This window comes from Proteus sp. NMG38-2 (genome assembly GCF_020640995.1).
Classification (GTDB): Bacteria; Pseudomonadota; Gammaproteobacteria; order Enterobacterales; family Enterobacteriaceae; genus Proteus.
Genome location: NZ_CP085481.1, coordinates 1,557,130 through 1,614,800, shown reverse-complemented (window position 1 = coordinate 1,614,800; position 57,671 = coordinate 1,557,130). Strand labels below are relative to the sequence as shown.

Genomic DNA, 57,671 nt, shown 5'->3' with positions numbered 1-57,671 from the left:
TCCGTCTTAATAGCGTTAGTGATGGCAACAGCATTAGCAGGTTGTTCTGATGAGAAAGACTCAGAAATAGCCCAAACGACTAATACGGCCAATACTGTCCAAGACAGTGTAATTTCAAATAAAAAAGATGACAGCACATCTTCATTCAAAAAGAATTTTGTCAGTAGTTGCATATTAGGATCAGGTATTACTGATGATGCGCTCATTCCTCAAATTACAGAAGTGTGCGGATGCACCTACGACAGCATCATTAAAAATTATGGTATTACCGAATTTATTCGTGTTGATATGGAAATGCGCAAAAATGGTTCAAAATCACTGCCTAAAGAGTGGGATATTGATAACATCGTTGAGCAATGTATGACAAAGGTTGAAGGTTAATGACGTTTTTAAATTAACTGTCTTACATAATGTTAAGCAAAAAATACGCCCAGCTAACTGGGCGCATTGAGTGTTCGGATTTTCTGTCGAAATAAGAATATTTAGACCTAAGATTTTTGACTACGTAACACCTGCAAACAATGGCGTAATGTATTATCCATTGGCGCTTCAATTCGCATCTGTTCACCCGTTGAAGGATGAGTGAATGTCAAAGAGCTTGCATGTAAAAATAAACGATTAAGCTTTGTTCCAACCAATTGCGCATCAAAATCACGATCACCATAACGATCATCAAAAGCAATAGGATGACCTGCATGTAATGTATGTACACGGATTTGGTGTGTTCTTCCGGTAACAGGGCTTGCTTTCACCAGAGTGGCAATCTCAAAACGCTCTTCTACTTTAAAACGGGTCTCTGAAGGCTTACCCTCATTGTTCACTTTTACTACGCGCTCACCACTTTGAAGAATGTTTTTCAATAACGGAGCTTGTACCACTTTAGTGTGTGATTGCCACTGACCACGAACTAGCGCCAAATAATCTTTTTGCATCTGTTTTAAACGTAATTGCTCATGTAGCGCACGTAGTGCTGAACGTTTTTTTGCAATTAACAACACACCAGAAGTATCTCTATCAAGGCGATGAACAAGCTCTAAAAAGCGAGCTTCTGGACGTAATGCACGCAAACCTTCAATAACACCAAAGCTTAAACCACTGCCACCATGCACTGCTGTACCAGATGGTTTATTAATCAGCATTAAATGTTCGTCTTCATATAAAATACAATTAGCTAAGGCAGAAACTTTGTCTAATTTTGGTGATACAGTAATTTCTTCTTTTTCTGCTACTCTCACCGGCGGAATGCGAATACTGTCACCTGCATTTAATTTATATTCAGGTTTAATTCGCCCTTTATTGACTCGAACTTCCCCTTTACGGATAATTCGGTAAATCATACTCTTTGGTACACCTTTTAAGCGTGCCAGTAGAAAATTATCGATACGCTGACCTGCTTCATCGCCATCAATGGTGACGAACTGAACTTGATTAAATGATTTCATAGTGGCGATTCTTTGGCTCTCTTAAAATAAAAATAACAAACAACTTTGTGGTGCACAAAATAACATCAATTCTGTCGTCTATTTTAACCTGAATAATGGGAAAAAGACGAAACATTAGCTAATCTCTCATATTTATACAGAAAAAGTCACCAAAGCAGAAAAGTCACCTTGCTATAACCCTAACACCAATGGAATAATGCAGACTCTCCTGATTATGTTTATCAGGTATATTTATGAAAATTTTGTTTGTTTGATTTTCAAAATGCAGCAATGGCGTAAGACATAGTCGAAAATCAAACAATTTAGTATGCCACAAATACATCGCTTATTGAGTTGAAACATTGTGTTCAATTAAAGAGTGCTGAATTTTTGAACTAAAAATCAGACTCACCGAGATATTGCACCTCTATACAATCGACAACCGTGAGGTTGACGCATTTGTAAAAGACACGAGGTCATCGGTTATCAATAGTGTAATTACGTATGTTAGTGGCACATTATAAAACGTGAAAATAACGAGTAAGTCACAATATGAAAAGAATGTTAATTAACGCGACTCAGCAGGAAGAGTTGCGTGTTGCCCTTGTGGATGGGCAACGCTTGTACGATCTGGATATCGAAAGCCCCGGTCATGAACAGAAAAAAGCGAATATCTATAAAGGTAAAATCACTCGAATTGAACCCAGCCTAGAAGCTGCTTTTGTTGATTATGGTGCGGAACGCCACGGTTTCCTTCCTATTAAAGAAATAGCCCGCGAATACTTTCCTAGCAATTATCACTCCCATGGTCGTCCTAACATCAAAGATGTCTTGAAAGAAGGCCAGGAAGTTATTGTTCAAGTTGATAAAGAAGAGCGTGGTAATAAAGGTGCTGCATTAACCACTTTTATCAGCCTTGCAGGAAGCTATTTGGTATTAATGCCAAATAATCCTCGTGCAGGTGGTATTTCTCGCCGTATCGAAGGTGAAGACCGTACAGAACTCAAAGAAGCCTTATCAAGTCTTGAAATTCCAGATGGCATGGGTCTGATTGTACGTACTGCTGGTGTCGGTAAATCGGCTGAAGCACTACAACAAGATTTAAGCTATCGTCTAAGACATTGGGATGCCATTAAAAAAGCAGCAGAGAATCGCTCTGCTCCTTTCTTAATCCATCAGGAAAGTAACGTAATCGTTCGCGCATTCCGCGACTATTTACGTCCTGATATTGGTGAAATCTTAATTGATAATGCAAAAGTCGTTGAAATGGCTCGTAGTCATATCGAAGCGATTGGTCGTGGTGATTTTGCCAGCAAAATTCGTCATTATACTGGCGCAGTTCCATTATTTAGCCATTATCAAATTGAATCACAAATTGAATCAGCTTTTCAGCGTGAAGTTCGCCTACCTTCTGGTGGTGCATTAGTTATTGATACTACTGAAGCATTAACAGCGATTGATATTAACTCCTCTCGTTCAACGCGTGGCGGTGATATCGAAGAAACGGCATTCAATACTAACTTAGAAGCTGCTGACGAAATTGCACGTCAATTACGTTTACGCGACCTCGGTGGTTTAATTGTTATCGACTTTATCGATATGACGCCAGTGCGCCATCAACGTGAAGTTGAGAATAGAATGCGCGAGGCTGTACGCCAAGATCGTGCTCGTATTCAAATTGGACGCATCTCTCGCTTCGGCTTATTAGAGATGTCTCGTCAACGCTTAAGCCCTTCATTGGGTGAATCAAGCCATCACGTTTGTCCTCGTTGCTTAGGTACTGGTACTATTCGTGATAACGAATCATTATCACTTTCTGTGTTACGTCTAATTGAAGAAGAAGCGCTGAAAGAGAATACCCATGAAGTACATGCAATTGTTCCTGTTCAAATTGCCTCTTATTTGCTTAACGAAAAACGTAAAGCTGTAACAGATATTGAACTGCGTCAATCTAATGTTAAAGTGGTTATTGTTCCTAATGACCAAATGCAAACCCCTCATTTCTCTGTTATCCGTGTGCGTAAGGGCGAAGAAATTACATCTCTGAGCTACAACTTAGCGCAATTCCATGAAAGTCAGTTAAATGAGGCTGAAGACGATGTTGTCACAGAGCGCAAAGTGCCTGAACAACCTGCTATTTCAGCCTTTGGATTGCAAGAAGAAGACACTCCAGAAACGACAACGAAAAGTAAAAAAGCACCTCAACCTCAAGCTAAGCCAGTTAAATCAGAGCAAGCCCAAGGTACTGGCTTCTTTGCCTCAGTTGCAAAATTCTTCTCTAACTTATTTGGTAGCGAGCCAGAGCCTGCGGTAACACAAGAAAAACCACAGGAAACCAAGAAAGAGAATACGGATAATCGTCGTGAACGTCGTAATAACAACAATCGACGTAACAACAATAATCGCCGTGACCGTGATAACGATCGTAATCGTGATAACACGAATAGCGAAGAAAACCGCAAAAATCGTAATCAAAAACCACAAACAGCTCCAACAACTGAAGTGAGTAGTGAGCAAGAGATTGCAGAACGCGAAGCGCGTCGCCAACAACGTCGTGAACAACGCGCAGAGCAACGCCGTCGTCAAGAAGAGAAACGTCAGCAGCAACAAGAAGCCGCGAAAGCACAAGCTGCACTTAGCGAAAATGATGCGACTGAAAAAGACAGTGCAGATGAGAAGAAAGAAGAACCTCGTCGCCCTGCTATGCAACGTCGTAATCGTCGCCAATTAACACAATCTATACGTGTAACAGACAACAACGATACAACGTTAGCCATTGCTCCTGTTGCTCCTGTTGCTCCTGTTGCAACAACAGAAAAGGCAATTTCAGAACCTCCGGTTGCTATCGCACCAGCTAAAGTTGCTCCAACGGAAAAAGCAGCACCTAAAGCCGATGCTGTTACAAAAGTTGAAACAAATGAAGCTCAACCAGTAAAAGCCTTATCTGATGTAGCACCAAAAGCACAAGATGATAATAAAAATGAAGACAACAACGGGCAAGAGAATGTCATGCCTCGTCGTTCTCGTCGTTCACCTCGTCATTTACGTGTAAGTGGTCAACGTCGCCGTCGCTATCGTGATGAACGTACATTAACAGTATCACCAATGCCACTTACAATGGCGGTTGCATCACCTGAGCTTGCTTCTGGTAAAGTATTTATTCGTTATCCTGTAACGCCAATCAGTGATGCGCCATTTATCGAGAATAATGTTGAAAACAACAAGAGTAATGTTGAAAAGAGCATCATTACTCATGCAGATCCTCAAATGGTTGCTATCACACCGGCGGTTTCAGAAGCCATTGTTGCAAAAGTGGAACAAGCGGATACCACAGAATCAAGCTACACTGTGACTGTTAGCTCTGCATCATCCACTGAAGCTGTTGCTGAAATTATTGCAGTAGAGCCACAATTAGCACCTGTAGAAGTAAATAACATTGAAAACCAAGTTGAAGAAAGTGTTGTCAACAACGTTATTGATGATGTGAATACCGAAGAACATGTTACTCGTAAAGAAAATATTTCTGCGGTATTAAACACAACCGAGGCTTATATGCATGAAGCTTCACAACAAGCAGAAACAGATGCAGTGACTGAAAACGTTACACAAGAAGTCATTGCACCAGTAGAACGCGAAGTGACTGAAGCATCTACTCCTGAGCCTCAAGCTGTTGCTACTTTAGTTACAACCGAAGAAACAGCTGGACAACACAATGAAAGTGATGCCGAAGCTATTGTTGAAACAGTTGCTGAACCTATCGTTGAAACGATTATTGAAAGTCAGCCTGAAGAGAATGAGAGCACAACGGCTACAACACCTGCAGTAGAAGCAGAGCCAGTACCAGTAAAAGAAAGCAAACCTACAGCTGTGATTATTTGTCAAGAGCCAGTAGTACGCCAACTTCATGCAAGCGCACCAATGACAAAAGCGCCAGCATCTGATGAACCTACTGTCGCGATTGAAATCAAAGCATGGGAAACTCGCCCTGCTTTTGATAAAAAAGGCCGTACTGGTGCAGGTGGACATTGTTCAACTAACCAAGCTTCATCAGTAATGACTAAAGCTGAAAGCCAAAACTAATAATAAGACGTTATTAAGAATATCTTGATAATACCTTTAAATTGAGAACCCACTTTTTAGTGGGTTCTTTTTTTGTGGGTAGCTATTAGCAATTTAACTTAATGTACTTAAGCCCCAAATAAGATAAAAAAAGCCCCTGAATATTCAATTCAGAGGCCTTCAATTTCTTATTCTTGGTAAAGTAATCAGTCTTTTAGATCAGGAAGGTTTTTAATTTCACCCATCGCTTTTAACTGTTTAGAAAGCTCACGGCGTTCTTTAGACAGATCTGCATTTTTAATAATGTAATCATCAACTCGATCGTCATAGTCGCTACGCATATTCGCAATAATACCCAGAACATCTTCAATAGACATACCAGGTTTAATATATTCACTTAAGTTGTCTAATAAAAGAACACGCTTTTGGTTATCACGGATCTTTTTCTCATTGTCAGTGATCTCACGACGGATTTTGTTTTTACGACGATACATACGCACAAACTCCAGTACGTTTTGGAAAGACGGCTTGTTTGCGTTATCCATTTCCTACACCTTTACAATTGATATTTAAGATAAATAGTTCTGTTTAAGATTATCGCTTAATCGTGTCAATAAACAAGCAAAGTTTACAAATTTAATTGATTTTGCTTGATTAACAATTAATTAAGATGATATGCATTAATAAATATAGTCAACACTCTTTAACCCGTAAATGTTCACTTAATTAATGAAGAAAATGGCTACACATTTTTACTGGTAGCCAAAATCGACACTACAAAGGATAATTTAATGCGCGATTAAATAGGTTGTGCTTTATTTTGATCTTCATGTTGTAAGCCATCAAGGGGTAGTAACGCTTTCGCATCTGAACGTAAAAATACAGCGGAGAGAAGTGTTGTTCCTATCACAATGCATCCCATCACCATATAGGTTGGAGCAAAACCATAATGATCATAACCATAACCGGCTAATGGAGATAATAATGTAGCGACAATAGAACTCACACATTGGAAACCCACTAAATAAAGTGTTGAAGATAAACGTTTGTCAAAATGTTGGCTGTTATATTTAAAAATTGAAATTAATAAAATTGGTAACTCAACAGCATGTAATAACTTCATACAAGAGATCAAGACAGGCCCTTCGACTAATCCTGAGCCAATAATACGTGTAGCCATAACACTGCTTGCCAGTAATAAGCCATTTTTAGCACCAATTCTATTTACAAGGAAAGGTGCAATAAACATACCACCAGCTTCTAAGAATACCTGCAATGAATTCAGATATCCGTACATTTCATTACCTTGCTGTAAAGTAGCAAATTGCGATGAGAAAAAGACTGGAAATTGTTGGTCATAAACACCATATACACAGGTTCCAATCACAAATAAGATAAGCGCCCAAAAACGAGGTAATGAAAGTAAATTAAGTGCATCTTTTACAGTAATGCTGGATGTCTTTCCATGCTCTAATTGGTTAAATGCGTCTGATTTACCTGTTTTTAATAAAGCTAAAAGAATTAAGAACACGACACCAGAAACAGATGCCATCACAAAATTATAATTAGGGTCGATATTAATATTGTGCCCAGCTATAAATGTTGCTGATGCCCAACCTAACGATCCCCACATTCTCGCCCTACCATATTCAAAACCACGGATACGACTCACACGTTCTGTATATGACTCTAATACACCAATACCTGCATTAAAGGTCATACCCACATATAAGCCCCCTAAAATGGAGCCAATAAAAATATTCCAACGTAGTATTGAAGCAAAACCAAGAAAAAATGGCCCAGAAAGAATAAGTAATATTGCAATCACTAATAACAGATTTTTTCTTAACCCTAATTTATCCTGAATAAAGCCATATAAAGGTTGCGCACATAATGCAATAAGAGAAATTGCAGAGAATATCAATCCGGTATCAGTCGCCTTTAATCCAACATACTGGTTTAGCCAAATAGAAACTAATGAAAATGATGAAGACCAGGTAAAAAAGAAGAAAAATAACAGCGCACTTAAAATCGCATAGTATTTTTTTGAGTCTTTGTTCATTGGTTAAGCGCCTTATAAAGTCATTCCACCCCTAAATGTTAACGTTAACTTTTAAGCTAACAAACATTATTCTTACTGTAATGTGATGTTAAGCACATAAGTTAACGTTAACAATTTGAGTTATGTGCGCTAGATCTACATTTGTTTTTTATTGCTGTTAATACCGCTTATATTGCTAATGTGCTTAATCCTAAAGCAATTATGCTATCTTTTGCGATTATTTCCAGTAATGCTGGTACAACGCCAACACTAGATAATCATCTTACTTTATCTTCTATTCATATTTTAATAATGAATCTCTGGCTGATTGCTTGCTGGTGGTTTTATTTTATTGTCATCACAAAAGATCAATATTAGCAGAGGTCCGCTTCTATTCATTCTCACTGCCCCCTATATTGAACGCTGCATAAGCGCGCTTTGATCTGACATTTCACGTTTACCGTATTATGGTTTACCATGGTCTTAATTAAACCCAATACAACTCATTGAGTAATGATTTAAAAAATCATTAATAAATTTACGGTAGGAAACCTTGTCTAATTCAGCGAAAACGCCCACATTTTATGTCCATGACTACGAAACCTTTGGTACACACCCAGCGCTAGATCGTCCGGCTCAATTTGCTGGTATAAGAACTGATATGGATTTCAATATTATTGAAGATCCTCTCGTTATTTATTGCAAACCTAATGATGATTATCTGCCTCATCCAGAAGCTGTGATGATCACAGGAATAACACCACAAATTGCAGCAAAAAATGGGTTAATTGAAGCTGAATTTACCCGTCAAATTCATCAAGCTTTTAGTCAACCTAATAGCTGTATTATGGGTTATAACAACCTTCGATTTGATGATGAAGTAACCCGCAATATCCTTTATCGTAATTTTTATGATCCTTATGCCTATAGTTGGCAAAAAGGAAATTCTCGGTGGGATTTGCTCGATGTTTTACGAGCCTGTTATGCACTACGTCCAGATGGTATTGTTTGGCCTGAAAATGAAGACGGTTTCCCAAGCTTTCGTCTAGAGCTATTAACCAAAGCCAATGGCATATCTCATGAGAATGCGCATGATGCAATGTCTGATGTTTACGCCACCATTGCAATGGCAAAAAAATTAAAACAAGCTCAACCGCGTATGTTTGATTATTTCTTTAATTTACGCGATAAACGTAAAGTTCAGGCGTTAATTGATATTCCCACCATGACGCCGATTGTACATGTTTCAGGTATGTTTGGTGCTGCTCGTTCTAATTTAAGTCTTGTGGCGCCTTTGGCATGGCATCCAGATAATCGTAATGCGGTTATTGTGTGCGATTTATCTGCGGATATATCCCCGCTATTAACCTTAACATCAGACCAATTACGTGAACGTTTATATACGCCACGCAGTGAATTGGCAGTTGATGAACCACCTGTTCCAATTAAATTGCTGCATATTAATAAATGCCCTATTGTGGCACCACAAAATACATTAAGACCTCAAGATGCAGATAGAATTGGTTTAGATGTTGATACTTGTTTAAACAATCAAGCCATTTTATTTTCGCATCCTGAAATACGCAATAAAGTCGTAGAACTCTTCGCTCAACAAACTCCTTTTGTTGTCTCTGATGATGTTGATTCTCAAATTTATAATGGCTTTTTCAGTGAAAATGATCGTAGTGCGATGGAAATTATTCGCTCAACACAACCACAGAATTTACCTGCTTTAGATTTAACATTTGAAGATGCGAGAATGGAACCGCTATTTTTCCGTTATCGTGCGAGAAATTATCCTTCTACTCTCAATTATGATGAGCAACAACGTTGGTTAGCACATAGAAAAGAGAGGTTAACGTCAGAAAAGCTGACTGAATATTTCAATACGCTCCAGCTTTTAGCAGAAGAACATAGTGATAACGAAGAGAAGCTAAAACAACTACAAGAGCTTTATCTATATGCTCAAGATATTGCGAGTTAGACAATAAGACAAAAGGCAGGTTTTATCCTGCCTTTCTTTTTAACTTAATAAACACGATATAAAGTGATTATTTTTTAGTTTCAATACTTTCAGTTTTGATCTCAGCGTGAACCTGCCCACATCCACACTCTTCTCCCCAGTATTTTAATTTCGAGGTTTTACCTATACCTGGGTTCATACTGTTGGTTGGATCATTATGTTTATAGAACGCTTTTAATTGAGGCTTGGCATAATACATATGGCCTACATTATGCTCTGCAGGATATTCCGCCCCACGGTTATCTAATAACGCTAACATTTCTGCTTTTAGCGCCTTCGCATCAACACCTTTTTTAATAATGTAGTCCTGATGCATAACGTGACACATAAAATGACCACAATAGAGTTTATAAAGTAATTTACTCTCTATTTCTGGCGGTAATTTTTCAAACCAATCTTTGTCATTACGACGCAATGCAATATCTAATGGCAATACATCTTCAACGTCATTCACATGCACAGCATGATAACGAACAGCAGCACCAGCGGCGGCAAAACGGTGCAAGAATGCTTTATTCCCTTCCTCTTCAGTACATTCGAAATAATCACCTGAAGCTTGTTTAAAGTATTCTTTTAAATAGGTTGATGCTTCTTCAATGCCCTCATCAGCCATTCTTAGCATTAAATGATGTTCATATTTATCGCGGAAGTCTGTCATACGTTCAGGTAAATGAGCTGGCCATAATTTGCTCATAAACTGCATAGTTCTATCAACCATGTTTTTAGGTAAAAAAGGAACTTTATTTAATACCGCATCTACTCGCCCTTTCACAGCAAATAAAGTTGGCATTTTATCTGTGCCCAATTTATCAATCACTAAAAATGTATCTTTTCCATACACTTCAGCCATTTTATAGTAGCTTCTATGCATATATTCTCCTGCAACAGGAAGCTTTTTAAAATGACTTAAAATATGGCGACGAATATCTTCAAGCTCATCAGGATTATTAGTGCCAATATAAAAGACTTGAGTACGATGATCCGCTGGGAAAGTATCTAATCGCACAGCAAATACAGATAATTTACCCGCACTCCCCGCGGCCTCATATAAACGACGTTCATCATTGTTAAACCGAGAAGGCGTATTGGCATCTACATCACGCACACGTTCATGATATTCATGATCGGATGCTAATTTTTCTGTCGCTTGTATTTGTTTCTCGTGGTAATGACGATTATCTAAATTCGTTAAAATTTCTTCTGGGGTTTCGCCTAAATCAATTCCTAAGTGGTTAACTAATTCAGCTTCGCCCTTTTCATTGACACGAGCATACAGCGATAATTCTGTATAAGCAGGACCTCGACGAACTAAAGCCCCACCGGAGTTATTACAGATCCCACCAATAACAGAAGCGCCAATACAAGACGAGCCAATAACAGAATGAGGTTCACGCCCTAATGGCTTTAATACTTTTTCTAAATGCCACAGCGTACTACCAGGAAAGGCAATAACTTGATTATGCTCTGAGAGAACCTGTATTTTATCTTGACGTAATGTACTAATAATTACGATATCTCTATCATAATCATCACCATTAGGTGTCGAACCTTCGGTTAATCCCGTATTCGCCGCTTGCATAATAATGATTTTATCAGCTTCAACACAGGTTTTAAAAACACGCCATTGTTCTAATAAATTGGCAGGAAATACAACTGCTAATGCCTTACCTTGTCCTGAACGAAAGCCTTTACGATAACGTTCTGTTTTATGTGCTTGTGTTAATACCTGTTTTTTACCAACAATACTTTCAAGTTTACGAATAAAATGTTGATTTGCAGAGCTATTACTCTCATTCATTTTCCCTATCCTATTCCTGTCTTGTCTGATTAATTTGTATTTTGCTCGCTTTTATTATTACTCATAAGGCTACGTGCAAAATATAAACTTATCATTTATATAACTGCTTTTATACTGCTATCCACATTTCCAAAAAAAATAATATATTTTATGTTCAGCCATTTTTGTTATTTAAAAATATTTTTGACATTTATTTCTTAAATAGAATATAGATAAGCCTCAATTTACTATTTTATTCTATTATTAGCTTTTCTCTTGCTAGCCGATCCCATGCTCGGCAACTTCGACTTTTATAACTATTTTTATTATTCGCTAATGCCAATTGATATGACAATGTAGGTTCAACAACAGGAAGTACCACTAAATCATCAATGGGATTTTTATTACACATACTCCCAGGCAGTAGCGTTACACCTACACCCGCTTTTACCATCGCTATAATTAAATCTAAATGATTACTACGTCCCGCAACAATAGGCTTTGTATTATAAATACCGCAGGCACTATAAACTAAATCATTAATGCGAAAATCTTCAGAGAAAAAAATAAATGGTTCATTAATCAACTCTTTAAAATGTACTTCTTTTTTGATGGCTAAAGGATGTGATGGAGATACTAATAGCATCAAGCTTTCTTCTGAAAAAGGTGTTAATTCAAATATGTCATTATTAAAAGGTAATACTACGGCCGCTGTTTCTACTTTTCCCTCTATCATCGCTTCTGCCATTTGTTTAGTTCCTAATTCAAATATTTTTAGTTCAACCTGAGGGTGTAGAGAACTAAATGCCATAATAATATCGGCAAAATACGTCGAAGCTATTACCGGAGGTAATCCCACATTTAATGTCCCTGTCAATGGTCCTGACTTATCCTGCATAGCTTTATTCATACTATTAAATTGTGCGAGTATTTTTTTTGCATGTTCAAAAAGTATCGCACCATCATCCGTTAACCTTACGCCATCGACTTCTCTTACTAATAAAATAACACCTAATTCATTTTCTAATTTTTTAATGCTACGACTAATTGCAGGCTGAGTAATAAATAGAGCATCAGCAGCTCGGCTAAAGCCATTTAATTGAATGACTTCAACAAAATAACGTAATGTACGAATATCCATTAGTAACATTTACCTTATTACATTTAGTTATACCATCAATAATAATAAACCATTTCATATTGATTTATATCCGCGGTAAAACATTAAGCATAATATAAATGAATAATCCCATTTTTACAGATTATTATTCGGATATTCTGGAGATAATATGAACAAGACTGTTGTTGAATATATGCTAAATCGATTATATGACTTAGGCATAAGTGATGTTTTTGGTGTTGCTGGCGATTACGCTTTTCCTATAGAAGACACGATTTGTAATAGCAATCATCTGCGTTGGATTGGTAATTGCAACGAATTAAATGCAGCTTACGCTGCTGATGGGTATGCTCGAATTAAAGGTATGGCAGCGTTATCAACAACATTTGGTGTTGGCGAATTAAGTGCGATTAATGCTATTGCAGGCTCTTATGCAGAAAACCTACCGATTTTTCATTTAGTTGGTATGCCAGCAAGTGGTGTACAAAAAAGCAAACGTCTCGTTCATCATACCTTAGGTAATGGTGATTTTGATATTTTCTATCAATTAGCCCAACCTCTTGCTTGTGCTCATGCAATATTAACGCCTGAAAATTGTATTGCTGAAATGGAGCGTTTAATTGCGACAGCATTAAAAGAGCGTCGTCCTGTTTATATTGGTTTACCATCTGATTATGCTGTGATGCCAGTGATAGAAAATGCATCTGTTACCACACCAAAAAAACAAATAAGTGATAAAGAAATACTAGAAAAAGTGGTATCACTGATTATTGATAAGCTTACAAAAAGCAATAATATCTGCGTATTACCCGGTATTTTATCCGCGCGTTTAGGGTTATCAGATAATGTCCAAGCTTTTATTGATAAAACAGGTTTACCTTATGCCACTATGTTTATGGATAAAAGCATATTAAGTGAATCTAATACTCAATATGTTGGGATGTATGATGGACAATTAATGACGCCTGATGTCAGAGAGTTTGTCGAAAATAGTGAATATGTATTAGGGGTCGGAGCAATGATGACCGACTTTAATACGGGAAGTTTCACAGCTAATATTAAACCAGAACAATTTATCAGCATCATGCCAGAATATGTTGAAATTGATTCGGTTATCTATTCTTCTATTTATATGGAAGATATTCTCTCTGAACTAACCAAACGACTACCAAATAAAAGGTATCATCAGATAAAAGCTAAGGGATTAGAAGACGCTATTTTATCTGATAACGGTGAAATTACGGCTCAATACCTCTACCCCCGATTAGAGAAATTCTTTAAACCTAACGATATTATTATTGCTGAAACAGGTACATCATCGATGGGATTAGGCTTTGCACTGTTGCCAGAAGGTGCTCAGTTCCATAACCAAACATTATGGGGTTCTATTGGTTGGGCAACACCCGCATCATTTGGTGCTGCACTTGCCGCGCCTAACAAACGAGTTATTTTAATTACAGGTGAAGGCTCACATCAATTAACCGTACAAGAAATAAGTCAATTTGTTCGTTTTGGATTAAAACCGATTATTCTTGTTTTAAATAACGATGGTTATTTAATTGAACGATTATTATGTGATTATCCTGAAGCTTATTATAACGATCTTGCTCAATGGAATTATCATCAATTACCTAAAGCTTTTGGTGCAAGAGATTGGCATTGTGAGAAAGTCACAACGATAGATGAGTTGAATAAAGCGCTTGAAGTAGCCGAATCAGCAGAGAATGCCTCTTACATCGAAATAGTAACAGAGCGATATGAAGCTTCTGAATTAGCACAAAAGTTAAAAGAGTCTAAAAGTTCACTTTATTCTTTTTAAAATAAATGGATAAAATGATAAATTAAGTATTGTAATAGAATAAAAAAACAAAAAATTAGCTAGTTTTTTATTCATTAAGTTAATAATAATTTAAATAATCGGTATGGTTTTTTTATTTTAAATATAAAGACTATACCGACTTTTCATTATTACATCACTCGTATCATATTAAATAATAATATATCTCGAGTAGATAACAATCAAGAAACACTTAATGAATAAATTAAAATCTCGTTTAAATATACCTCTTAATATAATAATTCCTGTCATAAAAACTAAACATAAATAATCTAAATTAGCTCCAAACTTTTTGGAGACTATGGCTTATTTTATGAAAAACATTGTAATACCTACCTCGTTAAGCTTCTTTTTTTTACTTTTTTCGAGTTCATCATGGTCTGAAACAGATATTGTAAAAACCAAACAACATATTATGGACCAGCGCAATAATTGGCTGGAAGAGATCAAAAATGGTGTCATCACAACTCCCCCTGAGAAAGGGTCAAAAACAGCCGAACTAGATAGAATAATAAGCAATAATTATCAAGCTATCACTGGTGAACGTAGAGAACTAGCCGAAGCAGATAAGTCGCAGGATCATTCTTATGTTTTTAATACCTATGCCAATATTCTATTTGGCGACAACGCCAAGTCGATCAATTTTAGCGATATTCAAGCCTACCAAGATCTGAATATGTTACATAACACAGGTACATATGCTTATGATCCAAACAAAAAAAGAGCACGCTCGATAGATTTTATCTTAAAAGAACTTTTTTTACGTGGTAGACCTTATCAAGTAATTGATAAAGAAGGTAATTACTTAAATAATTACACCAATATAACAGGCTCATCTTATCCAAGTGGACATACATGGAATGGATATAAGCAAGCTGCGGTTTTATCCATATTATTCCCTGAAAAGGGCAGTGAAATATTTGCCCGAGCAATAGAATATGGTGAAAGCCGAGTTATCGTAGGGGCACATTTTGCAACAGATACTATCGCTTCGAGAATAGGAAATTATTACCTGTTATCACAGATGCTTGCAGATGATGACACAACTCGAACTTTTGTTAAGCTTGCCAAAGAAGTCCGCCAGAATGTCTCTAATCAGTGTGAAAATCAAAATTGTTTAACCACAGCGAAAAAAATAACTAACGATGATGCAGGTTATTATGGAACAAAAGATCCTGAAACTTCATCGCTAATTTCCCCCAATAAAATACCCAGTTCAGCCAGCAATTTACTGCGTTTACGTTTTGCATATTTAACCAAAGAACAGAGGCAATCTATTTTAGCGAGTACAGCCTATCCGAGTAATTCTTTGGCTGGCTGGGCTTCAAATGACAATGTTCCAGATTCTAGCTGGGGATTAATTAATCTTCCTAAAGCCTATAATGGACCTTCATATTTCTATAATCATTTTCTTGTTAATCAAACAACTAATGAATTTGACTTCGCTGAGTTTGGTAAGCTTGATGAATGGAAAAATGATATTAGTGGGCCTGGTAAATTAATCAAACAAGGCGAAGGCACATTGATTTTATCTGGTAATAACTATTTTGCAGGCGTCGAGGTTAATCAGGGAAATTTACTACTTATAGGCGAAAATCATTATTCAAAAAATTCTTCCATCAATGGTGGTACATTATTACTTGAAGGAAAATTAAATTCATTACTGGATGTTAATAAAGGAACGTTGCTATTAAATGATGGGAGCATAAGTTCTCAAGTCAATATCAATGACAAGGGTGTACTTATTGGTAAAGGAAAAATTAATAAACTAGAGGTAAATTCTGGAGGTATCGTAGCACCAGGTCATTCAATTGGTACGATTAATATAGATGATACTGTGATTTTTAATTCTGGTAGCCACTATTTGGTTGAAGTAAATTCACAAGGTGATAGCGATAAAATAACGAGCCTCGGCACAGCAATACTTAACGGAGGAACAGTTAGTGTATCTCTTGAAAATAATAAAAACCTCCTCACAAAAGACAATGTTCAGAGTCTATATAACACAAAATATACTATTTTAATGGCCGATAGAGGTATTAATGGTAAATTTGCTGATGTTAACCCAAACTATCTTTTTATAGGAACAACACTATATTACGATCAGAATGCAGTAATATTAAATGTCGGAAGAAATAATACTGCTTTCTCCAGCTTAGCAAAAACAAAAAATCAAGCATCAATCGCGAATGCAATAGATGTATTACCTTCAGGGCATCCTGTTTATGAAAGCATTGTCAGAATGGAGCTAAAAAATGATGTCCGTAATGCCTTTAATGAATTAACTGGTCAAATTTATGCCGATGTTTTATCTAATCAACTCAATGGTAGCCGACAAATAAAAGAAACACTCCTCTCTCAGGTTAGAAATGCAGAAATACTTAATAGCGAAAAAGAAAGTACAGATAATAAAGGCAATGTCTGGACTAAAGTTCTTTATGATTGGGAAGATAGCTCAAGTGATAGTAATGCGAATAGCTATGATGCTTCTACCTATGGCATACTATTAGGTGCGGATCAGCGTTTTAACAACGATAAAATGCTACTTGGTATAGCAACAGGGTTCACCAAAACCTCTCTTTCAGGTTATAACAGTCACGCAAATAGCGAAAATTATCACTTATCACTCTATAGTGGTTATGATTTTAACCGTATCACGCTACGTGCAGGTGCATCGAATACATTCCATCGTATCCATACCTCAAAAACGGTCAATTACGCTGTGCAATCAGATAAAAATAAGGCTAATTACAATGGGAATACCAGCCAGATATTTATCGAAGCAGCTTATCCAATAACTCTTTCGGACACACAATTAGAGCCTTTTGTTAATTTAGAATACGCCAAAACAAAAAACGCTACCATCAACGAACAAGGCGGCAGAGCAGCCTTACAAGCCCATTCACAAAGTTTAGATTCAACCACATCTACTACAGGGCTGCGTTTAAATAACCAGTGGAAACTTAACAGTAAATCTAATATTTTGATGTATGGTGAACTAGGCTGGTTGCACCAATACAACGATGTGGAACGAGGTATCAATTTACGTTTTACTAATACCGAACCGACATTTACTACTAAGAGCGTTGATACGGCGCGGGATGCTCTTGTGGTTAAAGCAGGAACAACAATCCAAATCAATGAAATATCAAAATTATCAATCGGATATAGTGGATTAACAGCAAAAAATCAGCAAGATAATAGCATTGATATGAAAGTATCTATCTCTTTCTGATTAGGATTTTTTAACACTTATCTTATAATAAAGTGAAGTATTCAAAGGGGATAGTTTATAGAAATGAGGCTCTTATTGAGGAATTCTTAACTCTAACCATAATTCATCCGCAATGATAAGTTGCTACATATTATGAGAGTTTAAAATTATCCCTTTATTCGCCAAACCAGATAGTTGATTATCCGTTATGCGGAGCGCGAATAAAGCAATTTAGGTAGAATTCTAAAATTTGTTGGCATAGTGGCTATTTAAATAGCTGCTATGCCATTATTTTTTATAGAATCTTTATATCTTCCAGAAAGATATTCCAGATTACCAACCATTCTGATTAGCCTGATGAGTTCATAACTCTTCCGCATTCTCACCTTTTGCCAACGCAAGGCTGGCATTCAGTAAGCCGTGGGTAATGGTGCGCTGAATATCACTTTCAACACTGTTACCTTGAATTTTGTTTTTTACTTCGTTAGCAAGATAAGGCGCGGAACCATTAGCAATCGCGGTAACAATATTGTTGCCCATTACACCTTGCGTAAATGCGGTAATGGCTTGGATTGCGCGGGTGTATTTACCCCCCCCCGTACCAAAGTCGGATTGGTTGGTATAATCCTGTAATGCCTGCTGGAAGAGTTGATTCTGAATATCACGCTCGGTGACGTTATCATTGGTTTCTGAAAGGGCTTGATAAAGATTGGTCGTAATTTAGATTTGAAAAAACTAGCACCAGAGAATTAATGCATAATTGCGAGTCCGAAACTGACTATCAGAGGTAAGTGGTGGAGTGAGTTAGGATTTACGGTGGGCAGTCACTTTACCCTCACTCACCAAGTCGGACAGTGGTTATCCGGCTGGCTGAGGGGGAGTAAAGTAATTAAGGTAAGAGATTAAAATTTGTTGGCATAGTGACTCTTTAAATAGCCACTATGTCATTATTTTTTATAGATCTTTGTATCTATCAGGAAGGTATTCTGGATTTCCAACCATTTTGATTAATCTAATAAGTTCGTCCTTGTAAAAGGATAGTTCTTCCCCATTTTCACAGCCCGTGATTTTGAGTATTTCTGCATCAGAGCAATTAGCTAATACATAATCGATGCATCCTTCGTAAACCATTAATTCACCTTCGGAGGCTCTCACATCATATAGAGTTACACTTGCAATACATTCTTTTTGTAATAAATCCATATCATCACCATTTGATATAATCAGAGAATTTTTCTTTAAAGTCATCTAATTGCTCATTAGAAGGGCGCTGCCATTCACCTTTTTTGACTCTGTTATCTGTATTTGCTTTCGGATTATAAAAAGAAGTAACTACTTCTCCATCAGATTCAATTATATGGACTTTTCCTCCAGAACCTTTAACGATCCAACGACCATCTTCTTGAACTAAAATATCCGAAGGTCTTGATTTTTGAACATCATTAATAACGGAACCAACTGGCCGACCCTCTTTATTTCTGATCCCCGCATGTTCACCTTGCGTAATTTTGTCCAGATAAGCAAGGTCATCTAACGTTGGTTTTTCAGGTACTGGTGTTTCTGTAAAGTTATCTCTTGGTTTAGGTATCTAGTCACCACCAGTATCTGTCCAAATTTGGACTGATATTTGATCTCCTCCAGTATCCGTCTGCCCTTGGTCTGGTATCTGATTGCCACCCGTATCAATCCTATCTTGATCTGGCATTTGATTACCACCAGTATGTGATGGTATACCAAGCCTGCCACCCCAAGGTTCAGAGCCAAATATTAACCTTGCGAGCCCTTTGTTATGAATTATTTGTTCATCAATATAAGCAACCTGTTCCGGTAAAAGGTTCCTCATCGCTTTTATATCACCATTTCTGGCAGCAGCTCCAGCATCCATGGCTTCTTGAATTTGCGCTGATGTTAAACCAATATTTACCCCTAATTGCATAAGACCATTTCGACAGGTCGCATTTTTCATGCACCATTCGTAACCCTTTTCTAAACCTTTAATGATTGGCTTAGCAGCTGTCGCATTATTCTCAACCACCACTTTCCCGGCTTGGGCGGCATTGGCAACACCTGCACTATTATCGCTGATTAAGCCGTCGACAATCCCGGAAGTTAACGTTGCCCATGCACTTATATTCTGCTTTTCAGTTTCGGTGAGTTCTTCGGGGGTTTTGCCATAAAGTGAGTGCGATAAAATACCCACTGTTTCCCCTGTCATTGCGCCAGGAGCTTGCACTACTGCATTCTCATCTTTTGCCAGTGCAAGGCCTGCATTGAGTAATACGTGCGCTATCGTGCGCTGGATATCACTTTCAACACTATTACCTTGAATTTGGTTTTTCACTTCATTGGCAAGATAAGGCGCGGAGCCATTGGCAATCGCGGTAACAATATCATTTGATACTAATATAAAAACTATGTGAAACATGCTTTAATGTCATACTCATTTGTTGCAATTACTTTCAATAATGCACTTTCTGACCACACACTATAAAAATTATAGCTATAAAATCGTTCTCCAACTTCATCGGTATAATATTCTAGAGTCATTGACTTAAAAATATCATTTTCTTTCTGCTGTACATGAGATAAATCTTCATTCTCAACACTCATTGATTGTATGGATAATACTTCATAAAAAATAACAACCCACTCATTTTCATTCCAATCTGTAAAGAATAACTTCAATTCAGAGACTGTTGACTCTATTTTTGTTATTCTTCCATCAGAAATAGGTAGATCATTTAGTAACATATTTATTTTCCCGGATGTCGTTCATTTGGTAAGAATCCCGTTCCATGCCCAACCTCATAATTTTCTGGTTTTACTTTCTGAATAGCATTTTGTTTTTTAGCTTGATTCCAAGTTAAGTTATTTGGCTTAATTTCGATATGATAATGCTCTCCATGATGACGAGGATTAAAAGGACCACTATCTCCTGGATGACTTTCATAACGTATTCTTGTATTCGCATTTGGTTCCCAAAACATCCTCGTTGTTCCATGTTGAGTAGTCGATATTTTAGGTTTAACATCTAAAAATTCTGTTAGTTCGTGAGGATTCAAAGGAAATTTGTTAAGTGAACTATTAAGTTCAGCTTGCTTATCTACATGCACTTTAAAATTGCTTGAATTATTCCCTCTCTGGCTGGTAACGATATTTTCTTTTATCTGATTAGGATTGATTTTAGTTTGATTAATGACTTTATTTCCACCTCCTTTAGCTCCTTGGCTACCAATCAGCATAGGAAGTGTCATAGCCATCACCATGGAGGTTTCTTTATCTAATCTTATTGCCTCAAATTGTTTAGCCCACTGATGTTCGACTGTAATCCCTGTCGCATCCATACTCAACATATACACTGCAGGCAGATAATCACGAAACTCATCAGGCAACGATTTATCTGCGGCAAGATGTTTTATTGCTGTATCGAAAGCATTCCATTGTTCAACTAAATATCCATACTGCTGTTTACACTGCTCTGGTGAGGTTGAACAAATTTGCTTTATTTCTTCCTGTTGCCGAATATTGGCATCAACCATATCACGAATAACTTGCTGACATTCTTCACCGACACAAGTTCTTGCTTTATGTGCAAAATTTTCTAGTTGATTGGTGCTCAACCAATTATTCTCAACCACCACTTTTCCGGCTTGAGCGGCATTAGCAACGCCTGTGCTATTATCGCTGATTAAACCACCGACAATCCCTGAAGTTAACGTTGCCCATGCACTTATATTCTGCTTTTCGGTCTCGGTGAGTTCTTCGGGGGTTTTGCCATAAAGTGAGTGTGATAAAATACCCACTGTTTCCCCTGTCATTGCGCCAGAAGCTTGCACTACTGCATTCTCACCTTTTGCCAGTGCAAGGCTGGCATTCAGTAAGCCGTGGGTAATGGTGCGCTGAATATCACTTTCAACACTGTTACCTTGAATTTGGTTTTTCACTTCATTAGCAAGATAAGGCGCGGAACCATTAGCAATCGCGGTGACAATATTGTTGCCCATTACACCTTGCGTAAATGCGGTGATGGCTTGGATGGCACGGGTGTATTTACCCCCGTACCAAAGTCGGATTGGTTGGTATAATTCTGTAATGCTTGCTGGAAGAGGTGATTCTGAATATCACGCTCGGTGACGTTATCGTTAATTTCTGAAAGGGCTTGATAGAGATTGTCGTAATTTAGATTAGAAAAATATGCTAATAAAATAATGCCAAAGGATTAGTACCAGATCATTAGTTCAAAACAAAATATTATAGATAATTAAATAAATTTACTAAAATTTATGCCACCTATACACCTACAACCTTCATCACCACAGGGCAATTGCCTTCGGCAATTCAACATAACACCCAAGGATTATGTCTTGCGCCCTTTGGTGATAGTAATTACAGACTGATGTTTGGCTGGACACTACAAAATTAATATCTATTTAATGATTGACTTAGCCGCTCAATGTTTATTTTCCCAATAATTCACAAATAGATGAATACCACTAAAACTCAAACCAAACACTCCCCCAAAAATAATCGGTTGTTTTAAAAAGAATATATCAATGTAAAAAATACCTAATTTCATATAATGAATAGATTCAACAATAAAACCAAGCAATAAAAATGTAATAAAAACCAGTGCAAAATAACAAAAAAATAACATTAAAAAATAATTAATTACTTTCATTTTCGTTCTCTATTTTGATTTTCTTCAATACTTCGCTAGTCTCTTTATTTAAATATTCTGAACCCGCGGATCCAAGAAGGCTACCTATAATTCCAGGCATTGGCGATATACTCGGCGGAGCTGTAATTGATGGCATTAAAACTAATGGGCGTTCTTTAAGCCCGTTAGACCAAGGATTAAATTTATTATCAAAATGGTGAGTTAACCATTTTGTGCCTCCATAGCCGGCTGTTGAACCAACTAATGCGCCTTCCATTGAGACCCAAGGTGATCCTCCATCAATTAAACTTGAAATACCCGCACCAATAGTATTGGTTGTGAGCGTTCCCCAATACCCCATTCCTGATGTTATTCCTCCTGTTAACAAAGAAGAACCAAAGCTTGCATAACTAAAGCTCGCTTTTGGGTCTGTGTTAATATTATGCACCTGCATGCCTAAATTTGCCGTGTGGTAGTTGTTACACCTACCACACGGCTAGCAACAGTAGTGCTACCTAACCAACTCGATACATAAGGGCTAATAGCCTTACTCATTGGTTGCTAAGTCGATAACCTGCGCAACTAACGAAGGTAGTCCCTATTGCTAAGCGCGATTTTAGTGTAAAAACACAGACAGCTAAAGTATAGGAGGTTAAAACCAGACACTATACAGTGGGTTATACCCCTAACTGAGATACCCTCCCCAACCCGAAACTGACTTTCAGTGGTAAGTGGTGGAGTGAGTTAGGATTTACGGTGGGCAGTCACTTTACCCTCACACGCCAAGCTGGGCAACTGATCATCCAGCTGGCTGAGAACGAGTAAACTGATTGAGGTAAAAGATTAAAACTTGTCAGCATAGTCACTGTTTAAATAGCCACTATGCCATTATTTTTATAGATCTTTGTACCTATCTGGAAGGTATCTTCTATTCTCCATTGATTTTATTAGATTTTTTAGATCTGCTAAGTAATGTGATAACTCTTGTTTATTTGAGCATTCCGTTTTTTCATATATTTGCTCATCAGATAAATGAGTTAAAACGTAATTTAAGCAATCTGTATAAATTACAACTTCCGATTCAGATAAACGAATATCAAATAAAGTTACATCTGCTTCTGGTATGTAATTAATTTTTAGTGTATCCATCTTACCACCTCACATAATCAGAAAATTTTTCTTTAAATTCATCTAGTTTTTCATTACTAGGTCTATTCCATCGACCATCTCTAATACGTTGAGCCGTATTTTTGTCGCTATTTTTAAATGACGTGACCACTTCGCCATCAGGCTCAATTAGATGTATTCTTCCATCATTACCTTTTACAACCCAGCGACCATCATCTTGTATTAATATATCGGAAGGTCTCGATTTCTGAACATCATTAATGACGGAACCAACTGGCCGACCCTCTTTATTTCTGATCCCCGCATGTTCACCTTGCGTAATTTTGTCCAGATAAGCAAGGTCATCTAACGTTGGTTTTTCAGGTACTGGTGTTTCTGTCAAGTTATCTCTTGGTTTAGGGTATCTGGTGACCACCAGTATCTGTCCAAATTTGGACTGATATTTGATCTCCTCCAGTATCAGTCTGCCCTTGGTCTGGTATCTGATTGCCACCCGTATCAATCCTATCTTGATCTGGCATTTGATTACCACCAGTATGTAATGGTATACCAAGCCTGCCACCCCAAAGTTCAGAGCCAAATATTAACCTTGCGAGCCCTTTGTTATGAATTATTTGTTCATCAATATAAGCAACCTGTTCCGGTAAAAGGTTCCTCATCGCTTTTATATCACCATTTCTGGCAGCAGCTCCAGCATCCATGGCTTCTTGAATTTGCGCTGATGTTAAACCAATATTTACCCCTAATTGCATAAGACCATTTCGACAGGTCGCATTTTTCATGCACCATTCGTAACCCTTTTCTAAACCTTTAATGATTGGCTTAGCAGCTGTCGCATTATTCTCAACCACCACTTTCCCGGCTTGGGCGGCATTGGCAACACCTGCACTATTATCGCTGATTAAGCCGTCGACAATCCCGGAAGTTAACGTTGCCCATGCACTTATATTCTGCTTTTCAGTCTCGGTGAGTTCTTCGGGAGTTTTGCCATAAAGTGAGTGTGATAAAATACCCACTGTTTCGCCGGTCATTGCGCCAGAGGCTTGCACTAAGGCATTCTCACCTTTTGCTAGAGCAAGACCGGCATTCAGTAAGCCGTGGGTAATGGTGCGCTGAATATCACTTTCAACACTATTACCTTGGATTTGGTTTTTCACTTCATTAGCAAGATAAGGCGCTGAACCATTAGCAATCGCGGTAACAATATTGTTGCCCATTACACCTTGCGTAAATGCAGTGATGACTTGAATTGCGCGGGTGTATTTACCCCCCGAACCAAAGTCGGATTGGTTGGTATAATCCTGTAATGCTTGCTGGAAGAGGTGATTTTGAATATCACGCTCAGTAACGTTATCGTTAGTTTCTGAAAGGGCTTGATAAAGATTGATCGTAATTTAGATTAGAAAAACTAGCACCAGAGAATTAGTCCATAATTGCGAGTCCAAAACTGACTATCAGAGGTAATTGGCTGAGTGAGTTAGGGTTTACGATGGGTAGCAACATCACTCTCACCCGCCAAGCCGGACAGTGGATTATCCGGCTAGCTGAGGAATAAGGTAGATAAGCCCCCCAGAACTTGCTAGATTCTAAATCGCAGACATTAATCTATAGTAGAAATATTAAATCTATATTGCTCCGGTATCTTGGTTGGGTAACTATCAAGACTAACTCCCCAAGGAGAAAATTCCAAATAAAATAAACTTTCATTCCATAAACATAATTTACATAAAACTGCTATTTCTTTCAAATGGTTGAGTATCTCATGATCATTATTCTTGCATGCTTCTTGCACCAGAATTTCAAGATCTTCTAGAAGTGACACTAAATCATCAGAGTTCATAAAAACAGATGGTGATGCGTCATCAATATTCCAAATTATCTTAAATTTATCCGATTGATTTTCCCTTTCTAGGTAACGAGCATTGCGTTCATGAAAGGTTCGGTATAATACTTCATTCTCATTATCACCATTAGATGATTTTATTAAGCTAATTAATGGCATAAAAATCCTATCATTTATAATGAGCCAGGGAATACATTGATTAAGTTACCTTTTTTATCGGTAATAATGGTAATAATAGACGTACCTTTTCCACTTTGATCAACACCAATAGACTTACCTGTATCAACCTGCCTCACAAATTTATCAGTTTCAACTTTTCCGCCTATTTGAATTGGATTATAAACAGTTTTATTAACTATATCAGGTCGTTGTAATAACTCTTTAACCTCATTATTTGTAACAGTAAAACGGCTTTTATTAGGCACACTAGCATCAATACCATGTTTACCCATCGCATAGTCAAACCCTCTTATTTTACCATTATCAAATGTTACATTTGCGACATTCACTCTCGATTGTGTAATTCCCGGATTTTCTGGAGAAATAAATTTATCTTTACTTACATTCAGTTGTTTTACAACAGGAATACTCGTTTGCTTATTAGTTGTTCCTTTACCACTTCCACTATTAATCATTCCGGGAAGTGCCATCGCTATCAAACCAGCTGTTTCTGGTTCAAGCCCCATTGCCTCAAATCGTTTAGCCCACTGATGTTCGACTGTGATCCCTGTCGCATCCATACTCAACATATACACTGCAGGCAAATAATCACGAAAATCATCAGGCAACGATTTATCTGCTGCAAGATGTTTTATTCCTGTATCGAAAGCATTCCATTGTTCAACTAAATATCCATACTGCTGTTTACACTGCTCTGGTGAGGTTGAACAAATTTGCTTTATCTCTTCCTGTTGCCGAATATTGGCATCAACCATATCACGAATAACTTGCTGACATTCTTCACCGACACAATTTCTTGCTTTATGTGCAAAATTTTCTAGTTGATTGGTGCTCAACCAATTATTCTCAACCACCACTTTCCCTGCTTGGGCAGCATTGGCAACGCCGGTGCTATTATCGCTGATTAAACCGCCAACAATCCCTGAAGTTAACGTTGCCCATGCACTTATATTCTGCTTTTCAGTCTCGGTGAGTTCTTCGGGAGTTTTACCGTAAAGTGAGTGCGATAAAATACCCACTGTTTCCCCTGTCATTGCGCCAGAAGCTTGTACTACTGCATTCTCGCCTTTTGCCAATGCAAGGCCTGCATTCAGTAAGCCGTGCGCTATCGTGCGCTGAATATCACTTTCAACACTATTACCTTGAATTTGGTTTTTCACTTCGTTAGCAAGATAAGGCGCGGAACCATTAGCAATCGCGGTAACAATATTGTTGCCCATGACACCTTGCGTAAATGCAGTGATGGCTTGGATGGCACGGGTGTATTTACCCCCCGTACCAAAGTCGGATTGGTTAGTATAATCCTGTAAGGCTTGCTGGAAGAGGTGATTCTGAATATCACGCTCGGTGACGTTATCGTTAGTTTCTGAAAGGGCTTGATAAAGATTGTCGTAAGCCGTATCAGAAAGATTATCGAGTTTTGAATCGGCTTTCGCTTTATCCGTGCCACGAATAGTGTCCACCGTGGTTGCTAAGTCGATAACCTGCGCAACTAACGAAGGTAGTCCCTATTGCTAAGCGCGATTGTAGTGTAAAAACACAGACAGCTAAAGTATAGGAGGTTAAAACCAGACACTATACAGTGGGTTATACCCCTAACCCAGGTACCCTCCCCAACCCGAAACTGACTTTCAGTGGTAAGTAGTTGAGTGAGCTAGAGTTTGAGGTAGGCAACCACTGCTCCCTTACCCGCCAAGCTGGGAAGTTGATTATCCGATTGGCAAAGAAGTGAAGGGTTAAGGGAGATCCCTGTGAATGCAGGGATCTATTATCAATAAAAATTATCGTCTAACTGACCTTCTGATTTTAATATCTCTAAAAATCTTTTATAGGCGGTTTCATCTAATTCAAGCAAGTCATCTAATAATGATTCTTCAATTAAAGCCCAATGATGGACGCTCTTTGCATCATCATTTGAAAAAAAGACTGTTTTAAAATCTAATTGATTATCAATAATTTTTACTTCATCAGCTTTATATGTTTGCAATCCGCCATAATTAATAGGCATTCCATAAAATATGTTTCATCATCAAACCAATAAAGTAGCATTCCTCTACATAACTAAGAATTTTCTGTGCAAAATAAAAAAATCTATTGTAATGAACTGGGGTCAGTTCATAAGATAGGGTTTTTATTTAAATGATAATAAGTTCACCGTGTCGGTCAAAAGGAGGCGCAACAGGATAATGGCGAGTATAAACATTGATAACATGCTGTAAATAACTATTCAGATCCCAATTAGTGTTCTCTACACATTCATCATTTTCATTATAATTAAATATAAGGTCTGGATTATCTGAATCTGTTAGTAAAAAGAGATACTGTGTATAACTTTCTACTGAAATGAAAAATGGTTTTTGTTTTAATAAATCATGTCGTTGGATCGATGCCAGCTCTTCTCTTGCACCAATTTGAAATAAAATATCACCTCTTATGGTCTCTTGATTTTGATAAAACACTAGAGGATCATCACCAAAAAGACCACCACTGCAGCGCCCCATACACCTTAAAAACTCATAGAATTGCCCTGTGATTCTAATATCATAAAGGCGTTCCATGCTGGAGATTTCTTCATCAGAATATCCTCTTATATAACTAACATCGATAAGTAACTCTGGATAAACCGAGTGTAGAAATTCTATTAATCTTATATTCATAGTATTATTAATTTACGTTAAAATATCTAAAATAGTTCAAAGTTTAAAATTTTATTCTAAAAAATTATTTTAGTTTATTTTCTTTTATGTATAACATTCCAATACCTAACCCCATAATTGCACCTCCACCAATACTTACTTTTAATACTTTTTTTATTTCATTAACTTTAAATGAAATTGAGATATCTGAATAAAAATAAAAAAACACCTCCACTAAAAAATAAAAAATCATTACACTTATAAATGAAACAAATATAAACATAATCATTAACACTATAATAAGAAAAATTATTTTCACTCTTTTTTTTCCTCTTCATCTTTTTTTTGTATATAAAAAATACCTAATTCAGATATAGCACTACTACTTAAGTTACCTGCTCCAGAAGGAATTTTACTTTCGGATACTTCCTGCATAATATAAGACCTTCCCTTAACCTCTGACTCTGAATATTTTCTCAACACTTCATTAAATCTGGGATTATTGCCTTTTGTTATTATTTTACCAACCCAATTAGTTACAGGTTTTACTATAAAATTACCTAATCCATACCCCATTAATGCTCCACTTCCTGTCGTGATTGCCCCCATCGCTGCACTTTCATCATTTATCGTATTCGTCAGGGCTCCTCCTGCTGCATTAAAGAAAACTGTACTTTTCCATCCTTCTCCTATTGTCATTACATTTACCCAACCTGCAATTATTGCATTCACTGGGTTAACTTTTTTTGAATCGATATATTGTACTCCTGAATTGGCACCTGCACCGATAAACCACATAACTCGCGCACTTGTTGAAAGCAAAGAAACACTTCCCGTACTACCTGTTGCTAAAGCATAAATATAAGCTTGTTGTAGCGCTTTGCCTCTCTGACATGATTCAGAATTAGAATTTTCCACACATGACATTCTATCTTTACCATATTCCTGTGCCAGTTGAGTATGCATTAGCTCATTTCCACCAAGTAAGTTATTCTCAACCACCACCTTCCCTGCTTGAGCGGCATTGGCAACGCCTGCACTATTATCGCTGATTAAACCGCCGACAACCCCTGAAGTTAACGTTGCCCATGCACTTATATTCTGCTTTTCAGTTTCAGTGAGTTCTTCGGGAGTTTTGCCATAAAGTGAGTGCGATAAAATACCCACTGTTTCCCCTGTCATTGCGCCAGAAGCTTGCACTACTGCATTCTCGCCTTTTGCCAGTGCAAGGCCTGCATTCAGTAATCCGTGAGCTATCGTGCGCTGAATACCACTTTCAACACTGTTGCCTTGAATTTGGTTTTTCACTTCATTAGCAAGATAAGGCGCGGAACCATTAGCAATCGCGGTAACAATATTGTTGCCCATCACACCTTGCGTAAATGCGGTGATAGCTTGGATTGCACGGGTGTATTTACCCCCCGTACCAAAGTCAGATTGGTTGGTATAATCCTGTAAGGCTTGCTGGAAGCGGCAGAATTTGTGGCAGGGTAGCTGGCGCAGATCTGTGCATTGACTACAGGCAATAATTATCCAGAATATTGAGACAGAGTAGTAGCTAAAGGAAAATCCCAGCATTTGAGCAGGGATCTTAATATCATCTACGTAACTTATATTCTATAAACCAAGTCCCTATTCCAACTATTGGACCTGTGATCAAACCAACTCTGAAAGCCTTTTCTACATACTCAAGTGAAAAAGTAAATTCTCCACTTACAAACCACCAAATTAGGCATTTTCCAATGAAAAAGGATATTATAACTATCAGAAACATGGCAAGCCCACATATAATGCTCATTATAACCACAAATATTAATTGATTATTTTTTGTTCTCATCCATTTTTTCCTTAACTTCTTTAATTTCCTCTTGCATCAGAGCGTTTGTTGTTTCAGTTGTGCCTGCAGCCCCCATATTTCCCAAAATACCAGGCAAAGGATGGGGTTTCATATCCTTCGATAGTCCGTATAATCCATTTATAGCTCCACCTTGCAATTTAGGGTTGTATTTGGGATCCCAACCTCCTGTTTTCCACAATTTATATTGATTCCATCCATAACTTATAGGCTTACCTGCGAAACCATATCCCACACTAGAACCAAAACCTGCACTGAACGTATTTATAAAGATTGCAGAAGGATCTTCTCCCTTGAACATACTTGCAGCTCCCCCCATGCCTGCATTCCAGGCAACAGTTCCCCCAAATTTCGTATACGCCGTCATGGCACCTGTCCCAAAGGAAAATACTACATCCACGGGATTGACTTTTCCTGTAAATCCATATTGAACCCCAGCATTCGCTGTGGCGCCTATTGTTCCCGTCATAAGCATTATTTTGCCTGTCCCATCCCCCAATAAATATGCCGTAGCTTTGCCTGCCCCTTCCAATAGTGGGGTCATAACTCGGATTGTCAAACCACCCTGCAATACCTGAAGGGGAGCATCACCGATAGCCGCATTATCTCTGTGGTAGCCATACGTATTGGCCAGATTATCGGCTTTTTTGAATAGTTTTTCTTCTTCAGTTTGTGTACGCGTCCAGTTCAGGGCATCCAGCCATCCGTCTTGCTCATATGCCTGTTGTCTTTCCCCGTCTGCCCAAGCATTTTTCGCTTCTGTACGGCCTGCGTATGGGAAGCCTTTGTTCGGGATCAGCGACGAATCCCCTTCTTTTAACAACAAAATGACCAGCTGTTCGGCAGTTTTTGCATCATACAACTGAGTTTTTTCATAGGCATATTGCTGCAATTCCTGCAGAAATCTCTGTTGCTGCTCCGGTGTCAAGGACGCCGGATCTTTCCGGTACTGATTTAACAGATCATCGCTGATTTGGTCACGGACTTCCAACGCCAGTAACTCACGAACATCTCTCTCCGTATATTTGTTTTCCCGTAACGCCTCACGGCTTTTATCCAATGCCTCGCGTGAAATATCCCCCAAAAAGTTATTCTCAACCACCACTTTCCCGGCTTGGGCGGCATTGGCAACTCCGGTGCTATTATCGCTAATTAAACCGCCGACAATACCGGAAGTTAACGTTGCCCATGCACTTATATTCTGCTTTTCAGTCTCGGTGAGTTCTTCGGGAGTTTTACCGTAAAGTGAGTGCGATAAAATACCCACTGTTTCCCCTGTCATTGCGCCAGAGGCTTGCACTAAGGCATTCTCACCTTTTGCTAGAGCAAGACCGGCATTCAGTAAGCCGTGGGTAATGGTGCGCTGAATATCACTTTCAACACTATTACCTTGGATTTGGTTTTTCACTTCATTAGCAAGATAAGGCGCTGAACCATTAGCAATCGCGGTAACAATATTGTTGCCCATTACACCTTGTGTAAATGCGGTGATGGCTTGGATGGCACGGGTGTATTTGCCCCCCGTACCAAAGTCAGATTGGTTGGTATAATCCTGTAATGCTTGCTGGAAGAGGTGATTTTGAATATCACGCTCAGTAACGTTATCGTTAGTTTCTGAAAGGGCTTGATAAAGATTGTCGTAAGCGGTATCAGAAAGATTATCGAGTTTTGAATCAGCTTTCGCTTGGTTCGTACCACGAATAGTGTCCACCGTAGTTGCTAAGTCGATAACCTGCGCCCCAATTTCGCCCACTAATTGTTGTTTTTGTTGGCGATTTTGCTCTTTCTCTTTGTCGAAAATTTTATTTAACGTGCTGTGAGCATTATCGGTATCTTGGCTTAATTGTGCGATATCTTGCTGTTGATTATCGCTATCACGCACAATCCATGTCCCTTGTGATACCGCAGATTGAGTGGTGTTTTCAGCGCTGTCACGATGGTTGCCTGCCATTGCTAATGCATGGCCCATATTCGCCAGCATATTCCCTTCAACGCCACCTGAAGTACTTACACCACCAGATTGATGCTCAACTTTATATTCTGCGTAATTATGGATATCACTAAAGCCTAATGTACCTGTATCTAACTGATTATTTTTTGCATCGGCTTTACTGCTGATCACCGCGCCATCAAGTTGGGTATGTTTACCCACGGTAAGATCAAATCCTTGATTGCCCGCAAATAAGCCAGTTTGTTCTTCCACTGAACGGTATTTACTGTCCATTTTATCGCGACTAAACGAGATATTGGCTGAACCTCCCGGTGTGCCCATCACATTGACACTACCACCCACACTTTCGCTCGATTGCTTCGATTTGTAGTCATCAATGGATTGCTGGCTTTCAAGGTGTAAATCCCCACCCACTTTCGCAATAACTTCATCACCTTGAGCTTGTGCGCCTTTTAGGGTTGTATCTTGACCACTTTGTAAGGTAAGAGTTTGCCCTGCATTTAGCGTCGTATTGGTATAATAAGTATGATCGCCCTCTTCAAATCCCTTACCTCGGCTACCATTGGCATTAATGTTAACGCCAACACCGCCAGAGCCTACCGTTACACCAACGCCAACAGAAGCACTTTTACTTTCGTTTTTGCTGTCTGTTGTTTCTTGGTTTTGTGCTGACTGTAAAGTGATATCACGGGTAGCAATCAACGAGAGATCGTTGCCAGCTTGCAGTTCACTGCCCGTAACCGTGATATCGCCTGTTTCTTTACCTGTTGCGGTGATAGAGAGGCTTTCACCTGCACTTAAACTACTGCCTTGAGCAATATTTCGTTGGTGTATGGTTTCTGATTCAGACGAGCTTTTACCATAAGAAACATTAGCACCAATTAACGTTGTGCTTTCATTATCTGTACCTGATTGCGCATTATCTAACGCCACCGCTCCCACCGCTTGAGCACCCGAAAGCCCTGCTTTGATGCTTTGTAAGGTACTAATTTGGCTATCGTCGGCTTCTTTGGCGGCTTTGTATCCCGCAATAGCGCCATTGATAGCACTTCCTGCCGTACCGCTTAGGGCAACCGTCACACCACTTTGTTTACTTTTAGTTCGACTTAATTCGGTATAGCTATTTTCAGAAGAAGAAATGTCAACAGAATCCCCAGTAAGAGATATCTCCTTTTTGGCAATCATTTCGCTGCCATCTATAGTGAGAGCATCGCCCGAATTTATGCGAATATTACCCTCAGTACTGCCGATTACACTGCCTTTATAGGTAATCGCATCACTGTTATTCAGCTGTTCAAAAGTTGATTTTCCGACGGTAAAACCAATACCGCCAGTACCGCCAATCCCTGATTTTTTGATCTTTTCTTCATAAGATTGGAACTCTAATTCTTGTGCCGTTGTTAGTGATAATTGATTACCAGCATCCAGATTAATATCTTGTGTTGCTATAATTTCACTGCCTTGTGCCGTTAAATTATTGCCTGCAGAAACCGAAATTTCATTCCCTTTTAATAGAGAGCCTGTTGCCTGTTTATTATGAATTTCAGCATGCGTAGTGCGTGTTTCCGATGAACCAAACGATTTGTCTTTTTTGACACTATGGGCAATTTGATCAATTGAGGAGTAACCACTATTTAGCGAAATATCATTACCTGCATGTAATCCTAACAGTCCTGTGGCTTGAATATCTGTTGCTGTCAGATGAATATCCTCACCCGATTGCAATGTAATATCACCCGCATAAAGGCGAGAGCCTATCTCTTCTTGCGTCGTTTTATGCAGATAGTTTTTACTATCCCAATCTATATTTTCTTGGCGAACCGTATTGATAGTTCCTAACTCAATATTTTCACCTGCATTTAATAATACTTGGCTATTACCACCGGCTAAAATATCTGTTGCCGTCAGTTCTAAGTTACGTGTTGCCTTTAATGCAATTTCGCCATCGGGCTCAGTTAAATAAATGGCAGCACCACGATTTATCCATTGATTAGTCTCGTCACCTTTTATTGTTGCAGTACTAATAAGAGAATCACCCGCTTGCAAATTAACACGACTCTGCCCTGCAATTTGGCCACCCTCATTTTTAATATCATGCAACGCTGTTAAATCAACCGTCTTTCCTTTTATAAGACCTTGGTTTATTAAATTATCTGTTGATGCTTGTAATCCATTTTTACTTAAAATAGTACCTTGGTTTTTCAGCTCTGGAATATTATTTAAAATAACTTCACTACCTGAAAGCAATGCGCCACTATTTTGCAAATCACCAGGTAATACTCTGGCATAAACTTGTGGCACCAACACTTTTTCAACAGAACCATTAGGTAAAGTGATTTCCCTGCTGGTTAATAGCACCATATCAGCCGTGATCATTGCCATTTGTTCTGGTGTTAGTGTTACACCCGGTTTAATACCAAACTCTTCACTAAAACGAATACCTGCATCCATCAATGCATGATATTGCTGCTCATTATCATTATGCCCATCTAAATATTGATTACCCGTTAATTGAATAATTTGATCGCGTACTATGCGTTGTTCATAGAAACCATCACCAATACGTTTATGTGTGTTATTGTGATCAACCGATAATGCATTCTGCATATAATCTGAGCTTAACCACTCTCTTTTATTGGTAAAACGAGAATCTGTTTCAACAATATATTGACTATCCGTTCCTTTATTTAAGTTAAATAAACGATTCTCAGGTAATTTCAATATTGGCGCTACTGTTTGAATATTAACCTCAATAGTTTTATTTTCGGTTGGTTTATCCAATTGAGGTACTGTAATAATTTTACCAATAGGTTGTTGCACTAAAGGCTGTTTATCTACATATTTTATTTCAGGTGGGGTTAAATTTGGCTGATTAATTTCAGTCTGTTTAATTTCAATAATAGATGCTTCATCACCTAGTTTTAAAACTTTATTTTCAGCCGTTTTTTGCTCAATAGTTTCATCAAGTTTTTGGGTCTCGATCTGCCCTGATAAGATAAAATCATTTTGTTCAGTTAATAAATTATCTTTATGTTGTGTTAATGACAATTCATTAGCTAATTTTTCGGTGCCTTTATCTAAGGTAATAGAAGCAATATTTTCAGTATGAACATCAATACTCTTTTCTTTAATATTTAAAAGACCAAATTTTGGCTTAGCCGATATAATAACTTCATCAGTTTTACTTGCTTCTGGACGTTTATCTGACGTTTGATTACTGTTTTCTTTATATTCTAATAAGCCCAATGGCAAATCAGTAACCACCTCAAATGGCCCATAATGAGTACTTGAAGTCGAACTGCTTTTTTTCTTACGTCCAGCTTTACGCTTACCTGGGCGTTTATGCTTTATTGCTGTACCTTCATGGTATTCAATATGTTGTCCAGCTGTTTCCTGATTATTAATATGCATTCCATCAATAATCAGTTTTCCACCTGCAATAATATGACTATCTACATTGTTTAAATTATCACCTTTTAGTGTAATATCTTTACCCGCTAATATTAATGCAGGATCACGGTGTAATAATTTAGATTCTTCTGTAATGATATTATATTTAAATTCATAAAAATCTTTATATTGTCTACCATTAATATTTAATAAATGTTCACGAGTGTTTATGTTGTACCAAATTTTTTCATCATCAGCGTCAAATTTATCACTACTGTAATCAACACCAAATTGATACATTGGAATTTCAGACACTTTTTCAGGATCACTTATTTTTAAATAGAGATCACGATTATTAATTTCTGAAACATGAGCAAATAAATTCCCATTTGCTTCAATTGATGCACTTTCATTATTAAGGACATCAGCAGCGATACTTTCTGACAGATTTTTGGTATCAAAACCCGCAATTGCCATATCATCGCCACTATAAATCAGGGCATGATTACGATTATTTATCTTATTACTGAAAAGCTGTAAATTTTCACGAGATGCTAATACGGGCGCAATCTCATCAAGTTTCGCACTATTATCAAATTGCTGACTTTTTATATAAATATTATCGCCATATATACGACCACCAACTTGGTTATAGATTGTCGTTGCAACTAAGGAAAGATTTCCCCCGAAGGCATCAATCAATCCTGTATTGTGCAGATTATCTGATACTGTAATCGCCAGATTTTTAGCACTCACTTCACCATTACGTTTTTCATACTCATCAACACTTCTTGCAATACGCGCTGTAACGATCTCATTATTTTTTACAGGTTCATAATTAGTGAAGCTCGTTGCTTGCAGTGAAAGTTGCTCACCTGCATAAATAAATCCACGATTATCAATTTCTTGTTCTGAAGAAAATATTAATGAATCTTGAGCTTTAATTGTGGCATTTTCATCTAATACAAAAGCATTCTTGAGCTGAATTTCACTTTTACCTGCCGAGATAACGTCACCATCGCCTGTTAAATTTTCAGCCCATAAACGAAGCTGTGCCGTTGCAGCTAACAGCCCTTTTTTATTATCAATGGCTAAGTTATTTTTTGGTGATCCACCTATAGTTAATTCATTTGCGGAAATCAAACCACTTTGATTATTTAGTTTTTCCGCTGGTATTAATTTTAATAATTCACTCGCCTGAATAACACCTTGATGGTTAAGAAGTTCATTAGTTGAAATATGAATATTACTTGCCTTTAATCCTAATTCATCATTTTGAGTTTGTTGGTTATCTAGTTTCTGAGCATTGATGACTAATAAGCCTTGAGATTGAACTTGTCCTAATTGGTTATTAAAATCTTGCTCCAACGTAATATTTGTATTATTTCCGCTAACAATACTTCCGTCTTTATTATTTACACTACTTCCTTGAATAATAATATCTTTTTTGGATAATAACGTTCCTTGTTGATTATCTAATGCTTGTTGATTTAATTGAATATTTAGCTCTTCAATGGCTTGAATATAGCCTTTTTGATTATTTAAAGTACCAACATTTAATTGTGTTTCCGTACCACTAATGATGCTACCTTTAGTATTGATTAGTGTTTTTTTATTGGTATTTATTGATAACTGATTATCGGACTGTAATAATCCTTCTGTATTATCTAATTTTTGAGCATTAACGTTTAAAGTCGATTTTGCATATAACGTACCTTGATTATTCTGTAAATCAGCACTATTAATCGTTACTGTATTATTTGCAGTAATGCTACCGTATTGATTATCTAATATTCCACTTTTTAGCCAAATATTATCAGAAGAAACTAAATTGCCTTCACGATTATTGAATAAAAAATCACCATGATTTATTTTTAATAAACCCAAAGATGATATTTTCCCTTGGAAATTATTTAATTGGGGAGTTGTTAAATCTGTTTTTCCTCCAACAGTAACTAATCCCTGTTGGTTATTAATTTTTTCAAGGCTAGTTAGATCTAAATTTCCTACTACTGAAATTAATCCTTCCTGATTATTAAGTTGTTTAACTTTCAGGTTAAGATCATCTTTAGCAACAATACCTGCAGTCGCTTTATTTTCAGTATTATTTAATTCGCCATCAGCATAAATTGTTAATGCTTTTCCCGCATAAATCAGACCTTGATTATTATTAACATCTTTTGTTTGTAATTTCAGCTTATCACTATTACTTGCAATAGTGCCTTTTGTGTTATCGAGTTGTTTTGCTGTAATATCAGCATATTGATTAGAAGCAATCTTTCCAAAGTGATTAATCAAATCACCACTATTTATAACCAGTTTAGCTAATGTACTTATTGTTCCATTTTGATTATTAATTTTTTGTTGTTGTGCTTTAATGATTAAGTCATTTTTCGCAGTAATTACACCTTTCTTGTTTTCAATTTCTGCTGTGGTCAGATTTAACTTACCATATTGACTACCAAGTTGTGCTTGGTTATTAATCAATTTACCACTTGTGATATTAACGTTATCGTCCGAAACTAATCGTCCTTGAGTATTAATTATATTACCCGTTATTAGTATCAACGGACCTTTACTAATAATGCCTTTAGTCAAAGTTTGGCTGTTATCTAATTGATTATTTTGAGTATCTAACGAGAAAGAGCCTGCCGAATAAAGTGTCCCTTTTTGATTGTTTAGTGCTTGTGTTACTAATTTAAGGCCATTAGATTGACTGGCAATTTCACCATTTTGATTATTCAATCCAAGGCTATTAAGTAATAGTGATTTTGCAGAAAATAGATATCCAGATTGATTATTTAATTTCCCTGTAAATAAATTAAGTGTGCCTTGGCTAATCACTCCAGCATTAGATAAAGTGTTACTATTATCAAATTCATTATCTTGAGTATTAATAGTTAGATTATTATTAGCACTAATTAATCCATTTTGATTATTAATAGCTAGACTTTCAATAGAAACACTCTCTTGTAGGCTCCCAATTTTCCCTTTTTTGTTGTTAATATCTTGAGTAAAAAGAGATTGTTTTGTCGTCGATATTACTTTTCCATCTTCATTAATAAGATCACCTACATGGATCGTTAACTCTCCTTTGCTAACAATACCTCCACTCTCTTTTGTGTGACTATTATCAAGATGTTGATCATGGGTGTTAATTTCTACATTATTTATTCCCGTGATTAAACCTGAATTATTAATTACTTCACCACTATTGATAGTGATATTGTCAGACTGGCTAACTATTACACCCTGCTGATTATCTATTTTCTGTTTGTGGGTATTAATATCTAATAAGGAAAAAGCACTTATTAATCCTGAAGAATTGAATAATGATTGGCTATCTACTATTAATTTTCCAGCTTGGCTTGCTATTGTGCCTTGCTGATTATTAATTTCATTAAAAGTTAGTTGATTGTCTTTTTTGGCGATCAAACGCCCCTGTTGGTTATCAAAATTTTTCGCTGTAATTTCAATGTTACCATGGCTAATAATACCTAGATCATCAACTGTTTCATTATTACTGAGTGACTCTTTTAGTATTATTTTGAGTTCTTCTGATGCGTAAACTAATCCTTTGTTATTATTAAGCTGATTTCCTGTTAAGGTTAGATTATTTTGTAGACTAGCAAGTTTTCCTTGTTCATTATTCAATATATTAAAAGTTATCTTTACTAAGCCTTCAGCACTTAAGTTACCTTGCACATTAAAAATATTACCTGCATTTAATAATAAATTTCCTTTAGTCAAGATCCCCTTATTATTCTTAGTATCGCTGTTATCAATATCATGACCTTGAGTATTAACAAGCATATTCTTAAGAGAATAAATTAACCCAGATACATTATTTATAGCCGTTGAATCTACTGTTAACAGACCATTATCAGCAGATATAATTCCATTATTATTAATTATTTTTTGCTGATGAGTATTAATATTCAGGTCAGTTTTAGCAATTAAATGACCTTTTTCATTATTTAATTCACCACTTTTTAAGATAATATTCTTTTGACTAACAATACCACCACTTTGGCTAGTATCAGTATTATTAATACCATATTTATTTGTATCTAATGCTAAAGTATCTTGTGCTGAAATAACGCCATAACGATTATCAATTTGATAGGTATTTAGTGTTACTGATGATTTTTCACTCCCTAAACGCCCTTTGTAGTTAATTAAATCACCCTTTGATAAAAGACTAACATTATTTTTCCCAATAACTTGACCTAATGTATTATTAAATTGTCCATTATTTTCGATCCTAACACTATCACGTCCTTCTATTTTTCCTTCTGTATTATCTATATTATTATCGGAAGTTACTGTGATAGTTTTATTTGAGGAAATCTGCCCTTGAGTATTATTTAGGCTTTTTGTCGTGATATCTAAAGAATGAATACTGGATATTTGACCTTTTTGGTTATTTAAATCTCCATTACTCGTGATATTAATTGCATTCTTACCAACTAATTTACCTTTAGTATTATCTATTTCACCACTTTCAATCGTAAGGTTATGCTTGCTAAAAATTTGGCTACTACTTTGTTGGCTTTGATTACTTAAATTTTCACCTTGTGTATTAATATTAATATCATAAGCACTGATTGAGCCATCATCATTATTTATTGCTTTACTAGTAATAGATAAATTATTATTTAGACTACCCAAAATTCCTTGTTGATTAATCAGATCATTGCTTTCTAATATTAATTTGTCACCAGAAACAATACGTCCTTTAGTGCTATCGATATTTCCACTTTTAATCGTTAATAAACCATGTGTTTCAATACCTTGGTCATTTTCTTTCGTGAAACGATTAGTCAATTTATCACTTAACGTTAATAGTAAATTTTTAGAAGAAAAGAGATGACCTTGAGTATTATCTAACGATAATCCTTTAAGTGTTAAACTCGATAATTCACTAACAATTTTACCTGTATTATTTTTTACAGCTTGGGTAGTTAAGTTTATTGCTTGCTTAGCAAGCATTTGCCCTTGTTGATTATCAAGCTCACCACTTTCTAGTGTTAACTTCCCTTGACTAACAATACCACCACTCTTTTTTGTTTCACGATTATTGATTATTTGCTGATGGCTATTAATTGTTAAATCTTTACCTGTAATAATTAACCCTTGTTGATTATTAATTTCACCCGTTTTTAAATCTGCAGCTTCAGTTAAACTTATTTTCCCGAATTGGTTAATTAAGGTAAATTTACCTGTATTCAGATCTAACGTTTTTCCATCAATAATACCTTGTCCGTTATCTAGCCCTTCTGTTGTTAACAATACGGTTTTTCCGCCAATATTACCTTTATGGTTATCTAAAACACCCGTATTTAATTGTAGTTTTTGACTAGCCTGAATACCTTGATTATCTTGTGTATCCTGATTAATAAACTTTTGTTTATTAGTATTTATTGTAATATTTAATGCGTGTATTAATCCTGAAGTATTATTCCAGCCTTGAGTTTCAGCAGTAAAATTCGCCTTAGTTGCTATTTGCCCTTTTAGGTTATTGACTGTTTTGGCTTGTATGTCAATGGTTTTGCTGGCATTAATAACACCTTGAATATTATTGATATTTCCTGTTAGTAAATTTAATGCAATACGGCTAATTATACCGCCTGAATGCTGGGTATTTTGATTATTTAATGTATATCCTTTGGTATCAATCCACATATTACTTTCAGATTGGATACTGCCTTCACTATTATCGATACCTTTTGCTGTAAAATGGAGCGTATCTTGAGCGAGAATAATACCTTTTTTATTATTAGCTTCGTTATTCAGCGTTATATTTAATGTATTGGCACCAATTTCACCTTGCTCATTTATCAATCGACCAGCTTGAAGTTGACTATCTTCAGACGTGATTATTTTACCTGAATGATTATTCAGCTCATTCATTAAGGTAAGTGAAATATTTTTTTCAGCCTGTATAAGACCTTTGGAATTATCTAATTGACTTGCATTGATTTTATTCTGGGCAGTTGCAATTAATTTACCTTCAGTATTGATCAAATTTTGTTGTGTTGTTATAGCAAGATCATTATTTAATGTTCTGATTTCGCCTTGATTATTATTAATTATACTTGCTTTAAGCGTTAACTGATCCTGAGTCTGAATTTTGCCTTGTTGATTACTGAGTGTTTGTTTAACTGTAATAAAGGTTGTTTTATCACCTGTTTGCTTTAAGGTCGCATTATCATGATTCAGATTAGTTGCAGTAATAGTTATATTATCAGCCTGCGTTGTTGCTTTTTCTAAATCAAGCAGTTGACCTTGTAAAGATAAGTCGCCCGCTGATAATAATGTTCCCTCTCTTCCAGAAAGATGTTGGGCTTCTATAGCTAATAGCCCTTGTTTAGGTAAAGAAATAATACCTTGCTGGTTATTCAGTTCTGTTGCTTTTACTATTAATTGATTCCCTAGACTTTGAATATTTCCTTTTTGATTGTTTAATATTTGGTTGTTAAACGTCAGCACACCTTGTGCATTAATTTCACCTTGTTGATTATTTAACTCATTTGCATTGAAAGATAATTCACGAGAGCCTGTTTGTGTAATTTTCCCCTTGGTATTATCAATCAATTGAGGTGCTGTAAGTGAAACTGTCTCACCTTTAATTTCACCGTGGCGATTTGAGATATAAGTACCCGCATCAAGCACTATATTTTCAGCATTAACCTGAGCTGAGTCAGAAGTTACATGGCCTTCTGTCGCTTTTACTTGCAGTGATTTACCTTGAGTATGACTATTTGAAAGATCAATACTCTTGGCATTAAAAGCAATATCACTACTACTTAAATGTTGACCCGCAGAATTTAATTCATCCTTTATATTTAATGTCAACGTTGCAGGTTTTGAGATATTACCTTTATTATCAACGCCAGCACCTAACTGGCTTTTTTTCTCTGCCAAATAGTTTTTAGCATCAATCTGAATATTTTCTTGTGCAAGAAATTTACCTACTTCCGTTTGAGAAACAGTTCCTTTTGCATCAACTTGAATATTATTTTTAGCTTGTAACGTACCACTATTTGCTAAATGGTTTTCAACAGTAACATTTAGGTTTTGCTTACCAACGATAGCCCCCTGATTGTTAAGGCTCGTTGTTTTTATATCTAATTCTGAATAAGATTGGATTTTACCACTATTAACTAACTGCCCATTTTCATTAAGAGTTAAACCACCAATATCAGCACCAATTTCTCCAGCATTACGTACACCTACACCATGTTCAGTACCAACAAGCTTTATTTTATTAGCATACATACCACCAACCAGTGCAACATCAATGGCATAGTCAGTTTGTTTTTCAGCTTTGTCATCCTGATTTACAATATTACCTTCGTTATCTAATATATTTTTCCCTGTGGTAATTTCTAATTTATTAGCTTGAAGACGTGAGTTTACTTCTACCGCTCGCGCTAAAATACGCGTGTAATCACTCGCTGTATCATTTAATCCATTTCCTGAAATAACAATTTTACCATTGTTAATTTCATATCCAGTAATTGCACCATCTTGCGTTAGTGCATTACCGGCAACTAATGTGGTATTTACTGCATTAATAAAGCCACAACCTTGGCAACTGATCCCTGCTGGATTCGCAATAATAATTTCAGCACGTTGACCTGCAACCTCAATAAAACCATTTAATTGGCTCGGATTTTGGCTATTAATTTCATTTAAAATAACTTTAGCTTCACCATTAACGAGCCAAGGGTTACCGGTTACCATGCCCGCTAATTGAGTTTGTGTATCTTGCAGACTGTTATTTAAGATTGCGCCTTTATTATCAACATCAAACTGCGTAAATTGATTACGAGAAACGCCATGTTGATTCGGTTGTTGAATATTAACTTGAGCAAGCCCATTACTTGTCTGTAATACCGTTGCTTGTTGATTTTGAGGCGCATGTTGATCAGCAATAATTTGGCTCGCTTGTGCTGAAAAACTCACTAATCCCTGCATTAATAGTAAAATAAAGGCCACACTATTAAGTGATGTACGAATAGGCGATGAAATAATATTATTTCGTTTATTATTTTCACCACTTGATTTAGTTAATTCAGAAACGACAACCATTAACTGTCGAGTACGATTATAAATAACACGATAACATAATTTATTCATATGTAAGTTCCTTGTCAAAAAGACAATAAAATTTCACTTAATTATTATTTTTTATTTAATATTTGAGTTAATACTGTGTTTTAATAATTAAAGTTAATACTAAATCCTAAATTAACATGATCTGTTTTAAATCCATCTGGCTTAGATAATGGTGTGCCAATAAACGAATCATATTTTATTGTGGATGAAAATAACGAACCTTTTATACCCACAACACCACCAGCAAGATGTTTACCTAATAATCGAGGGTTATCCGTATTTGTTTTTAACTCACCATAGTCTGCACCAAGATAAATAAACTGTTCTGTTGCAGGATATCGCCAACTCAATGTATTTTGTAAAAACCAGCCTTCATTTGCGCTGAGCGTTCTTTCACCATCAAATCCACGAATAGACCAACGATTACCAATTGCAAATTGATCAATGGGTGTTAATGCATCGTGAGTCATTTGTTTGCGATAGCTTGCTTGGTATTTAAATTGCTGTTGGCCAATAGATATTGGAATATCTAATTCAGCGCGCCACGTTAAAATATTCGCTTTATCTGTTGCATAGTAATTATCAAGATACTTTTCTTCGTAAGCCGCCATTGAACCAAACCAGCGAGTTCCTTTTTGGTAATTTATACTACCGTCCAAAGTTCCAAAGCTAAAATATTGACGATGCGAGAGATTCACTAGCCAATGACTCACTCGCCGGCGTTGTATTTCAATTTCGGTATTATCAATATAATTTCGTAATACTTTAGCTTGAACACTATAACGTAATGTTGTTTTACTATTTTGATTACGAAAGAGAATGTATGACACACCTGCATTAACGCTATCACTTTCTCCTGAATAGAGAATATCTTTAATATGGCCTGCTACAGTCTGAGAGTAATCATATTTCGAGGCGTTAATATCGAATAACCAATAGCCAAAAGGCACTGAATAATGCGCCATAATATTTTGATTATTCTTACTACCAACAAAGTCTAAATCACGTTCTGTTGATAAATAAAACAAATCACTCAGCGCTAAAGGATTATCTAGTGCTAACATTAAACCACCTTGATAACGCCCTGTTGCAGGTGATCCGGCATCATTTATCCACAATGAAGTATGCCAGAAACGAGATTGTTTTCGCTTTATCACAATATCGCTTTCACCTGCATTTTCACCTGGCTTTATTTCCATTTCTGCACTAACAACCGGTAATCGTTGCAGATTTTCTAACCCTTGTTCAATATCTCGCAAATCGAGTAGTTGTTTTTTATGTGCAGGCATACTGGTATACAGCAAGGCGTATTTATCAGAGTCATCAGTAAACTTAACATGGCGAATAATGCCGGGAACTATTGTTAGATATAAAGTTCCACGACTAATATCTTGTTCAGGTACAACAATACGCGTGGTGATCCACCCATGCATTAATAACCGATTTTGCATACGAGTCACTAAAGCGTTTATTCCTTTCACCCCCAAACATTGTCCTATAAATTCAGTTTTAAAAAGGGGTAAATTAACCCAATGGGGAATAACTTCGGTATTTGTTATTTCAATGTGCTCTATTTGGAAGCAAAGCTTTTCTTCTGTTTTATTCTCTGTTTCTTCATATTTGCTAATATCAAAATATATATTAGGTATTTCAGGTGTTAATTGTTGGTAAAGTGCTTCTTGTTGACTTTGATTATGCTGTTGTTGCTGATTAAAGATTTCCGTCGCTTTTTCAGAAGCATCAGCTGAAGATATGGGAGTATTAAAGAGCGTAAAAAACACCCATAAATTTAAAAAGAGTATAATTTTTTTCATATTGTGCAATAAATAGAGTGTGTAATTTTAATTGTATTTAGGGTACATCTAATCTTTAACATTATTGATATTAAAATATATAAAGTAAATATCAAAAAATGAATAACAAATAAAATACCGTAACCTTGACAATGTAAAGATTAAAAAAATCAACTTATGTTAAACAATTAGCCTTATGTAATCACAAAAATTACTTAATAAGTTAATTAATGTTAATCTTAATTAATTATAAAAATTAAAATAAATTTTACTTTTAATTAAACCATAGTCATTTATTTAGTTTAAATACCTTGAATTAAAATAATTTATTTATTATTGAAATATTTATTCAAGTTAAAATAAAACCTTAAATTAAATAAGTGGAAATAAAAATATCTTCCATAAAAAAAGTGGATACTAAGATCCACTTTTTTCTTTTTTAAATTACTCTATTTATCCACGGACAAAAATATTCACATCCACTTTTCCGCGATATTCACCTGCTTTTGTGCCCTCTGGTTTGCAAAGAGCCCATTTGATACCAAATATATCAGGTTGATTATTCCCCATATTGGTTCCACTTAGCTCAATATCTGTATTATTGAACTTTAATAAGTTGTTATTATTTTCATCAGCACATTTTAAATTCGGTGTTGAAGTTTGCTTATAAGGCAATCCTATAACCCAAGGCTTTTTGTTAGATACAGTGCCATTAATAGGTGCTAAGACTAATTTATTTACATTACTTGGATCTAAGCTTCCCTCTTTAATCACCGCTGACATATTTACAGGGTTACCTGTACCGCCACAGGATAATGTAAATACAGAGTCTTTAATGACTTCATTTGTAAATGTCATATTTTCATTAATTTGTTGATTAGATACACCTGTAACAGCACAAGAACGTTTTACTGTTACATCTGCAATTACGTTAACTTGTGCAAAAAAGTCACCAGCACCAATCCGGCCAAAACTACCTACGTAAAAAGGAGTGCCTTTATACGTTAACTTACCAGGCGTTAAATTAGCATCAATATAAACAGGAAATGAACTCGGTGTTGTAACACTAACAACTTTTGAACCGCCACCAGGAACTGTTGCTGTCGCATAATTATATGGCACAAAACATACATTAATATCGGATGATTCTTTATCAACAAGATTAGTGTTCACCTGAAAAAATTGTCCTGAATAAGCACTTTGATAATTAGAACTAAAACTAGATAAACTGACATTGAAGTTAAACTGTGGTGTTACATATACTGCAGTCCTTGAATTATTGGCATGCGTTAACTTCAGACCATATTTATTAGTTTGCCCAGGAACTTTAGAAACAAATGTAGCGTCACATCTCGTTTTTGACTGACTTAATGAAATAATCGCATACTTAGTATCCCAAGAAGAGTTACTGCTATTATCATAAACAGGGCTCCCAGGAAAACTACTAGTCCCAGTCAATGTACCATTTATATATTGAACTTGAGTGGGATTAATATTCATATCAATCACCCCAGTTAAGTTTAATGTCATCGCACCCATATCTGTTCCAGCTAAAACATTAAATGACGAAGTCATTAATACTGAAGTCAGTGATGCCATCATTAAATTACGCATTTTCATTGTTATGCATCCACCTATAAAATAAGGATTATTTTTATTGGCAAGAAAGAGATAAAATTCTTAGTGGTTGCTTGCTATTGACTTCAATATTACTTAAGCCACTATATGAAACGTTGCAACTTTGTTGATTTTTATTACCCCATTTCACTAACAGCTTGCCATTATCAGGAAGTCCACTCATATAAAGCTGACCATTTTCACCAACAATACCTGTATTCAAATCATTAGGATTATCAGCATCAATTAACGTAGCAATAGCGCCAAATGGGACAACACTTTTGTTCTGAGAAAGATTTAAAATAGCTTGGAAGCCAATCTTTGTTTTAAAGGTAACCTTAACAATAGCGCCTTTTGTCGGAACTACATTTTGAGATGTGGATTGTAGAGTCGTATTATCAGGCAATGTATTAACATTTAATGCGATTGTATTTTGGCGATATTCTGTAAGATATGGTGATAACGCATATCCTTGTCCATTTATCGCACCATTTCCTGAACTTAATTCAGTGCCTTTTGCTCCAGGTGCTTCAACAATGGCCATACTACTTCCCATACTTCTACCCAGCAATAAACCACCTGAATGTAAAAGCAAACCACCATTCATGCTGCCATTAACGTTATAATAGTCACTTGAATAATTATAATTTAGAGAGGATGTACCGTAGTTACCTGAATAATTAGCATATGCTGAGCCATTATTAGATTGGCCTTGGTTAGCCCAAGATTGAGAAACACCATAAGATAAGGAGTTATCAAATGCACTGCCAGATAAACCAACTTGCTGGTTAGTTCTTCCATTATTATCATGGTTTATCATGTAAGTGCTATTAAAATTACTGAGCGCAGACGAATTACTAAATACACTAAATGGAACGCTCACATTAAAACTAATTTGCCTATTTTCAGGCCAGCTATCATCTGATTTTATTCTATCAATACTGTAATTAACGCCAAAGTTAATACCATGGATATTGCCATTATAGCCTGTCGTAAGTTGGGTAACATTCTTATCTTGTTCCCAATAATTATAACGGCTACCAGATAAATAAATACTACCGTACTTGCCTAATGATTGTGATAATGACGTTGTAAAACGACTTTTTTCTCGTTCACCTAACCACGGTGAAGTACCGTCTTTTAACCGATAATCTTCAGTATTAAATTGATTAAAATCGTAATAATCTTTAGTTGAAAAACGTAATGCCGTTAAGTCAACAGAGGTTCCTGTTGTGGTCATATTCTTAGAATAACGGAATCGATAAGATTGCCCATTTTGGGAGCCTATTGTATTAAAATCAGCATGAGCATGTGTGATATCTGTAGACAGAGCCCCCCAATTACCTAATGAAATTCCTATCCCAGAAGAAATAGCGTAATAATCTTTCGCACCTAATAACCCACCATAAAGAGTGACATCATGAGGTAAACCATAAATACCACTGGCAAGCAGAAAATCTGCTTTTTTAGAACCAACCGTTGTGCCGCCATCAAATCGCCCAGTACTAATTTCATATTTCCAACCCCCCGGCCTTAACATTACGGGTAATGATGAAAAAGCAACTGTAAATGTCCTTTCTGAACCATCTTCTTCTTTCACTGTGACATCCAAGTTCCCTCCGGAGCCACTCGCGTAAAGATCTGTTATTTTAAATGCGCCGGGTGCAACATAAGTTTGATAAATGACATTCCCATTTTGTCGGATAGTAATTTGGGCATTAGATTGAGCAATCCCACTCACATCTGGAGCAAAACCTTGTTGACTCGCTGGCAACATCTGTTCGTTAGAAACTAAACGCATACCTTTCATTGGTATACTATCAAAGACATCATTTCCGGTTGTAGTTTCACCAATAATAAATTCCGAGCGTAAAGAATAAAGATTACGAGAAAGATATGTATTAGAAAATTTATTACTATTATTACTTTGAGTCTCTACATTATTTGAATTTCGGGTATAAGTCTGTGTCATTGTCGAACGTAAACGCCAATCATAAAGATTAAAACCAGCTCTTAGTTGAGCAAAGAAATTATCATTTTTTTGTTTTCCATTATTATTAACTTTATCAAAATGGCTATCGTTAGAAGAATGTCCTCCACTAAACATATAATTGATAAACATGGCAGAAACACCACTATCAAAAGAAGCTGGATCAATATAGCCAACGGCATCATTGGACATAACAATTTGAGGAAAACTAGTGATTAGTTTTAATTCTGATAAATTTACTTTTATTAATGCGTCAGGAATATATTCATTAATATCATAAATCACTTGATCGCTTTTTAACATGTTTAACTTAGGTATTACTTTAGTATTAACACCTAATTCATCTAATAACTCTCTGGTTATTTCAGGCACCACTTTATTATTAGGCCCTTTTACCAAATTAATGATGAACTCACCATTGTTATTATTATTGACATAAACTAATAAAGATATTTTACCTTCAGGTAATGCATCTTTTTGTGAAAATTGGCTTAAATCAATTTCATTTGCAGATGCACCTAATTGTCCATCAAGTAAAGCGGGATCAAAATAATCCTCTGCAAAAGAATTAAATGAGAACAAAATAAGTGATGTAAAAAAACTGTATCTAAACATTGCCATTGATTTATTCATTTTTACACTCTTAATATTTAGCTTTATAAAAACATATATTTTTATAAATTTATTAATTTACTGTTTTCATTTTTTCATCTAATGGGAACATAAACTCATCTAATACTTGCCAATGAATAGATGTAATATTTTTTTCATTCAAAAATAAGTATTCTTGCGTACCAAATGGAGGTACATTTTTCGATAACTCTTGCAGTTCAATCTCTTTTCCATTTATCTTTATTGTGTTAAAAGCTAAATAAATAGGTGAGTCATTTTTAGCTATTATTTTATTACCATCAATTGAAAATGATAATTTTTTTTCTGCATCTTTTATTTTTATACCTTCAAGAGATTTTGGCCGATAATAGACTTTAAAGTTTAATGCTCTAATAAAGTTCATCTGCACATTTGGAGTTTCTTCAGATGTGGATGGTATTAATCTGAATTGAGAAATATAAACACTCTCTCTATCTGTTGGTAATACACTTTCTGAGCCAGTAAACTTAATTACCCACTCATAGTATTCTTCAGGTTCTATTTTTTGTAACAGAGGAGTTAAAATAAAAGGAGGATTCTCTTTTTTATCAATTAATTGTAAACCCGTAGATTCATCTAACCATCTCATACTAGCTTGAACGAGATACGCTTTTTTTTCATTATTTCTTAAGCCGATAGAAATACTTTTACTACCTTCATTATATGTCATTCTTTGTAATGAAAATTCAAATGCATTATTAGCAGACCATGCCAATTGGCAATAAAAAAAACCTAATGTCAAAGTAATAATAGAAAAAACACGACTATTTAAAACGTTCATATCATTAGTCCTTATATTCGAATTCTTTTGATAACTCACCATAGTCGTTAATTACATGCCAACTAGCTTCTTTTATTGATACCTCTACCAATTCAGTTTTACTATAAGGTGCTAACAAGAAAGTTTTATTATATTTTTCATTATTAACTTTAATTGATGTTAATGTCATATAATATTGAGTTGGGTTATCTAAAAACCATTTTCCTTCCTGTTCTTTAATAAAAATTTTTTTGTAATCTTGTTCTGAAGGCCTTGCTATATTTTCAGGTCGATAAATTACTTTAATCACAAAATTAGTTATTAATACTAATTTTGATTCCTGTGATTCACTTTCATTAGGCCGTTTAGTAGAGGGTATAATTTTTGTATTCAAATAAAAGAGTGATTCTTTGTCATTAGGTAAATATTGAGTATCTTTTAATAAAATACGTAAAGATGATACGCTCTTGTTTTCTAAACGAAATACAGGAGGAGTAACGATAAAATTAGATGACAAATTTCCATCAATTTTTTCAGTAACGCCAGCTTGTATTAAATAAGGTTGATTATCATCATTAGAAATATATACACTTTCACTTGAACTACCTTCAGAAAAAATAACGCGTGTTTTGCCTAAACTAACCCCTTGAGCGTTAGCATTAAAATAACTAAAAGCTAATATTAAAATAATGGAAACTTTTATAATAAAATTATTCATATAATATCTTAATCAACGATATACGAAAAAGTTAGCGTTGCTGAAAACTCTCCAGGTTCGGGATCACAAACTGTGGGATCTTTGCATTTGACATAGGTATAAAGTGTTTTTTCTAATTTATCTTTACTTATGTTATTCCAAACCGTATCTTCAGATTTAAAAAAATCCGCATTAGTATTAGATTGAGCAACATTATTTTTACTAGATACTCTGATACCAAAACTTTTATTGAGATCATCATTAAAAGTAATTGTATTTAAAGTGCTTTTTGCCTTCATTGTCACATAAGTATCAAAAAAGTCATTTGTTTTACAATCACTCAGCAATACCTTTATCGGAATAGGTTCTATAAGATTATTTTTAATTTTATTCGACTGAATACTGCCAAAATCAACTTCATTGTTACTTGTTCCTGAAACTGAGAGCTTACAGGTCTGTTTATCAATGGTCACTTTAAAGTCAAATTCAATACTTTGAGCACTAAAACTAATAAATAGTGCTGGTGTAATAAATAAACTTAACAAACTCCTTTTCAATAGAAATATATTCATATTTACTTTCTCAAGGTTGTATAAGTGTTAATGCTAATATTGCTTTTAGCGTACCGGGATTAACCGCTGAACTGTCTTTCTTAACGAGCTCGACTTCAAAATCTTTATTTTTATTACCATTTCCAGTTGTAATATAAACAGAACTTGTTCCAGCATTAAAATTAACTAAAGAACAATGCTCACCTTTACAATCGTATAGAGCAAAACTCGCATTAGTTGGATTATTCACCGGCGATATTTTGTTATTTGCAATTTGTGTTCCTGATCCCGCTTTTATAATAACTTCCATATCAGGAGTTTCATCAACATAATCTTGGCAAAGATAATTAACTGAAAAAGGTATTTTGTTTTCCTTTTTTACACCTATTTCATCAACATTTTGCATTAATGTTGATTGAGAAAATTTCACCGCTTGGTCTGATAAAGTAAAAGCACACGTTCCTTTTGTTACTGAGCCTTTTACTATTACAACCGCAGAGTCATCAACAGCACTATATCCATAAAAAGAGATACAAGTTAATAATGCGCCCAATACAATTGGTTTAAAATGTGGCTTTATGTTCATTAAATCCACCTAAATCATCTATTGTACGCCATTGAACACTTCCTTTAGTTACACCTGTAGGTAAGGCATACTTTATCGAACTATAAGGCGCGATCATGGCATTGTTATTGGCTAAACTAACATCTAACTTTATATTGTTGACAGAGAACCCAGCAAAATTGATGTAATAAGGGGAATTATTGACTACTTTTAATTGTTTTCCTTCCACACTAAATCCTAATTTCTTTTGCGCATCCTCTGATGTCATCGGTAAGTTTTTAGGTCGGTAGAAAAGCTTTATGACATTATCAAATCCAACACTTAAGCCCGCTGTGTCAGAATTATTGTTTTGTCCAGGGATCATCTTTGCATGAAAATAAAAAATACTTTCTCTATCTTTCGGTAAAGAATTACTCATGGCATAAATTTTTACTTCATGTCTTGATAAATTATTAATTCTAAAAAGAGGTGGAGTGACTTGAAATACAATTGGGTTTTCATCAGAGGAAATATAGGCTTGTACCAAATAATTTATTTTTGGTTCTTCATTACGAACGATAACACCTACACTATTCTCACCTTCAGGATAAATAATTCGTGTAGCGTTTAAACCCACACCTTTGGAATAAGCAAGTGGTGATATAATCATTAGTAAAATAACAAAAAATTTTCTTATTCTATTTGTATTTTTAATCATTATATTTCTTCTTTAATGAGAGGCTCTATTAGATAGAGCCTCTAAAAATTAAGTAATATTAGTTATAAGCAACAGTAAAAGTAACTGGTACTTTTAATTCATCACTTGTTACTGCACCATTTGTTAAATACAGACCAGCAGTCATCGGAATACGACCAGTACCGTCTTTAATGATCTCTTGTCCTAATACCAGACCTGTTTCAACATTTGGTTTAACTAAAGTATTACTTGCTGTTGCTAACAATTTTACAGCTAAAGAAGCTGCTGTTGCGTTAGCAAACATTTCAGAATCAAAGTTTGATTTATTACCACGAGCATAAAGATTGATTGTTCCATCAGCTGCTAATGCTGCTGTACAATTAGAAAGCTCTAAATTAAACGTCTTGTTATCTCCTAATTGATCACCGACGTTTTTACCAGTCACTTCATCACTTGTGAAGGTACCCCAATCAATTCTAGAACCTTCTGTTGTTGAAGAAACATCACAACTTGCGGCACGAATTAATGCTTCGAATGACACAGTTGTACCCTGTGTTGCAGCAAAAGCATTACCTGCAACCATAAATCCAGACAACACGATAAACGGAGCAACTTTCTTAATTAAAGACATATTGTTACCTTTCGTTTTTTAAATAAATCGCCTATTGGAATTAGTATTATTTCTTAATCATCTTAATTAGATGTGAATTAAGAAAATATATTTTCTAATCCTAATTAAAGAGTAGCACAGCAATCAAAGTTTACTCATAAAGTGAGTTAAAATTGCATAATGATAATTATTTAAAACACTTTATTTATAAAGTGTTTTCTTTATTTTTAGAATATTTAACTAATCTTTAATTGATTATCAATATAATACTCAAAAAATAAAAACATATATTTTTTTATATATAAAGTTTGTTTTTTATATATATAGACATATTTAAACTAATATGAAAAATTATTTAATTTAATTAAAATAGGTAAATACACTTAATTATAAATACTTAAGAATAAACTCAGTTTCCACATAAAATTATTTTTAATTTTTTTATTTGAATAGGTAAATTCACTTAATTTTATTGTATATAAATCAATTAATTGGTTATTTATTATCCTGTTTAATTCTAATACTGTTTATTCAATACAAAAAAATGGCCTCATTTCTGAGGCCATTTTATTTATCATTATGACAATTCTTAGAATATTACTTTTCTGGCATCTGCGGCATTGGACGACGGAAACGACGCGTGATCCACACCATATAAAGTATACCAATAGCGCCCCAAACAAGGCCTAATTCCATAGAACCAGGTTCAAGGTTTATCCACAAGACACCCATTGTCGCTGCTCCAATAATAGGTAATATCAGGTAATTAATGTGATCCATTATTCCTTTATTACGGCGCTCACGAATATAGAACTGTGAAATTACAGACAAGTTCACGAAAGTAAACGCAACCAACGCACCAAAGTTAATTAATGCCGTTGCAGTTACTAAATCGAAGAACACTGCGCCTAAGGCTAAGAAACCCACTAATAATACGTTAAATGCAGGAGTACGCCATTTAGGGTGTACATAGCCAAAAGTCTTCTCTGGGAATACCCCATCACGTCCCATTACATAAAGTAAACGAGCAACACCAGCATGAGCCGCCATACCAGACGCTAATACTGTTACGCAAGAGAACACTAAAATAATGGACTGGAATAAAGCACCTGCAACATACAGCATTATTTCTGGTTGTGATTCTTCTGGATTTTTGAATCGTGAAATATCTGGGAAATACAGTTGTAAAAAGTAAGAAACCGCAATAAAGATAATCCCACCAATCAGCGCTGTTAAGAAAATCGCTTTAGGGATAACTTTACCTGCATTTGGCGTCTCTTCTGACAATGTACTGATACCGTCAAAACCTAAGAATGAGAAGCAGAGTATTGTTGCTCCGGTTATCATAGGTATGACTTGCGCATCAACAGACGCAAATGGTCTAAAGGTCCATAACTCCCCTGCACCTTCTCCATTATATACGCCGTGAATAAGTAACCCTACAAACACAACCATTACTGCAACTTGCACAATAACAATTGCTGTATTTAAGTTAGCAACAACGTTAATACCACGTAGGTTAAAGAACGTCATTAAGGCCACTAAACCAAATACAAAGATCCACGGTTCAACGCCCGGGAATATTGCTTGTAAATAGATTTTCGCCAATAAAATGTTGATCATTGGCATAAATAAATAGTCGAGTAAAGATGACCAACCCACCATAAAGCCCACATAAGGACTCATGGATTTCTGAGCATAAGTATACGCCGAGCCAGCTGATGGAAAGCGCTTAACTAATTTTCCATAACTTACTGCGGTAAATAAAATTGCAATTAAAGCAATTGCATACGATGTTGCTACGTGGCCATTGGTAATGCCAGAAACGATACCAAATGTATCGAAAATAGTCATAGGCTGTAAAAAAGCAAGCCCCATCATGACTACCTGCATTAGTGTCAAGGTTTTACGTAGTTGAACTCGATTGTTAGCACCGGTTTGGTTAGTGCCGATAGAGGAGATGACGTTATCTGACATTCGCGAACCCTCCCATAACTTCGGTTTGAGTATTCAATAAACTCAACCGACAGTTACTGGGAAGACTTCGCATCTGCCTATAAACAGAATAGAATGAAGTTTTTAAGGATGTGTATGTGTTCAGGAGACGCCGTGCTCCGTAGTCATCATTACCGCAGGTGCCGTTTGGCCCGACTGCGAAAGAGAATAATTGTACCATATTAGCATTCCTCTATCATGACAACCCTTTCTCTAAGGGGCTGGCTGCTAATCAAATTATGTTATCTATTCAGACTCAAATGAATCTGACCTCTTGGTGTAGTAATAAGTAAAAATGCAAAAAAAAACCGATGCACTTTAAACGCATCAGTCATATTTTTAGTGGGCGCATTTTGCACGTCTCAGACTTAAATAGCAATACATTTTCATCAAAAAGCCCTCTTTTTTTACGATCTTTTCAATTCGCAAACTAAGTCAACATATAACGCCACATTTAATTAACAATTATTGTGATTTTATCACAAACACTAAGATGTAAACATTTAGGAAGATAGAATTAAAATTAAAAAAATAACCCCTCAACCATTTGATAAATAAAGACTAATAGATAATTTAGAATTACTGTCAATATCAAACCATCAAAATAAAGCATTTAAAATACATTAATAAGATTAATGCTATATTTTTGTTAAAAACCATTTCTATTTTTCAAAAAAACATTTTTTTAATAAAAAACACCTGTTTTTTATAGGTCTATTTCGCACAATAAAAATGTAATTAAACAAATTAAGGAAAAAACGATAAATAATACGTAGAAATAACAATCTAGTAGTCAGAATAAAGCGATTGATAAGATGATTTATAAGCTAAATATAAACCTCAATATTTAAATTTTCCAGTATTAATTTTGAACAAATAAAAAGAAATGAATCATAAAAAAAGACTCCACAAGTGGAGTCTTAATGACACAAACCGAGGGTAATTAATTAGAAGTTGTAGTTCAGACCAATATTGTAACGACGACCTTCTAAGGTTGAACCAAAGTTATCACGTTCAATACGACGGTCAAATACGTTATAAACACCACCAATTACATTTAATTGTTTGGTTAAGCTGTAGCTAGTACCAACATCAACAAATGCATAAGATGGTGTACCATTTGCCATACTGGTGCGTGATAAATAATCCGATGTTTTACCACGGAAGTTAATACGCGCCCATGTTTCCATTTCTGGCGTGGTTTCCCAATTTAGGGTCGCATTAGCCATATGGCGAGGCTGTTTATTTAAAGGCTTACCTTTAAAATCACCGCTTTTTTGCTCAGTATCTGTAAAGGTATAGTTAGCAGCAATATTCCATTCTGGTGAAATAATCCAGTTTCCCGTAACCTCAACACCACGCATATTGGCTTTACCAACGTTTATTCTATCACTAACAAAATCGTATTCTTTGCCGTTACTTAAACCATCTTCAGGTCTATTACAGTCACGTAAATTGACATTCTTTTTATTGCCATTTTTATCTACTGTGCTATCACAACGACGGACTTCTGTGATCTTATCTTTAAATTCAGTATTATAAACGGTTACACTTGCAGATAAATTTTCTCTATTATCCCAGATCAGACTGATTTCTTCCGTAACTGATTTTTCTGGTTTCAAATCTGGGTTACCATAAATCACCCCATTACCATTACGACCACCCGTTGCTTGTCCCCAAGTTTTCGTTGCTTGGCGTAAATCAGGTGAACGATAACCGGTAGAGACTCCACCTTTTAACGTCCATTCATCAGCCATATGCCATACGCCATAAACTCGTGGTGTCCAGTGAGTACCGTAGTTTTCGTCTTTATCCATACGTAGACCGCCAGTTAAAGCGAAATCGTTGGTCATTGCCCATTCATTTTCAGCAAATAGTGCCCAACTATAGCGATCTAATTTATTACCACCATCTATCTTATTACCATCATCTTTAAGTTCTTCATAGCGGTATTGCCCCCCTACACTTAAAGTATGATCCCCTAAAGCAAAGACAGTTTGGTTACGCACAACTGTATCGTCATAATCCATTTTGCGAGATGGATTTCGGTTTTCATCACGCTGAACATAAGTATTCATGGTACCAAAATCATAAACACCATCATGAGTTAATGCATAATGGGTTAATTCGTACTTAGAAAAACCATCAGCAGTATCAGAATAACCTTTGCGGTAATCACGATGCTGATTATCTTTTTTAAATTCAAAATCAATCGTATTTTGCTCATCTGGTGTCCAACTTAATGTACCACCACCACTTGACATAATTTGGCGATTATAACCATCAACGCGTTTATCTTCACCACGATGTGAATATTGGCCTTGAACTTTTAAACCTAAAAGATTTTCAACTAATGGTCCTGCAGCATAGAAACTGCCTTGTCCCGTATTACCTTCGTTTTTACGTTCAGTTAATGTGGTATCTGCACGTAAGCTAAAGTTCCACTCTTTTTGCGCTTTACGAGTGATAATATTGATAACCCCACCCATTGCATCTGAACCATATAAAGA

The 57,671-nt window shown here is 35.9% G+C and carries 42 protein-coding genes (2 of these 42 only partly in view); 7 read left to right on the top strand and 35 right to left on the bottom strand.

Translation table 11 applies throughout. The features are described from left to right. Positions 1-381 carry the 3' portion of a hypothetical protein gene (locus LG402_RS07480; RefSeq protein WP_166540183.1) on the top strand. It extends 15 nt beyond the left edge of the window, so only the last 381 of its 396 coding nucleotides appear in the window; its start codon lies beyond the left edge, outside the window; its stop codon occupies positions 379-381. A gap of 107 nt (positions 382-488) precedes the next feature. Here LG402_RS07480 and rluC read toward each other — a convergent pair whose 3' ends face one another. After that, positions 489-1,442: a 23S rRNA pseudouridine(955/2504/2580) synthase RluC gene (gene rluC / locus LG402_RS07475; RefSeq protein ID WP_166540184.1), complete on the bottom strand. Its 954-nt coding sequence runs from the start codon at positions 1,440-1,442 to the stop codon at positions 489-491. A 531-nt stretch (positions 1,443-1,973) separates the two neighbouring features. On the opposite strand from rluC, the gene rne reads away from it, so the two are divergent. Continuing rightward, positions 1,974-5,501 (top strand): ribonuclease E, encoded by a 3,528-nt coding sequence (gene rne / locus LG402_RS07470; protein WP_227336718.1) that lies wholly within the window; start codon positions 1,974-1,976, stop codon positions 5,499-5,501. Between the two features lie 185 nt (positions 5,502-5,686). On the opposite strand, the gene tmaR is transcribed toward rne, so the two are convergent. Then, positions 5,687-6,025 carry a PTS system regulator TmaR gene (gene tmaR / locus LG402_RS07465; protein ID WP_036937771.1) on the bottom strand — a complete coding sequence of 113 codons (339 nt, stop codon included), beginning with the start codon at positions 6,023-6,025 and terminating at the stop codon, positions 5,687-5,689. 254 nt (positions 6,026-6,279) lie between these two features. Beyond that, entirely contained in the window at positions 6,280-7,542 is a 1,263-nt protein-coding gene (locus LG402_RS07460) for an MFS transporter (RefSeq protein ID WP_166540186.1), read from the bottom strand. A 532-nt stretch (positions 7,543-8,074) separates the two neighbouring features. On the opposite strand from LG402_RS07460, the gene sbcB reads away from it, so the two are divergent. Further along, positions 8,075-9,505 (top strand): exodeoxyribonuclease I, encoded by a 1,431-nt coding sequence (sbcB, locus tag LG402_RS07455; RefSeq protein WP_227336717.1) that lies wholly within the window; start codon positions 8,075-8,077, stop codon positions 9,503-9,505. Between the two features lie 67 nt (positions 9,506-9,572). Here the strand turns inward: sbcB and dld are convergent, their stop codons facing one another. Together dld and LG402_RS07445 are read right to left on the bottom strand one after the other, a co-directional pair. After that, positions 9,573-11,342, bottom strand: coding sequence for a D-lactate dehydrogenase (dld, locus tag LG402_RS07450; protein WP_166540188.1), 1,770 nt, complete (start codon positions 11,340-11,342; stop codon positions 9,573-9,575). A gap of 232 nt (positions 11,343-11,574) precedes the next feature. Beyond that, positions 11,575-12,462: a LysR family transcriptional regulator gene (locus tag LG402_RS07445; protein WP_166540189.1), complete on the bottom strand. Its 888-nt coding sequence runs from the start codon at positions 12,460-12,462 to the stop codon at positions 11,575-11,577. Positions 12,463-12,610: 148 nt separating this feature from the next. Between LG402_RS07445 and LG402_RS07440 the strand changes: the two genes are divergently transcribed. Together LG402_RS07440 and LG402_RS07435 are read left to right on the top strand one after the other, a co-directional pair. Further along, complete coding sequence (locus LG402_RS07440) at positions 12,611-14,260, top strand: alpha-keto acid decarboxylase family protein (protein WP_166540190.1); 1,650 nt, start codon at positions 12,611-12,613, stop codon at positions 14,258-14,260. Between the two features lie 319 nt (positions 14,261-14,579). Next, positions 14,580-17,513 carry an autotransporter domain-containing protein gene (locus LG402_RS07435; protein WP_413685639.1) on the top strand — a complete coding sequence of 978 codons (2,934 nt, stop codon included), beginning with the start codon at positions 14,580-14,582 and terminating at the stop codon, positions 17,511-17,513. Between the two features lie 342 nt (positions 17,514-17,855). Here LG402_RS07435 and LG402_RS07430 read toward each other — a convergent pair whose 3' ends face one another. From LG402_RS07430 to LG402_RS07400, 7 genes are all read right to left on the bottom strand, one after another. Continuing rightward, positions 17,856-18,032: a hypothetical protein gene (locus LG402_RS07430; protein ID WP_166540192.1), complete on the bottom strand. Its 177-nt coding sequence runs from the start codon at positions 18,030-18,032 to the stop codon at positions 17,856-17,858. 414 nt (positions 18,033-18,446) lie between these two features. Continuing rightward, the gene (locus tag LG402_RS07425) at positions 18,447-18,740 is read right to left on the bottom strand and encodes a hypothetical protein (RefSeq protein ID WP_227336715.1); all 294 of its coding nucleotides are present in this window, start codon (positions 18,738-18,740) and stop codon (positions 18,447-18,449) included. A 340-nt stretch (positions 18,741-19,080) separates the two neighbouring features. Continuing rightward, positions 19,081-19,917 (bottom strand): VENN motif pre-toxin domain-containing protein, encoded by an 837-nt coding sequence (locus LG402_RS07420; RefSeq protein WP_227336714.1) that lies wholly within the window; start codon positions 19,915-19,917, stop codon positions 19,081-19,083. Then, the gene (locus tag LG402_RS07415) at positions 19,905-20,243 is read right to left on the bottom strand and encodes a hypothetical protein (RefSeq protein WP_109410244.1); all 339 of its coding nucleotides are present in this window, start codon (positions 20,241-20,243) and stop codon (positions 19,905-19,907) included. The genes LG402_RS07420 and LG402_RS07415 overlap by 13 nt, the downstream gene beginning before the upstream one ends. A gap of 2 nt (positions 20,244-20,245) precedes the next feature. Further along, positions 20,246-21,496: a VENN motif pre-toxin domain-containing protein gene (locus LG402_RS07410; RefSeq protein WP_227336713.1), complete on the bottom strand. Its 1,251-nt coding sequence runs from the start codon at positions 21,494-21,496 to the stop codon at positions 20,246-20,248. A gap of 446 nt (positions 21,497-21,942) precedes the next feature. Next, on the bottom strand, positions 21,943-22,170 hold the full coding sequence (locus LG402_RS07405; protein WP_109410252.1) for a hypothetical protein: 228 nt from the start codon (positions 22,168-22,170) through the stop codon (positions 21,943-21,945). Further along, complete coding sequence (locus LG402_RS07400) at positions 22,157-22,597, bottom strand: hypothetical protein (protein ID WP_227336712.1); 441 nt, start codon at positions 22,595-22,597, stop codon at positions 22,157-22,159. Before LG402_RS07400 ends, LG402_RS07405 begins: the two co-directional genes overlap by 14 nt. A gap of 266 nt (positions 22,598-22,863) precedes the next feature. Between LG402_RS07400 and LG402_RS22340 the strand changes: the two genes are divergently transcribed. Then, on the top strand, positions 22,864-22,974 hold the full coding sequence (locus LG402_RS22340) for a type I toxin-antitoxin system SymE family toxin (RefSeq protein ID WP_166541450.1): 111 nt from the start codon (positions 22,864-22,866) through the stop codon (positions 22,972-22,974). Positions 22,975-23,043: 69 nt separating this feature from the next. Here the strand turns inward: LG402_RS22340 and LG402_RS07390 are convergent, their stop codons facing one another. The 3 genes from LG402_RS07390 to LG402_RS07380 are packed head-to-tail and all read right to left on the bottom strand — an operon-like array spanning position 23,044 to position 24,494. Then, positions 23,044-23,298 carry a hypothetical protein gene (locus LG402_RS07390; RefSeq protein WP_166541448.1) on the bottom strand — a complete coding sequence of 85 codons (255 nt, stop codon included), beginning with the start codon at positions 23,296-23,298 and terminating at the stop codon, positions 23,044-23,046. Between the two features lies 1 nt (position 23,299). Then, the gene (locus LG402_RS07385) at positions 23,300-23,659 is read right to left on the bottom strand and encodes a hypothetical protein (RefSeq protein WP_227336711.1); all 360 of its coding nucleotides are present in this window, start codon (positions 23,657-23,659) and stop codon (positions 23,300-23,302) included. A 13-nt stretch (positions 23,660-23,672) separates the two neighbouring features. Continuing rightward, positions 23,673-24,494, bottom strand: a complete 822-nt coding sequence (locus LG402_RS07380; RefSeq protein ID WP_227336710.1) for a VENN motif pre-toxin domain-containing protein — start codon at positions 24,492-24,494, stop codon at positions 23,673-23,675. A gap of 212 nt (positions 24,495-24,706) precedes the next feature. On the opposite strand from LG402_RS07380, the gene LG402_RS07375 reads away from it, so the two are divergent. Next, the gene (locus LG402_RS07375; protein WP_075674337.1) at positions 24,707-24,832 is read left to right on the top strand and encodes a SymE family type I addiction module toxin; all 126 of its coding nucleotides are present in this window, start codon (positions 24,707-24,709) and stop codon (positions 24,830-24,832) included. Positions 24,833-24,877: 45 nt separating this feature from the next. On the opposite strand, the gene LG402_RS07370 is transcribed toward LG402_RS07375, so the two are convergent. The 20 genes from LG402_RS07370 to LG402_RS07280 form a co-directional block, all read right to left on the bottom strand. Beyond that, positions 24,878-25,279 carry a hypothetical protein gene (locus LG402_RS07370; RefSeq protein ID WP_075674330.1) on the bottom strand — a complete coding sequence of 134 codons (402 nt, stop codon included), beginning with the start codon at positions 25,277-25,279 and terminating at the stop codon, positions 24,878-24,880. Positions 25,280-25,293: 14 nt separating this feature from the next. After that, positions 25,294-26,763, bottom strand: coding sequence for a VENN motif pre-toxin domain-containing protein (locus LG402_RS07365; protein WP_227336709.1), 1,470 nt, complete (start codon positions 26,761-26,763; stop codon positions 25,294-25,296). A gap of 308 nt (positions 26,764-27,071) precedes the next feature. Then, complete coding sequence (locus LG402_RS07360) at positions 27,072-27,308, bottom strand: hypothetical protein (RefSeq protein WP_227336708.1); 237 nt, start codon at positions 27,306-27,308, stop codon at positions 27,072-27,074. 127 nt (positions 27,309-27,435) lie between these two features. Continuing rightward, positions 27,436-27,801 (bottom strand): hypothetical protein, encoded by a 366-nt coding sequence (locus tag LG402_RS07355; RefSeq protein WP_227336707.1) that lies wholly within the window; start codon positions 27,799-27,801, stop codon positions 27,436-27,438. 220 nt (positions 27,802-28,021) lie between these two features. Further along, entirely contained in the window at positions 28,022-28,255 is a 234-nt protein-coding gene (locus tag LG402_RS07350) for a hypothetical protein (RefSeq protein WP_227336706.1), read from the bottom strand. Beyond that, positions 28,252-29,514, bottom strand: coding sequence for a VENN motif pre-toxin domain-containing protein (locus LG402_RS07345; RefSeq protein WP_227336705.1), 1,263 nt, complete (start codon positions 29,512-29,514; stop codon positions 28,252-28,254). The genes LG402_RS07350 and LG402_RS07345 overlap by 4 nt, the downstream gene beginning before the upstream one ends. Positions 29,515-29,533: 19 nt before the next feature. Further along, on the bottom strand, positions 29,534-29,773 hold the full coding sequence (locus tag LG402_RS07340; protein ID WP_227336704.1) for a hypothetical protein: 240 nt from the start codon (positions 29,771-29,773) through the stop codon (positions 29,534-29,536). Then, on the bottom strand, positions 29,757-43,277 hold the full coding sequence (locus LG402_RS07335; RefSeq protein ID WP_227336703.1) for a hemagglutinin repeat-containing protein: 13,521 nt from the start codon (positions 43,275-43,277) through the stop codon (positions 29,757-29,759). The genes LG402_RS07340 and LG402_RS07335 overlap by 17 nt, the downstream gene beginning before the upstream one ends. Positions 43,278-43,357: 80 nt before the next feature. Then, complete coding sequence (locus LG402_RS07330) at positions 43,358-45,070, bottom strand: ShlB/FhaC/HecB family hemolysin secretion/activation protein (protein ID WP_227336702.1); 1,713 nt, start codon at positions 45,068-45,070, stop codon at positions 43,358-43,360. Between the two features lie 432 nt (positions 45,071-45,502). Next, positions 45,503-46,669 carry a hypothetical protein gene (locus tag LG402_RS07325; protein ID WP_227336701.1) on the bottom strand — a complete coding sequence of 389 codons (1,167 nt, stop codon included), beginning with the start codon at positions 46,667-46,669 and terminating at the stop codon, positions 45,503-45,505. A gap of 34 nt (positions 46,670-46,703) precedes the next feature. Beyond that, positions 46,704-49,289 carry a fimbria/pilus outer membrane usher protein gene (locus tag LG402_RS07320; RefSeq protein ID WP_227336700.1) on the bottom strand — a complete coding sequence of 862 codons (2,586 nt, stop codon included), beginning with the start codon at positions 49,287-49,289 and terminating at the stop codon, positions 46,704-46,706. Between the two features lie 52 nt (positions 49,290-49,341). Next, complete coding sequence (locus LG402_RS07315) at positions 49,342-50,088, bottom strand: molecular chaperone (RefSeq protein WP_227336699.1); 747 nt, start codon at positions 50,086-50,088, stop codon at positions 49,342-49,344. Positions 50,089-50,092: 4 nt separating this feature from the next. After that, on the bottom strand, positions 50,093-50,785 hold the full coding sequence (locus tag LG402_RS07310; protein ID WP_227336698.1) for a molecular chaperone: 693 nt from the start codon (positions 50,783-50,785) through the stop codon (positions 50,093-50,095). 8 nt (positions 50,786-50,793) lie between these two features. Continuing rightward, positions 50,794-51,336 (bottom strand): fimbrial protein, encoded by a 543-nt coding sequence (locus LG402_RS07305; protein ID WP_210813857.1) that lies wholly within the window; start codon positions 51,334-51,336, stop codon positions 50,794-50,796. Positions 51,337-51,346: 10 nt separating this feature from the next. Beyond that, positions 51,347-51,901, bottom strand: coding sequence for a fimbrial protein (locus LG402_RS07300; protein WP_166540627.1), 555 nt, complete (start codon positions 51,899-51,901; stop codon positions 51,347-51,349). Then, a complete protein-coding gene (locus tag LG402_RS07295) occupies positions 51,879-52,577 on the bottom strand; it encodes a molecular chaperone (RefSeq protein ID WP_166540628.1) in 699 nt (232 codons plus the stop codon). The genes LG402_RS07300 and LG402_RS07295 overlap by 23 nt, the downstream gene beginning before the upstream one ends. Before the next feature lie 58 nt (positions 52,578-52,635). Beyond that, positions 52,636-53,187, bottom strand: coding sequence for a fimbrial protein (locus tag LG402_RS07290; protein WP_109408894.1), 552 nt, complete (start codon positions 53,185-53,187; stop codon positions 52,636-52,638). Between the two features lie 576 nt (positions 53,188-53,763). Then, positions 53,764-55,143, bottom strand: a complete 1,380-nt coding sequence (locus LG402_RS07285; RefSeq protein WP_166540629.1) for an APC family permease — start codon at positions 55,141-55,143, stop codon at positions 53,764-53,766. Then, positions 55,133-55,342 (bottom strand): hypothetical protein, encoded by a 210-nt coding sequence (locus LG402_RS22335; protein WP_071788546.1) that lies wholly within the window; start codon positions 55,340-55,342, stop codon positions 55,133-55,135. Before LG402_RS22335 ends, LG402_RS07285 begins: the two co-directional genes overlap by 11 nt. 766 nt (positions 55,343-56,108) lie before the next feature. Continuing rightward, positions 56,109-57,671, bottom strand: the 3' portion of a protein-coding gene (locus LG402_RS07280) for a ligand-gated channel protein (protein WP_166540630.1). 432 nt of this gene lie beyond the right edge of the window; the window shows 1,563 of its 1,995 coding nt (coding positions 433-1,995); its start codon lies beyond the right edge, outside the window — the gene reads right to left on this strand; its stop codon occupies positions 56,109-56,111.

Coding starts and splice junctions, on each gene's coding strand:
- rluC (WP_166540184.1), bottom strand. CDS start 1,442: ATGAAATCATTTAATCAAGTTCAGTTCGTCACCATTGATGGCGATGAA.
- rne (WP_227336718.1), top strand. CDS start 1,974: ATGAAAAGAATGTTAATTAACGCGACTCAGCAGGAAGAGTTGCGTGTT.
- tmaR (WP_036937771.1), bottom strand. CDS start 6,025: ATGGATAACGCAAACAAGCCGTCTTTCCAAAACGTACTGGAGTTTGTG.
- LG402_RS07460 (WP_166540186.1), bottom strand. CDS start 7,542: ATGAACAAAGACTCAAAAAAATACTATGCGATTTTAAGTGCGCTGTTA.
- dld (WP_166540188.1), bottom strand. CDS start 11,342: ATGAATGAGAGTAATAGCTCTGCAAATCAACATTTTATTCGTAAACTT.
- LG402_RS07445 (WP_166540189.1), bottom strand. CDS start 12,462: ATGGATATTCGTACATTACGTTATTTTGTTGAAGTCATTCAATTAAAT.
- LG402_RS07440 (WP_166540190.1), top strand. CDS start 12,611: ATGAACAAGACTGTTGTTGAATATATGCTAAATCGATTATATGACTTA.
- LG402_RS07435 (WP_413685639.1), top strand. CDS start 14,580: ATGGCTTATTTTATGAAAAACATTGTAATACCTACCTCGTTAAGCTTC.
- LG402_RS07430 (WP_166540192.1), bottom strand. CDS start 18,032: ATGGGCAACAATATTGTTACCGCGATTGCTAATGGTTCCGCGCCTTAT.
- LG402_RS07425 (WP_227336715.1), bottom strand. CDS start 18,740: ATGACTTTAAAGAAAAATTCTCTGATTATATCAAATGGTGATGATATG.
- LG402_RS07420 (WP_227336714.1), bottom strand. CDS start 19,917: ATGTTTCACATAGTTTTTATATTAGTATCAAATGATATTGTTACCGCG.
- LG402_RS07415 (WP_109410244.1), bottom strand. CDS start 20,243: ATGTTACTAAATGATCTACCTATTTCTGATGGAAGAATAACAAAAATA.
- LG402_RS07410 (WP_227336713.1), bottom strand. CDS start 21,496: ATGGGCAACAATATTGTCACCGCGATTGCTAATGGTTCCGCGCCTTAT.
- LG402_RS07405 (WP_109410252.1), bottom strand. CDS start 22,170: ATGAAAGTAATTAATTATTTTTTAATGTTATTTTTTTGTTATTTTGCA.
- LG402_RS07390 (WP_166541448.1), bottom strand. CDS start 23,298: ATGGATACACTAAAAATTAATTACATACCAGAAGCAGATGTAACTTTA.
- LG402_RS07380 (WP_227336710.1), bottom strand. CDS start 24,494: ATGGGCAACAATATTGTTACCGCGATTGCTAATGGTTCAGCGCCTTAT.
- LG402_RS07370 (WP_075674330.1), bottom strand. CDS start 25,279: ATGCCATTAATTAGCTTAATAAAATCATCTAATGGTGATAATGAGAAT.
- LG402_RS07360 (WP_227336708.1), bottom strand. CDS start 27,308: ATGCCTATTAATTATGGCGGATTGCAAACATATAAAGCTGATGAAGTA.
- LG402_RS07355 (WP_227336707.1), bottom strand. CDS start 27,801: ATGGGGCGCTGCAGTGGTGGTCTTTTTGGTGATGATCCTCTAGTGTTT.
- LG402_RS07345 (WP_227336705.1), bottom strand. CDS start 29,514: ATGCTGGGATTTTCCTTTAGCTACTACTCTGTCTCAATATTCTGGATA.
- LG402_RS07340 (WP_227336704.1), bottom strand. CDS start 29,773: ATGAGAACAAAAAATAATCAATTAATATTTGTGGTTATAATGAGCATT.
- LG402_RS07335 (WP_227336703.1), bottom strand. CDS start 43,277: ATGAATAAATTATGTTATCGTGTTATTTATAATCGTACTCGACAGTTA.
- LG402_RS07330 (WP_227336702.1), bottom strand. CDS start 45,070: ATGAAAAAAATTATACTCTTTTTAAATTTATGGGTGTTTTTTACGCTC.
- LG402_RS07325 (WP_227336701.1), bottom strand. CDS start 46,669: ATGAAAATGCGTAATTTAATGATGGCATCACTGACTTCAGTATTAATG.
- LG402_RS07320 (WP_227336700.1), bottom strand. CDS start 49,289: ATGAATAAATCAATGGCAATGTTTAGATACAGTTTTTTTACATCACTT.
- LG402_RS07315 (WP_227336699.1), bottom strand. CDS start 50,088: ATGAACGTTTTAAATAGTCGTGTTTTTTCTATTATTACTTTGACATTA.
- LG402_RS07310 (WP_227336698.1), bottom strand. CDS start 50,785: ATGAATAATTTTATTATAAAAGTTTCCATTATTTTAATATTAGCTTTT.
- LG402_RS07305 (WP_210813857.1), bottom strand. CDS start 51,336: ATGAATATATTTCTATTGAAAAGGAGTTTGTTAAGTTTATTTATTACA.
- LG402_RS07300 (WP_166540627.1), bottom strand. CDS start 51,901: ATGAACATAAAGCCACATTTTAAACCAATTGTATTGGGCGCATTATTA.
- LG402_RS07295 (WP_166540628.1), bottom strand. CDS start 52,577: ATGATTAAAAATACAAATAGAATAAGAAAATTTTTTGTTATTTTACTA.
- LG402_RS07290 (WP_109408894.1), bottom strand. CDS start 53,187: ATGTCTTTAATTAAGAAAGTTGCTCCGTTTATCGTGTTGTCTGGATTT.
- LG402_RS07285 (WP_166540629.1), bottom strand. CDS start 55,143: ATGTCAGATAACGTCATCTCCTCTATCGGCACTAACCAAACCGGTGCT.
- LG402_RS22335 (WP_071788546.1), bottom strand. CDS start 55,342: ATGGTACAATTATTCTCTTTCGCAGTCGGGCCAAACGGCACCTGCGGT.